This is a genomic window from Danxiaibacter flavus (genome assembly GCF_041060425.1).
Classification (GTDB): domain Bacteria; phylum Bacteroidota; class Bacteroidia; order Chitinophagales; family Chitinophagaceae; genus Danxiaibacter; species Danxiaibacter flavus.
The window spans coordinates 57,672-115,342 of record NZ_JAULBC010000004.1; the positions used below are offsets into that span (position 1 = coordinate 57,672).

The following is a 57,671-nucleotide window of genomic DNA, read 5'->3' on the forward strand; positions in this document are numbered from 1 at the left end:
ATAGCTGATACCTAAACCCCAGACCCATGACTCTACTCAACAGCCTTTTACATTTATTCTTTCCGCACATTTGTGAAGGTTGCGGATCAGATGAGCTGGATGAAAGCAGCCTACTCTGTGCCAGATGTTTTTCTGATCTTCCTGAAACAGGTTTTACCGGAAAGAAAGATAACATTGTAGAAAAAATATTCTTCGGCAGGATAAAAGTTGAAAAAGCCACAAGCGCATTTTATTTTACCAAGGATTCGTTAATACAGCGAATGATGATTCAGCTGAAGTACAAGGATAACAAAGCTGCAGGTCATTATCTCGGCAAATTGCTTGGCATGCAATTGCAAGCTTGTCCTGACTATGATGGTATTGACATGATCATCCCTCTCCCACTCAATCCTAAAAAGCAAAAAAAAAGAGGCTACAACCAGGCCGAGGAAATTTCGAAAGGCATGTTTACGGTTTGGCCCAAACCCGTTGTTACAAATATTGCTTACAGACAGTATTTTACCCAAACCCAAACCCACAAGAACCGCATAAGCCGGTGGCAAACGATGGACGGCGTTTTTGCTGTAAGGAATGAAGATCAATTGGCCGGCAAACATGTACTGCTCGTAGATGATGTTATTACGACAGGCGCAACATTGGAAGCTTGCGGGCAGGCAATTCTAGCTATTCCGGGAACGAGGCTGAGTATTGCTTCGGTGGCGTATACGATGATTTGAGAGTAGGTATCAGGTGCCAGGTTTCAGGCATGAGGCATAAGGTATGAGGCGTGAGGTGGAAAGAGTCAGGCATGAGGTATAGGGCAGAGAAGATATTAACTCAGAGGGTTATAAATTACCTAGGGGAAAAAAGGAAATGTGGGAAACCGATCGATCACTAACCTTAAGCCTGATACACTTATACCCGATACCTTAAGCCTCACTCCTTCCACCTTCCACCTCACACCTCATACCTTACTCCTGCCTCCTGATACCTGATACCTGAAACCTGACACCTGATCGAAACCTTAATCCTAAGCAGTTCCTTTTTTACATATTTTTACAAGGACAATTTTTTTTATTGCTAACTATAAAAAGCATTTATGAAATATTTACTGTTAATAGCAATTGCGGTTATTGCATGCACGGCAGCATACAGCAAAACAAAAGCTAAGAAAAAAACTCCTGAAGCAACAGCATCAAAAAGTATCTATGATTTTAAGATCGCCAGCTTAGATGGTGGAGTGATCGACTTTTCAAAGTACAAGGGAAAAAAGATCTTAATTGTTAATACTGCATCCAAATGCGGCTTTACACCCCAGTATGAAGGATTGGAAAAATTATATGAATCACATAAAGATAAACTGGTGATCGTTGGTTTTCCTTCAGACAATTTTGGCGGACAAGAATACCAGGATAACAATGAAATAAAAGAATTCTGCAAGAAAAATTATGGTGTAACATTCCCGCTTACCACACGTGTTGATGTAAAAGGTGACAAAACAACGCCTGTTTATAACTATTTATGCCATAAAAGCGAAAACGGTGTATTGGATGCAACAATCAGTTGGAACTTTAATAAGTTCCTCATTGATGAAAATGGTAAACTTCTGGCTCATTTTGACAGCAAGGTTAAACCAGATGATCCTGAGTTGCTGAAATATCTGAATTAGTGAAGAAAGTGAAGAGTGAATGGTGAATAGTCAATGGTGAATAGCGAAAGGTGCGACATCTTCACTGGCATATTCAGACATAAGAGATCAGACATCAGCGATCTTCACATCAGGCATTGGAGATCTTTCAATCAGAGACCAAATAACTTCGTTTATTTGCAGCCAAAGGAGGATACAAGCGCATATGTTATTTAAGAATGTTGTAGGGCAACAGGAAACGAAACTGCATTTGGTGGAAATGGTTAATCAAAACCGCTTAAGCCATGCATTATTGTTCCTGGGTAAGGAAGGAAGTGGGGCATTGCCGCTTGCTATTGCATTTGCAAATTATATAAGCCTTAATCCCGCCGGCGCAAAGAAGGCTGAAGTTTCTGCAGGCGCATCTTTATTCGGGGAAGAGCCGGCAAAAGCTGCTGTTGTTCCATCTACATCTGACGAAGCGGATGCCTGGATGCAGCAACAACCAGCTTATTCCAAAGCTTCGGGGCTGATTCATCCCGATATACATTTTTCCTATCCCGCCATTCCTAAAAAAAGCGGTGATAAACCTGTAAGCACGGACTATATCAGCGAATGGAGAGAATTTGTGAAACAAACGCCTTATGGTAATGCTTTTGATTGGTTGCAGTTTATAGGAGCTGAAAACAAACAGGGGAACATAACGGCTGAAGAATGTAACGAAATTATCAGGAAGCTAAGCCTCAAAAGTTTTGAAAGCGAATACAAAGTGCTGGTGATGTGGATGCCTGAATATCTTGGCAAAGAGGGCAACAAACTATTAAAACTAATAGAGGAACCACCACCAAATACGCTGTTTGTCCTGGTCGCGGAAAATGAAGAGCAAATTTTGGCAACTATATTGAGCCGTTGCCAGCTTGTAAAAATTCCATTGCCTGATGCAAATGATATTTCGCATGCATTAATTACCGACTATAATGTTGCACCGGATACCGCCAGGCAAATTGCGGGCATTGCTGAAGGCAACTTCAGGGACGCGCTGCAATTGACACAGCATGCTGAGGAAGACTGGCAAGCTTTGTTACGGGACTGGTTGAATGCAACTTTGAAAGGAGGCCCGGTGGCTCAGGTAAAATGGATTGACGATGTTAGCAAACTGGGACGTGAAAAGCAGAAGCAATTCCTGAGATATTTTAATCACTTGTTGGAACAGAGCATCAGGATCAGGGTGATGGGTGCCGATAAAATCCAACTTGCCGAAAAGGAGAAAGATTTTGCCCAACGTCTCAACAAAATTGCATCTGTAAGTCAGCAACAAGTGATGATCGAAGAATTGGATAAGGCAGCTTATTACATTGAAAGAAATGCTAATGGGAAGATGTTGTTTCACGCGTTGACCATTAAACTTTACCATATAATTCAGGATAAAGCACTAATTTTGGTCGATTAGGGTGTTTCATACTTTATAAATAAAGATGAAATTCACCATTTATGTGGATGTTAGAAAAAGTGAATGTGCGAGGCTTAGGCCGTCAAAAAATACCTTGACCGCACTGTTGAACTGCGATTTATTTATATATATTATTGATTGTGAATAAAATGCTTGCCCTTAATTTATTTGGCTTTTAGTCTGTGGCATGGCTATTTACACAATCCTGTAGTTCTGCACTTATTTACTCTTCTAACACATCCACAATTGTTAACCAATTACTCATTGTAAAATAAAATGATATGGGTTGTGGATCTTGTGGCGGAGGTAAGCCCAATGGATGCAAAAGCAATGGAGGATGCAGCACCGGAAGCTGTAACAGGCTAAACGTGCATGACTGGCTAAGGAACCTTCCGATAGATGATGCAGATTCAAGTTGCAAAATAATTGAAGTAAGTTTTAGCCAGGGTAGCAGAAAAGAATTTTATAGAAACCCTACCCTACAATATTTTGAGAAAGGTGAATATATCACCGTGGAAGGAGTAAGTGGATTTGATGTGGGCGAGGTTTCTCTTACAGGTGAACTGGTTCGCCTGCAGATGAAGAAAAAGAATGTTGACGAATTCAATGCGGAAATAAAAAAGGTTCTTAGAAAGAGCGGGGAAAAGGATATTGAATTATTCAGACACAATAAGGACCGCGAGCGGGAAGCTTTGGCGAGAAGCAGGGCTATAGCAAAACAACTGAACCTGCAGATGAAACTGATACAGGTTGAATTTCAGGCTGACGGTAAAAAAGCTACCTTTTTCTACACCGCTGAAGACAGGGTTGATTTTCGTGAGCTGATCAAAATCTACGCTTCTGAATTCAAGGTAAAGGTGGAAATGAAGCAGATTGGCATCAGGCAGGAAGCAGCAAAGGTGGGTGGTATTGGAAGTTGTGGACGTGAACTTTGTTGCAGCACCTGGTTGAGCGATTTCAAAAGCGTTACTACAACAGCTGCACGATATCAGAATTTATCTATCAATCAGACCAAGCTGAGCGGACAATGCGGAAGGCTGAAATGTTGTCTCAACTATGAGTTAGATACTTATCTTGACGCCTTGCAACATTTTCCCGATAATGCAGAAACATTGGAAACCACAAGAGGGACAGCAACGCTGATTAAAAAAGATATTTTCAAAAACCTGATGTGGTACATTTTACCCGAAAGCAGTAAACAGTACCCTCTTTCAATTACACGGGTTAGAGAAATCAGGCGCATGAACGCTACCGGTCAAAAGGCGGATGAACTTCAGCCGGTGGAATTGTTAAGCAACAAACCCAAGGAAGTTGAGCATCAGTTTGTGGATGTGGTTGGACAAATAAGCCTTAAGAGCCTGGAACGCAACAGTAAAAAGAGGAAGGAGAAAGAAAGAGAGAACCGTCCTGATCCGCGCGATAAAAGAAATGCGGGCAATCAGCAACAGTCTCAACAACGTCCGCCTCAACAAAAGCCGCCGCAGCAAAAACCACCACAGCAGCAACAGCAAAGGCAACAACAGCAGAAGCCGCCTCAACAGCAGCAGCAGCAAAAGCCACCTCAGCAAAAACCGCCTTTTAACAGGCAACCTAAACCGCCTCAAGACAAAAAGAAATAATCAACAATACGAAGGTTTAGTTCAAAAGACTAAACCTTTTTTATTTATATTCAGCCAATATCCAAAAAACCGAAAAGAACCGAAGCCACCATGAAAAAAACCTGCTTTCTCCCGATCCTTATCATGATCACCTGCGCATGCAATAAGACAACCAAAAAATTAATTGCCGGACGATGGAACATATCTCAGATGTACACATCTGAATCACTTGAACCATCCTTAAAAAAATTGACAACGGAAGAAGAAAATAACACCGTTTTTTATAGCAACAGATTCATCTTTCATAAAGACGGTACTTTTGATATCAATCTATTGCAGGCTTACCTGCATGGTAACTGGGAATATAATGACCGGGAGCAATCGTTGAAGCTAACCGCGGATAGCAGCGGACAAACTTTTGAATGTCATGTAGACTCACTTAGTTTATTCGCCATGATTATCACCCCTGAAAAGAAATTCTTTCAAAAGATTGGTGAACTTTCGGATACGGCGTTACTCAACAACGTTGACATCAATACCAATATATCGCATACACTGGTTTTATCGTTTAACAGAGAGACTTACAACAACAAAGAAAAAGATCCGTATGATATTGCAAACAACCAATGGCGTATGCAACCGCTGCAACCGCTAAATGACAGGCAAATACATGCACGTGTTACCAATCATCTCAACTTTTTAAGATTGATCTTTAAAGACGCCCTGGACAAGGAACACGATGCGGTTTTATATAACTGGTTCAACACACCTTTTAAACTCGCAAACAACGGTGTGGCTCTTAAATTCTACGAAGAAATAAAACCAAATTGGGATAAAAACTTTTATGATTCTACTGAAGCGAAAGAAGGATATGAACTACTACGCAAATGCTTTAGCAGAAAGATAAATTTCATGCAGACCGATAATAAATTTTTGAAAAAAGTTGACATGCTCGATCAAATGATCAACAATATGAATCGTAATTAATTACGCTCTTCAAGATGCGTAGTCAGGGTTACATTACAGCGCCATACATTTTATTTTAAGGCTAATCGCTATGAAAAGTTAAAAGCGTTTTTTATTTTTATTACAAACGCGCTAATATGAAGTATACCCTCATAGCAGTGGCTGTAGCTACTACAGTCACGGTATGGAGTTATGCTCCGGGCACCAATGCATCCTCAAAAACAAGAGCGATTTTTAGTTTAAAACACAAATCCCGGTCCGTTATGTTCATTACAGAAATGTGCTGAAGCAAGTATTATGTGCAATGCTCAACACGCCGGTATTTGCCAGGCTGTTTCAGGTGCCTGTACGATAACTTTTAATAAAATGCGCTAATATGAAATATACCCTCATTGCAGTGGCTGTGCTCGCCGCAGCTTCACTGTCATGCTATGCACAAGACATAGACGCACCAAAGTCAAACGCAAGTAGCTTCTATATTTTAGGAGGCTACAACAACGCCGGCATTACTACGCCCAACAATAGTCTTGTTGAGTCTGCCCAACACATAAACACCTTCAACACGGGGGTTCTTGCGGACATACGTCTTAGCGACAGACTTTCGTTAATGACTGGCTTAATGATATGTGGTAACGGCGCCAAAACAAGCTCAACAAGAACATTTGCCGACTCAACCACCATTCAGCAGGATGATAAATTCAACCCGATCTTTCTTCAGGTTCCTTTAATGCTGGCATATAAAGTTCCCATCCGTGAAGACATTTGGTTTTATTTATCGGCGGGTCCTTACGTAGCAAGAGGAATTGCAGGCAAGTCAGAAGGAGAAATTACGGTAAACGGCAAAACAACCACGACTAAAAAGAAAAAAATAAAGTTCGACGATACACCCACCCGAACTCCCAGGTCAGATGACGGCTTACTTTTTTCACAAGTGGATCAGATCTATTATGGCATTAACGGACAGGTGGGAGTTCAATTCAACAAAGTGATGATTGGATTAAACTATGCACATGCGTTGACGGAAATTGCAAACGTAGCTCCTGTTGCTGCACAAAAGAATACTAACAGATATACTACATTGAGCCTGACGTTTGGATTAAAATTGTAGTCAAATAAATCATATAAATTATGTAACCACTTATACACTTGAGAATAAAAATATCTGCAACAATATTGTCCTGCCAACAAAGTTCCAATTTGGCACGGTGTTGGAAATTGAGCTAAAGTAAATGAGTTATTATGAAGAACAGATTAATTTTATTGCTTGCTGTATCAGCGATCACAGCAGGCAGCGCACAGGCCCAGACAACAACGACAACAAGCACCCATGATGCAAATCCTGGTGGTATTTATATCAAGGGCGGCTATAACCTGGCAAACATATCTAAATATAACGATGGATCAGTGGACGCAGCAAAAGGATTAAGCACATTTCATGCAGGTGGTGTTGTAGACATCCCAATTGCTCCGGTACTATCGTTGCAACCTGGTTTATTATTGACCGGTAAAGGTGCAAAGGCGAATTATTATGTGGATCCCAACAATCATTCAGACAACTATGTCAAATCATCGTTCAACCCTTTATATCTAGAATTACCCGTAAACCTTTTGTTGAAATTTCCAATAGGTAATGACGCAAGGATATTTGCCGGTGCAGGTCCTTATGCCGCAATGGGAATAGGCGGTAAATCAAAGACTGAAGTATCTACCGGAGGCGTAGTAACCAGCACCAGTCATGATATTAAATTTAACAACGATAATCCCCTGACTCCGGAAGAAGAAGGCGCAAGATATGACAGGCTTAAAAAGTTTGACTTCGGTATAAATGCACTTGCAGGCGTAGAGTTTAACAGATTTCTTGTGGGTGTAAACTATGGTTGGGGATTGGAAAAAATTAATTCAACACAAACGAACAACACCCAAAATGGTAATAATAAATACAGAACACTAAGCGTAAGTCTGGGTGTAAGATTGAATTAGTTTTTACAAGGTATATTCTATAAAAAGGTCGTCTGTAATCAGCAGATGGCCTTTTGCGTTTTAGCCAGGGAGCGTGTCGCTTTTATCATGCGGTTGGTTCTCCGTATCGTCCAACGGTTTTTTATTTTCCATCTCTACCTGGTGGATCCATACCGCGTAATCGTTAGGATATATATGCCGACCCGTGAATTGGGCATACGCTCTGGTGAATGCGGCCCCAATGTATAATATGGTTGCAGAATAATATACCCACAACAGGATAATCACCACAGATCCGGCTGCACCATAAGAACTCGTCACCTTTGTTCTGCCAAGATAATAGCCGATAACAAACTTACCGATCATGAAAAGAAGTGCGGTAGTAAAAGCCCCCATGCGGACATCCTTCCACTTTATCCTGGCATCGGGCAACACCTTGAAAATAACGCCGAATAAAAAGCTGATGATAGCAAAAGTAAGCAGCATATTAATGACATATGTAACATAGAAAGTTCCTTCAGGAACCAGCCGCATTATTTGCTTGACCAATGCATCAAGCAACGCGTTAACAACAAGCGATACCATTAAAATAAATCCGAGCGCTACTACCATTGAGAAGCTCAGCAACCTGTTCACCAACATTTTCACCCAGCCCTTTTTTGGTTTGGCCTTTAAATGCCATATCAGGTTGATGGAATCCTGAATTTCGGCAAACACACCTGTGGCTGCAAAAATCAATGCGACAATGCCGACTACAGAAGCCCAGGAAATATCCCGTGAAATGGTGGCATTCCTTATCAGTTGCTGAATCTGCAAAGCAGCTTGCTCTCCAACAAACGATTTTATCTGCACATAAATAGTTCCTTCAATTGCATTTCGCCCGTAGAATATATCGCACAAAGTAATTACCACAATCATCATGGGTGCAATTGAAAATACAGTGTAGTAGGCAAGAGCCGCACTCATCCGCGCGATCTTGATATCAGCGTAATCACTGATCGTTTGCTTTAAGATTGTTCCGGTATTTTTTAAAAACGTTCTCATACACGACGTTTTTTACTGACGGTAGATTAGTTTTCCTAAGGCTGGAGCTTATCATTATTTAAGTGCCTTTCCTTGTCTCTCTGTGTTTTCTTATCAAAGTTCTTTTGCAGTGCCTCAGTTAAGTTAACGCCCGTCTGATTGGCAAGACATATCAACACCCATAAAACATCAGCCATCTCATCTGAAATTGACTTTCCCTTATCACTTTCTTTGAATGATTGTTCGCCATACGTCCTTACCATTAAGCGGGAAAGTTCACCCACTTCTTCCATCAGAATACCAAGATTGGTTAACTCATTAAAGTATCTGACACCAACTGTTTTTATCCATTCATCAATTTGTTGCTGTGCTTGTTCTATAGTCATACATTTTATTTTGAAATTCCCCCATAAACTAGTTTTACTTTCATGATCATAGCGATAGACATCGCCCGTTGCTTAATTCTTTCTGCATTATCTCCTTCAAATAAATCGTCAACCTTTTCACCGAACACCATAACCCATCTGTCAAAATGCTCAGATTTAAATGGAGAAAGATGATGTATATGTTTGTGCACCGCCATCGGATTGCCGGAATAATTGTTTGTACCAAACAACACGTTCTCCCAGAAATCAACAATAACAGGCAAATGCACGACAAGGTCCAGCTGAATTACCTCATTAAAGTAATGACCGATCAATTCATCCTTCATCACATGATCATAAAACACGTGCATCAATTTGTTCAAATCTTTTCTATCAACTATATCATGTTTCATTACAACCGTTTTAAGTACGAGTTACGAAGTACGAAGTACTTTGTTCGAAAAGGTAAATTGCACTCAGTCTTCACTCATCTCAAGTACGAATTACGAAGTACTAAGTACCTTGTCCGAAAATGTCGATTCCTTCGCTCTTCCCTCTTCTAAAGCAATCCCAACATCTTACTATCTTACTGTCTTACTGTCTTACGATCTTACTGTCTTACGATCTTACACGTCTTACACGTCTACTCTTTGTTCTTCGTATCAATAACAATCGTAACCGGTCCATCGTTCAATAAGGCTACTTTCATGTCTGCGCCAAAAATGCCCGTTTGAATTTCTTTTCCAAGATCAATACCCATCCGTTGAATCATCTTCTCATACATTGGAATAGCAATATCAGGTTTGCTTGCCTTTATGTACGAAGGTCTGTTTCCCTTTTTAGTAGCAGCATGTAAAGTAAACTGACTCACCAGTAAAATATCACCGTTTACCTCTTTAATACTTAAGTTCATTACACCCTGCTCATCATTAAAAATACGAAGGTTCACAATTTTATTGCTGAGCCATTCCAGGTCTTCGGAAGTATCTGCATCTTCAATTCCTATCAACACTAAAAGCCCGGCTTTGACAGCTCCGGTAATTTCTCCATCAACCATAACACTTGCTTCACTTACCCTTTGAATAACAGCTCTCATATCTTTTCCTAATTTTACATAAAGACTCAAATTTCAGTTTTATACAGCATAAGATGAAAATTAATATCACGCGGGAGATTGTTTTTTCAACGGCGAGAAGCGGTGGAAAAGGTGGCCAGAATGTAAACAAGGTAGAAACAATGGTTGAAGGCAGATGGAACGTTGCGGAATCAACTATCGCTACCGAAGATCAAAAGAAGATGATCAGCGAAAAACTGTCAGGAAAAATAACGGATGATGGCTTTCTGCTGGTAAAATCACAATCAGAAAGAACTCAGTTGGGCAATAAAGACCAGGTGATAAAAAAGATGCATCAATTGATTGAACAGGCTTTGCATAAAAAGAAAGCAAGACTGGCAACAAAGCCGACAAAAGCTTCGCAGGAAAAAAGGATCAGGAGTAAGAAGCAGCAGTCGGAGATAAAATTGGGAAGAAGGAGACCAAACCGTAACCAGGATTCATGGGATTAGTGGATTTACGGGATTAACTACTCGATCTTTAAACCAAATAATGTCTTTACAGATTACATCGAAAAGAAGTGAATCACGATGTTTAGATGATTTAGAATCCAATAAATCCCGCAAATCTATTAATCCCGGTTAAGCGTGGCGTGATATAACAACTTAACATCCGGATCCAGCACGATAGCTTGCGGAGCTTTATCAACTATAACCTCTTTTGATGTGTTGCGTTCGCTTATATCATATACAACCTTTTTATCTCCTACCTGAATTTCCAGAGGAAACTTAAATGGAATTGCCTGTGATTGCACAATGTTTATAGACACCGCTTTTTTAGCCGTATCATAATTCCATTTTACCTGCAATTCTGGTTGACCGGTTGTATATAGCCATTGCTCAAAAAAATCGTTCAGGTTTTGTCCGCTTACCTTTTCAAAGATTTTTTGAAGGTCTTCTGTTGTAGCATTTTTACCCGAATAAGTAGCATAATATTTTCTGATGCTTTGCCAGAACAAAGAATCACCCAGTTTATTTCTTAACATGTGCAATATCCATCCGCCTTTTTGATAGCTGTTGGCATTCAGTAAATTCATCGGCGCCTTGCTGCCGGTTGTATCAACAACAGGTGTAAATTTCTTCTTGCTTAATTTGATAACATCGGCTCTGTCTGCTATCATTCTTTTCTTCAGGCTGTCTGTCCCATAATTATCTTCCAGATATAAGTGCGTCATATAAGTGGCAAAGCCCTCGCTAAGCCAAAGATGTGGCCAGTCCGTTTCAGAAGCCGCATCACCAAACCATTGGTGCGCTATTTCGTGCGCGAGCAAGGACTCAATTCCCTTGTCTCCTACTGAGTTTTCAAAATAAAAAATAGTCCCGGCGTTTTCTACACCACCAAATATTGTTTTGGACTGAATGTTTGCCAGCTTTTTGTACTCATAAGGACCAACGCGTTTTATATACCAGGGCAGTATTTTTTGCGCGAGTGAATAGTCCTTGAAACCTCGCTCCTTTTGTTGTGGGTACACCCAGCTATATACCGGAATACACTCAACATTGCCAACATAATTAACAGCAAAGTCGGCAATACCCAGTGCATATATCTTTGTTGATATCGCTATATCTTCTTTCCAATGCGTCAGTTTTAAATGATCAGGGAGATTGGTTTCTTCTACCTGTAATCCACTTGCTACCACCTGGTAGTGATCAGGAGCTGTCACGATAAACTCAACCGATGATTTATCTGAAGGATAATCATTACATGGAATCCAGTTATGGGCGCGATTGGGCCAGTTGTCGGAGAAAAAAGTGCGCTTCCCGAATTTGTTTGTACTGATGATCAAACCATCAGCCGGAACACCTTCATATGCGATGTTAATAACATATTGTTCATTGTCACGGACAGGCATGTTTAACACAACATGATCGCTATCCTGCATAAACTGGACCGGCTGATTGTTTCTCGTAACACCACTAACCAGCATTCCTTTCCCCGAAGCATCCTTTTTTACCAGGTTAAGCATAACGGTTGTCGCATTTGCGCGGCTTACAAAAGTTATCAGAGCCTTTCCTTTAACTAAGTTATTACTGTCGCTGACGGCAAGGTTGTATTGATAATGTTGTACATCAATCAATGAAAATGGTATTTGCGCATAAGAAATAAAACAGGTAACAGCTAAAAACAGAGAAAGTAGTACGCGTTTCTTCATAAGGGCAAAGTAAAGAAATTTCGGTTGGGTTTTACGCGGCGCGCGCAAAGGAGCAGCGGCACAGTGACATAATGATATCTGTACGAGAAATTTCTTGCTTTCGCCCTTCCGGCTTGATCCATATTCGCTATTTTAATCATAGGGCGTCGGCCCATGCTAAGGCTTCAAGTTCTTCAGCCTTGGACTTACAGAGCTAAGCGTCGAAGATTTTCGTGCCCCTTTGTGCTCCTTTGCGCCTTTTTGTCTTTGTGGCAAAGAAATCATAGCTTTTCCAGCATATTTACAACGCCTTCACGCTTTAAGATCAGGTAACCAAGCCGGTCGTTACTAATACCTTCTTTCAGATGATAACTAAATACGAGCTGATCATCATTGACCTCCGTTTCAAAATAGCGAAATATAATATTTGGGTATTGCTTCAATGAATCGCCGATTTCATAAAGATGTGTTGAAAGAATAAACTGCGCATTTTTCATTTTTCGCAGTCCTTCTATTACTGTAGTGCTGCACTTCATCGCATCCTGAACGTTTGTTCCTTTAAATAATTCATCAATCAGGATGAGCCATTTTTTGCCATCGCTTATTTTGTCGATTGTTTTTCTGATTCGCTGCACTTCGTTAAAGAAAAAGCTTTCCCCTTTTATAATATTGTCCTCCACCTGTATATTGCTCAGCAAGCCATCAAAAAGTGACAGCTTCATATAATTTGCGGGAACGCCCATGCCCAGATGCGCCAGAAAAACACTTACCCCTACGGCTTTAATGAAAGTACTTTTCCCTGCCATGTTTGCCCCTGTTAAAAACAGGAAATTCTGTTCCGGGGATAATGCGATATCATACGCAACCGGCGTTGAAAGTAACGGATGATACAATTCTTTCACCTCAAAAGCGGGTTGAGCACTTTCTATAAATTCAGGAAATGCTAATTGGTACTGCATATGTGCCGTCGCCATACTGTAATAGGCATCCAATTGAGAATACAGGTCCACAAGATCCAGCATTTCATGCCGGAAATGTCTTTTAACAAACTGGCCGAAATGAAGCACGTCTGCAATGCTCAGCTTTTTATCCGCCGGCCATTCAGCCATTTTTACTGCAACAGGCTTACCAAGGAGAAGCTCTATCTTCTGTAACATAGTTACCAACGGTTTTGGATTGTCGTTGGCCTTTAACAATGTTACAAGCTGATGCATCGTTCTTACAAAGTCAAGGAAGTGTTTTACTGAATAGCGGATCAGCGAATAGTCAGGACCGTTAGATAACTTATATAACGCAGCTGTAACAGCATTTGCATTAACGGGAATATCGGCAACCTGGTTTTCAAAGAATTTCTCAACGACCATTATAGTGCCGTTAGTGATTCCTTCGGGCCATTGTTTATGGCAGGCAATGATGCGCTTTATTATGCGTTGTGTGTCATTGATGTCTGTAAGTGTATCCAGCGGAGTGCTGAATAAAGACCTCAGCCAATCCTTCCCTCCTATTGTTCGCGCAAAATTAAAATGATGAAAAACAGAAAGTTCTTCATCACGCTGAAAAATGGAAAGGTCGTTGATGGTTGTTTTATCTGCCTGCATATATGGCCCGTTTGATTAATGTAATGTCCGCTCTCCCGCTCCACACAAAATTCAACGCTTAAAACAGCACGAGGAAATACGGTCAAAACAAAACTGAATTTACTGTATTTCCTCTCAATGATCCGGGTCCACCCCGTCTATCTGTCAAATTTTAATCGTTGTCCTTTCTTAGATTCATCAAACACGCCATTTCCATAAACCAAATGGCCATTTACAAAAGTATTTGTTACAGATGCCGGAAATGTAAAGCCCTCGAGTGGGCTCCATCCGCATTTGTAAAGTAAATTTTCTTTAGAAACGGTGAAAGGCTTGTTCATATCTACCATAACCAAATCTGCAAAATAACCTTCACGTATAAAGCCCCTGTTTTTAATTTGGAAACATCTTGCCACTGCGTGACTCATTTTTTCGGCTACCTTCTCAATAGAGATCTTACCCTCCTTCACATAATGCAGCATCAGTAACAGCGAATGCTGAACCAATGGAAGGCCAGCATGCGCTTTCTCATACGGCTCGTCTTTTTCTGCCCAGGTGTGAGGCGCGTGATCTGTAGCAATAACATCCAGCCTGTCATCCAACAATGCATTCCATAATGCAGGCTTATGATGTGCATCTTTTATCGCAGGATTGCATTTAATCTGGTTGCCAAGTCTCGCGTAATCATCTGCTGTAAAGTGTAAGTGGTGCACACATACCTCAGCCGTAATCCTTTTATCCTCCAATGGAATCATGTTAGTGAATAGCTGAAGTTCTTTTTCTGTGGATATATGCAAAATGTGCAGGCGTGTGCCGTATTTTTTTGCGAATTGAATCGCTTTAAGAGAAGATTCAAAACAGGCTTCTTCATTACGGATGATCGGGTGATCAGCAGGCTCTAAAACAGCTTTCTCACTTTTGAGTTTTGCAAGATTGGCTTTAATAATAGGTTCCTCTTCACAATGTGTGGCAATCAGCAATTCAACGCCACCAAACACTTTATCTAACATCAGCGGACTATCCACCAACAAATTGCCAGTTGATGAACCCATGAACATTTTTACACCGCACACATCATTTTTCTTGTCATTCGTCCTCAATACTTCATCAATATTATCATTTGACGTTCCCATGTAAAAGGAATAGTTGGCCAGGGAAGTTTGTGAAGCTATATTGTATTTTTCTTCGAGTAATTCATGCGTAAAAGTGGGCGGAACAGTGTTAGGCATTTCCATAAAACTGGTAACACCGCCTGCTACAGCAGCTTTCGCTTCTGTATAAATATTGGCTTTATGAGTTAATCCCGGTTCGCGGAAATGCACCTGGTCATCAATGGCACCAGGCATCAGGTATTGGCCTTCACCATCTATCTCCCGCAATTTTTCCACATTTTCTATGATTGGCGCGATCTTTTCAATTATTCCATTCTTTATACAAACATCACCATGAATAATTTTACCTTCGCCGACAATATTAATGTTCTTAATTATATAACTCATATTAATCCTTATTATAGTAATTTATGCAAGTTAGGAAATCATGGACGATTCTTTCTTTAATCATCATTAGCAGTGTGAAGATTTTTGCACAATCGGATTATATAGATCTTAATAACAAGCAATATCAATTGCTGGACAGACTGGACATTAAGCTTAGAAATGATTCTGTTCTCGGTTTCACCACTTTTAAACCTTACAATAGAAAAAGTGTAACCAAGCGCGTATTAGAGCTGGATTCTCTTGACAAAGCGGGTGCACTTGCTGTTCCATTATCCGAAATAGACAGATACAACATGCAGCGGTTGTTAATGAATAATGCTGAATGGGCAGAGAATTACTACGATTCTTTCAAATTGAAAAAACCTGTTCTCAAGACTTTCTATAAAACACCCGCAGCGCTTTTTGCGGTAAATACGAAAGATTTCAAGCTAATGGTGAATCCACTGCTTAACCTGCAATATGGCAATGCAAATGATGGAACCGGCAGCATTTTTACCAATACACGCGGGCTTGTAATAAGAGGTAATATTGATGATAGAATTGGCTTCTGGACCACCATTGCAGATAACCAGGAGCGGGACCCTGCTTACGTTAGAGACTTTGAAAAGAAATTTTCAGCGTTACCCGGCGTTGGTTACTACAAATACTACAACACGAACGGTTATGATTACCTGAATGCAACCGGCGGCATTACTTTCAATGCAGGTAAGTATTTTGATTTTGTTTTTGGGTATGATAAGCCTTTTATTGGTGATGGCTACCGTAGTTTGTTCTTAAGTGATTTCAGCAGCAATTATCTTTTCCTGCGCATTAAAACCCGGGTTTGGAAACTGGAATACGAAAACCTCTTCACCCAATTGATATCTGCTTACCCACGCGGAACCGACCAGGTTTTACCAGTTAAATACATGACATTACATCATCTGAGCTTTCAGGCCTTTAAATGGTTGAATTTCGGCTTGTATGAAAATATCATGTTTGGAAGATCTAACGGATATGAATTAAGCTATCTGAACCCCGTAATATTCCTGCGATCTGCTGAACAACAGGCAGGTAGCCCGGACAAAGCTTCCATTGGTTTTAACTTTAAAGTGAACGCACCAAGAAATGTTCAGTTCTACGGGCAATTATTGATCAATGAGTTTGTTGCCAAAGAGGTTGTTAATTATAAAGATGGTGATTGGCGCAACAAACAGGCCTTACAGCTGGGTGCTAAATACATTGATGCATTGGGCGTGAAGAACCTGGATTTACAGGGAGAAGTTAATTTTATACGTCCATATGTTTATACGCATTATGACAGTGTTGGAAGCTTTTCTAACTACAATCAGCCATTGGCGCATCCATTAGGCGCAAACGCAAGAGAACTTGTATTTCTTGCGAAATATCAGCCAATACCGAAATTGTATTTACAGGGAAAACTGATCACTTACTTACAGGGCCTTGATTCAGCGGGCTTAAACTTTGGAAGCAACATCTTCCTTGATTACAACACACGTCCGCGCGACAAAGGCTTTTTCATCGGAACAGGCACACCTGTTTACAGCACAACAGCTACGCTGAATGCGTCGTACGAAATATTTGAAAACATGTTCATCGATTTTAACGGAACATATAGGACATATAATGTAAAGGATATGCCGAAGTCTAACGTATTCTTCTACTCATTTGGTTTCAGGGTAAATATGGCGCGACGGGAATTTAATTTTTAGCTGTGAGCTATTAGCTATCAGCTTTGAGCCCGGCACTTCAAATTCATAAATTGGTTATTAAAATCAATTCTCGTAAATAAAAAACCTACAACAAAAATTGTAGGTTTTTTATTTATAACGCGGATCGAATGATTATTCATTTGCCTGATTTCAGATGCTTCGACTAACTGCTGACAGCTGAAAGCGGATAGCTCACAGCTTCCTACTCTTCCAGGTTAATCGTAAATATCAGCTTTGAACCTGGCATTTCGAATTCATAAATTGGCTATTAAAACCAATTCTGTTATAAAAAAAACCTACAATTTTTGTTGTAGGTTTTTTATTTATAAAGCGATCGGATTATTATCCTTATTCATTTGCCAGATCTCACGAAGCTTCGATTAACTGCTGATAGCTGATAGCTGATAGCTCACAGCTTCTTAATCCTCCAGGTTAATCGTAAACACTATCATCCTCGATTGAAGCTTATCCAAAACATTTGAATACTTCAGCGATGGATCCCGGCTGTGAATATTTGATAAACCGTTGCTGAACTTAATTTCAGGAGACAGTGTAACAAAGCGTAGAAAGAAATTAAATCCTATACCCGCCTCAATACCGAAATCTGATTTCTTTAGTTTAACCAGGTCTTCTGCATTACGCGCGGCGGAATTACTCGCCAGGTCAATATCATATTTAACACCAGCCATCACATATACACGAAAGTTTTGAATACGATCGCTGTTAAACTTGAATTGCAGCGGCATGCTTACGATAGTGGATGGTAGTATTTTAGTTGTAACGGAGTCTTCGCCCGGCAGTCGGTTCTTTAACCAGTAAGTAAAATATTTGGAGCCTCCGATGATCAATTGAGGATTGGCGCGCATTTCAAATCGCTTATTAAGCTTTAAAGTAGCCAGCAGACCAAGCCCAATGCCGCCGCTTGCTCCGGGCTCAACACGCATTATACTATCGTTTTGAAGAAAGGTAGTAGACTTTGAAGTATGCAGAGATGACCTGTTATAGGCAATACTCATCCCAAAATAATACCTGGCATAGTCGTGATTGGGTCTGTTCAATTCGGGTTGCGCAAACGCAGAAAGCACAATAGTGCACCCTAACAACATCAAAACTATTTGCTTCCGCAATAAATACAACATATTCCTAAACTAAGCGGCTTGAAGTATGTGTCGGTATAGCCCAGGCTGCTCATGATGCGAATAAAATCTTCTCTTTCAGGAAAAGCCTGAACAGAATCATTCAGGTATTGGTAGGCGTCCTTGTTTTTAGAAAAGAACTTACCAACACCCGGAGCAACAATATTCATGTATAGCTTGTAAATACTTTTAAACCCGGTTTGTTTAGGTCTAGAAAATTCCAGTACAACCAACTTTCCACCCGGCTTTAACACCCTTAACATTTCCTTCAAACCTTTTTCAAGATTTTCAAAATTTCGAACGCCAAACGCAACGGTTATGGCATCAAACGAATTATCAGGATAGTTTATTGTTTCGCTGTCACCGTTGTGGAGTGTTATAAACTTCGAAAGTCCCAGTTTCTCAACCTTTTGTCTCCCAACTTCCAGCATTCCGTCGGAAATATCTATCCCTGTTATTTTTTCCGGATGAAGACGTTTATACGTCATAATAGCCACATCCCCGGTCCCTGTTGCCACATCAAGCACTCTTTTGGGTTGAAGACTTTTTAGCTGGTCGATGGCATTTTTGCGCCACGAAACGTCAATTCCAACACTCAGAAAGCGGTTGAGGAAATCATATTTGAAGGCTATGCTGTCAAACATTTTGGCAACCTGCTGCTTTTTATCCAGTCCACTGTCACGGTTGGGAACTATCTCGTCATGTGCATATTTAACCATAGGGTGGCAAAGATAGTGAAGGGCGGGCAAAGCTTGAAGCGAAAACCCTGGAGTGAGGTGTAAGAAAACAAGCCTAAAGCCCAAAGCTTAAAGCCTACGTAGGGAGTGAGGTGTAAGGCGTGAGGAGTAAGGCATAAAGGGATGTGAGCTTAAAGCCTAAAGCTCAAAGCTTAAAACTATTACTGGCTAACCCGAAAAGCTGTCACCAATATTTTGACTAAAAATTAAATCCATCAATCCCCTAATCCCAAAAATCCCGGTCCAGACAAAAAATCCCAATTCCAATAATCCTAAGGGTGCCGCATAAGACATGTCAGCTTAAAGCCCAAAGCCTAAAGCGTAAAACTATTACTGGCTAACCTAAAAGAGCCGTCGCAAATTTTTTGTACTAAAATTAAAATCCATCAATCCCCTAATCCCAAAAATCGCGGTCCAGACAAAAATCCCGGTCCGAAATCCCTCGATTCCTAGTTACCTTTGCCCCGCATGGAAATAATCTTAGACAACGCGGGCAAACGATTTAACCGGGACTGGATCTTCCGCAACCTAACCATCACATTCAAAGAAGGACAACGATATGCGATAACCGGACCGAATGGCAGCGGAAAAAGTACATTATTACAGGTGCTTTCGGGCAGTATGTCCCCCAGCAGCGGTAAGATAAACTGGCAGCAGCATGCTGCGTTACCTCATGAGGAAGTTCACAAATATGTTTCCATTGCTGCACCGTATCTTGAGATAATAGAAGAAATGACTGCGTCTGAATTTCTTCATTTCCATCAGACATTCAAGCCACTAAATGGTACAAGCATAAAAGACATTCTTGAAATTATTGGCCTGTCGCATGCAGCAGACAAACAGATCCGCTTCTATAGCAGCGGTATGAAACAACGCGTGAAACTGGCCCAGGCCATTTTTGCAAGCGCGCCTATATTACTTCTGGATGAACCCTGCACCAACCTGGATACGATGGGTTACGAGCTGTATCACAACCTTATTAAAGAATATTGTCAAAATAAGCTCGTGGTAGTTAGTAGTAATGATATCAACGAATATAATTTCTGCGAAAAAGTGATTTCAATAATGGAGCATAAATAGCTGTGAGCTATCAGCTTTCAGCTATCAGCTCGGCTCAATTTTGAAACTGTTGACAAATGATTAGCAGGTTTTTCAGCAATTTCTTTTAATGATATTTTTCAAGCGGGCTAGTGCAATGACTGCCATGACTTTCAATCGTCTTCAATTTTAGAACAATTGACAAATTAACGACGGTGTTATCACAGATTAGCGAACAAAATATCGAGGCAGAATATTCTTCACTAGCCGAAAGCTGATAGCTAACAGCTGACAGCTCCTCACCTCCTGCTCGCTATCAGTAAATTCAAATCTGTAAACTTCAGATCAAAGCGCTGACTGATGTAAAAATTGGTAAGATATCCTTTGTAGAGGTATACACCATTACGCATATTGAAATTGTGCCAGACCATTTCATCAAAACCGCCGGTGCTACTTGCATCCAGCAGCAAAGGCATTAGTACATTGCTGATGGCGTGGCTGGCCGTACGCGCAAAACCACTTGGAATATTGGGAACGCAATAATGAATTACACCATGTTTTTCAAATGTGGGATGTTCATGCGTAGTTATCTCGCTTGTTTCAAAACATCCGCCACGATCAATGCTTACATCGATAATCACACTTCCGGAACGCATTGCCATTACCATTTCCTCTGTAACAACAATCGGGCTACGACCATTTTCATTACTCAATGCTCCCACAGCTACTTCACAGGTCTTTAGCTGTTTCGCCAGAATCTTTGGTTCGATTACACTAGTCCAGACACGTACACCCAAATTATTTTGAAGGCGTTTCAGCCGATACACGTTGTTATCAAACACTTTAACAGATGCACCAAGGGCCAATGCTGTTCTCGTTGCAAATTCGCCTACAACACCAGCACCGATAATGATGACTTTAGTTGGCGGAATACCGCTAATACCTCCCAGCAACACGCCTTTTCCGTTATTCGGGCTGCCCAGGTACTGACCAGCTATTAGCATAACGGCGCTACCTGCAATTTCACTCATACTTCTAACGATGGGATAGGTACCACTGTCATCTTTCAGGTTTTCAAACCCAATTGCAGTAATACGTTTCTCCATCATCTTCTCAATAAAATTCTTCTTTAAAACAGAGATATGTATGGGAGAAATGATGGTTTGATTCATCTGCAGGTGTGGCAGATCCTCATCCAGCACCGGCGCACTTTTTATTAAAATAGGTGCTTTAAACACCGCTGATTTGTCGGAAACAATTCTGGCCCCGGCTTCGCTAAAATCCTTATCAGTATATTTACTTCCGTCGCCGGCTTTCGTTTCAACTATTACCTCGTGACCATTATTAACCAGCACACTTACAGCTTCGGGGATCAACGCTACACGGTTTTCATTAAATGCTGTTTCTTTGGGCAATCCTATATGTAGTCTCGCTCCCTGTGGCTTAATATCTAGTTTTTCTTCTAAAGTCTCGTAACTGAAAGAGGAACTGATGATTGGTTTCGACGTAGCCATTAGAATTATAAATAATTGATATATTGCATTAACGGTTAAAATTAATCAATTAAACCGAACATCGAAACGAATTAGGCATTCACTGTCAGCAACCTGTTTTCATGGTCGGTCGCTTTCAGGTAAACATTGAATACTTTTTCAGGTAGAATATTTTCTGCTTTTTCCGGCCATTCAACAAAACAATAATTCCCGCTCAACAAACAGTCTTCAATACCTGCCTGGATAGCTTCTTCTTCGTCGCGCATGCGATACCAATCCATATGATAAATGGCACCCGCTATGGGACTATTATATTCATTGATGATGGCAAACGTAGGACTGCTAATAGCTTGCTTAACACCAAGCTGCTCACAAAGCGCATGAATAACCGTTGTTTTACCAGCTCCCATTTCGCCATGAAAAACCCATACTTTGGTGTCCTTGCCTGCGTTCCACAAGCTTTGTACTGCTTCTTTGATTGTTGATAGGTTGAACTGTATGTCCATTTGGCAAACGTACGATTTGGACGGGGATTTTTTTGTTGGACCAGGATTTTGTCTGGACCAGGATTTTGTCTGGACCGGGATTTTTGGGATTAGGGGATTGGCAGGATTGCATTTATTGAGAAAGAAAAAGATGATCGGGATTTAACAAGAGTGTGAAGATAAACGCTCTCGCCTCTTTCACTATTGACTATTCACTATTGACTTCATTTTATTCACCAATCACGATTTACGAAATTTTGTCGGGACCGGGATTTTTGGGATTAGGGGATTGGCAGGATTGTATTTTGAGAAAGTAAAAGATGATCCGGATTTAGAGAGTCTGTGAAAAAAAACGCTCTCGCCTCTTTCACTATTGACCATTCACTATTGACTTCATTTTATTCACTGTTGACCAATCACGATTTACTTTTTGTTACCATGCTGCATTAATCTTCCAAATTTTGTCGGGACCGGGATTTTTGGGATTAGGGGATTAGCGGGATTGGATTTATTGAGAAATGAAAAAAATGATCGGGATTTAACAAGAGTGTGAAGATAAACGCTCTAGCCTCTTTCACTATTGACTATTCACTATTGACTTCATTTTATTCACGTTTTACTTTTTGTCACCATGCCGCATTAATCTTCCAAATTTTGTCTGGACCGGGATTTTTGGGATTAGGGGATTGGCAGGATTGTATTTTGAGAAAGTAAAAGATGATCCGGATTTAGAGAGTCTATGAAAAAAAACGCTCTCGCCTCTTTCACTATTGACCATTCACTATTGACCTTTTTTGCTACCATGCTGCATTAATCCCTAAAAAAATAATTGTTTTGCAACGACGTAATAAAGATATTCCGTGTATAGGTCCATAGCTTTTTTGGAGTGATTTAATTTCGCAATTGGAATTAAACCACATTTTATGGAAAAAGTTAGCTGGAAGGTTGAAGGGATGAGCTGCACAAATTGCGCATTGACGGTTCATAAATACCTGGAGGAAAAAGGCGCCAATAATGTGAAAGTGAATTTTATTGGCGGTGATGTGAGTTTTGATCTGAACGGAAAATCTACAAAAAAAGATATAGCTACAGGAATTGAAGGACTGGGATACCACGTGGTTTCGGACGAAAAACTGGCAATACCACGAAAAAAGAGATTATTTAAAAACCACTTTCAGCGTTTTGTATTTTGCCTGATTTTTACCATCCCCTTATTCCTCAACCATATTTTGCCGTTTCATATTCATTTTCTAATGAACCCGTATGTACAACTGGCTTTAACAATTCCAGTGTATATAGTTGGAATGGATTTCTTTGGGCGGAGTGCGATAAGGAGCCTTTGGAAAGGTATTCCGAATATGAACGTGCTTATTGCGCTGGGTGCCACTGCAGCGTTTGGTTACAGTCTTTACGGATTGATCATCGGACAATCAGAAAAATACATGTTTTTTGAAACTGCAGCAACGATTCTTACGCTGGTATTCCTGGGTAACTGGCTTGAGGATAAATCTGTGGAAACCACGCAGGCGGCATTAAGAAAATTAGCCGTGTCACAAAAGATCATGGCTAATATGATTGCATACGACGATCAGCACAATGAACATATTTTTCCGGTTGAAAGTACCAGCCTCAAAGTTGGGGATCTTATTCTGGTAAAAACCGGGGAACACGTGCCGATGGATTGCAAGATTTTATGGGGTGATGCAAGTATGAATGAATCAATCATAACAGGAGAAAGTGCTCCCGTTGACAAAAAAATGAACGACCGCCTGATCGGTGGAAGTATATTGGAAAGCGGAACGATTAAAGCGTATGTTACCGCAGTTGGTGAGGATACTGTAATGAGCAACATTTTAAAAATGGTAAAGGAAGCGCAGGCAGAAAAACCTCCCGTACAGCAGCTTGCTGACCAGATAAGTGCGGTATTTGTTCCGAGTGTTCTGATTATTTCGCTTATCACTTTCACATTAAATTTATCATACGGGCACCACGATTTTGCAACAAGTCTGATGCGCGCGATAGCAGTGCTGGTTATTGCCTGTCCCTGCGCGATGGGATTGGCAACCCCTGCCGCGATAGCTGTTGGTTTGGGCAGAGCGGCAAAAAATGGCGTATTGTTCAAGAATGCAAAAAGCCTGGAAATATTTAAAAATATTAAACAAGTTGTCTTCGATAAGACGGGTACGTTAACAACCGGTCAATTTACGATTACTGAATATAAATTGCTTAGCAGTGATATTGACGATAATGCTTTTAAACGCATCGCTTATTCACTTGAACGTTATTCAAATCACCCCGTCGGAAAAGCAATAGCCAAAGAATGGAAGGTAAAGGACGAGATCAGCTGGGCTTCCATTGAAGAAGTCAAAGGACTTGGCATGAAAGCGACTGATAAAGAAGGGAACAACTACGTTGCAGGTTCATTTAAAGTCGCTGAAAATTACCTCAACGATCACCAACGAAGTGTATATATTATAAAAAATAACGAGCTGATTGGCTGGATAGATGTGGCTGATGAATTGAGACCTGAAGCTAAACAAGTGGTTAGCGCATTACATGCAAGAAATATTACAACCATTTTACTGAGCGGCGATAAAAAAGAAAAATGTGATGCTGTGGCAAAACAGCTAGGCATAGATGAAGTAATTGCAGAACAAACGCCTGCACAAAAATTAGAAAAGGTTGCGGCATTTAATGCGGAAGCCCCTACTGCTATGGTTGGCGATGGCATTAACGATGCACCGGCGCTTGCTAAAGCAACTGTAGGAATTTCTTTGAGTGATGCAACACAGGTTGCCATGCAAAGTGCACAGGTGGTGTTGATGAATCACGGATTAAAAAATCTGCCGTTATCACTTGGTTTAGGTAAACACACTTACGTCACAATCAAACAAAACCTGTTCTGGGCATTCGCTTATAATATTGTCGCTATTCCTGTAGCGGCGCTCGGTTTCCTTAGCCCAACTTTCGGTGCATTGGTTATGGGTATGAGTGATGTTGTGTTGGCTGTTAATTCAGTCAGATTAAACTGGAAAAAAGTTTAATAAATGTGCAAATGAGGAAATGTGCGAATATGCGAATGAAGGGCCGCAAATTACTCCGTTTGCTAATTGATACATTCGCGCCTTTTTAAACAGATGCCGTTACGCAAATGTGCAAATGAGGAAATGTGCGAATATGCGAATGAAGGAACAATAAATTACCGGGCTTCCCAATTGATACATTCGCGCCTTTTTAAACATATGCCGTCAGGCATTTGCACATCCTCTCAGTTGCACATTTGCACATTCGCACATCCGCCCATTTGCACATTCACAAATTCTCGCATTCCCCCATTCTCATTTACCTTTGCCCTTCATGCATCCTGAAGAAATACTGCAACAATATTGGGGTTACAATGCGTTTCGTGGCCGGCAAAAGGACATTATAGAAAATGTTCTGCTAGGAAACGATACACTTGCGCTGTTGCCAACAGGCGGGGGCAAATCTATTTGCTACCAGGTTCCTGCATTAATGATGGATGGCGTTTGCCTGGTGATCAGCCCATTAATTGCTTTAATGAAGGATCAGGTAGCTAATTTATTGAGCCGCGATATTACTGCTGCAGCGATCTACAGCGGCATGACTTTTTATGAAGTACAAAAGACGCTGGAAGATGCCGTTGACGAAAACATTCGCTTTTTATATGTCTCGCCGGAACGTCTTGAAACCGCTGTTTTTAAAGAATACCTTGCCGATATGTCTGTCAACCTCATTGCTGTTGACGAAGCGCATTGCATCTCGCAATGGGGATATGATTTTCGGCCACCTTATCTGCGAATTGCAGCCTTAAGGCACGAGCTGCCCAACGTACCTATCCTTGCCGTTACGGCTTCTGCGACGCCCCTGGTTGAAAAAGACATTATTGATAAACTTCTGCTGAAAGAGGTTTCTACTTTTAGGCAGTCTTTTATTCGTCCGAATATCTCTTACAGTGTTTTTAAAGTTGACAGTAAGATCAATAAACTACAGGAGATCTTAACGAATGTAGGCGGTTCGTCAATTGTGTATTGCAAGAGCAGGAAGTTAACACGGGATGTTGCACTGTTACTTCAAATGGCCAGCATTTCCGCAGATCATTATCATGCCGGTCTTACACAAGAAGAACGGGCTACAAAACAAGATGCATGGCAGCGGAATAAAACACGGGTGATGGTTTGTACAAATGCCTTTGGTATGGGCATTGACAAACCAGATGTTCGTACTGTAATACATTATGATTCCCCTGATTGCCTTGAAAACTATTACCAGGAAGCAGGGCGTGCAGGAAGAGATGGTAAGAGGTCTTATGCTGTTTTACTTTACCAGTCTGAAGATATAACAACACTAGAGGCCATGCCCGATGTGAAGTATCCTGACATCTATTCCATCAAGAAAGTTTACCAGGCGCTGGCAGATTTTTTACAGGTACCGGTTGGTATTGGAGAAGGCAATTTTTACGATTTCGATCTGAATGAGTTTATCCGGAACTTCAAGCTGGAGCCCCAACTCGTTATCAATGTTTTGAAAGTATTGGAACAGGAAGGTTATGTGTCTTTTAATGAGACGATTTTTTTACCATCCAAAGTGGTATTCACTGCTCCAAAAGCTCTGCTTGAAGATTTTGAAAACGCTCACCCGGATCTTGAACCTGTGATGAAATGCCTGCTGCGAACATACCAGGGCATTTATGACAACCGCGTATCAGTGTTCGAAAAACAAATAGCCAAACTTGCAAGACTTCCACTAGAGAGGGTTTTTAAAGATTTAAAACAACTGCAGGCATTTGGCATTATTGAATACTTGCCGCAAAAAGATACTCCTCAATTAAATTTCATTACCAATCGCGCGCCTGCTGAATTTCTCTACATAGATCAAAGAAACTATCTTCTACGCAAAAAGCAATATGAAGAGAGAGTTCAGGCAATGCTTTCTTACATCAGGTTAAGAAAAGATTGCCGGAGTACATACATCGCCCGGTATTTCGGCGACACTGATATCAGTGATTGTGGGGTTTGTGATAATTGCCTGCACAAAAAAAATACGGAACTCATATCAACCGAAATGAAGAACATAGCGGATCGCATATTTATGCACTTAGATGCAAATGAAATGCCGGTCAACACATTAATTGCCCAATTCCGTGATGTCTCAAAAGATAAAATATGGCAGGTACTTAATTTTCTTCAATCCGAAAGCAAAATCAAGATAAGTGATGTGGGAATAGTGAGGAAGCTGTGAGCTATCGGCTGTCAGCTACTAGCTATTAGCTATCAGCTTTCAGCCGTCAGCATTCTCACCAAGGCAATCGACTACAGGCTTGATGCTTTATGCTACCCAATAGAAATCTCTTTTAAAATTCAATGTTCATAGATCATCAACTTCCTTTTATGACCAATCTAGTATCTCCACATAAAAAATCCAATCAATCCCCTAATCCCACAAATCCTGGTCAAGAATCCCTATCCAAATTAAAAAGCCCGAAGAAATCGCTTCCTCCGGACCTTTTTATTCATCATGCAGAAACTCCTTGTAGCTATGAGCTATCAGCTATTAGCTTTCAGCTTCCTAACTCAGCAATGTAAATCCCACAAATCCAATAAATCATCTAAATCCTTGGTATTACTGGATTCCGCCTCCACCACCTGAATTACCACCACCCACACGTTTGCCTTCATCATCTGCGGCAGTTTTACGTTGTCTTGCAGCTTTAACCTGGTTGTTTCCAAAACGGTAAGTCAGGTTAATGCGGAGCTGCCTGCTCTCCCAATTTCCGTTTGCCTTAATATACTGTCCCGCAAAGTTGCTTGTTCCTCCCCATTTCATTGTATGGAAGATGTCCGTAACAGTCGCTTTCGCTACTACTTTTCCTTTGAATAGCTGCTGAGAAACGCCGCCATCTATACTCCACATTGCCTTGCTTTTAAATGTTCCCTGGTAGATAGAGGGAGATGCATAAAAGCCCGACAATTCCATTGTTGTTTTTTTGCTCACTTTGAATGTTTGCTGAGAATACAGGTTTACAGCAAATGCATCCAGGTTAATGGTTCTGCCTTCTCCAAAATTTGCGGCATAATGTGTATAGTAAGTATTTACGTTTGTAAACATGCTATACCATTTGTATTGGAAAGGCATACTGATATTCAAACTAACAATATCCTGATCAGCAAGATTCTTCTTGCTGATGAACGCTTTTGATTTTTCAGCCGTGTCTATTATTTGTGAAAATACATCGCTTACATGGCTATAGTTCAACGTAGTGGTTAAAAAGTACTTAAACGTGTTTGTAACAGCGATACTGTTTGTGTACTGTGGCCTAAGCTGTGTATTACCTTTCTGGAAAGTATATTCATCCAGTTTAAATTCAAATGGATTTAAGTCCTGGTAAGCAGGCCTGTCTATTCTTCTGCTATAAGAAACGCTCCACTGGTTCATTGGATTTTTGTTGAATGTAACCGCGGCACTCGGAAAGAAATCTGTATAATTTCTGTTGAATGCAGAATCATATCTTACATATTCGTTCTCCCATTTGTAGCCGTTGGAACGACCTTCGGATACAGTATTTTCAACACGCAAACCAGCCTGGATCATAAATCCTTTGAACTGCCTGTTATAGTTGGCATACAGTGCATTTATATTTTCTGTATATCTGAATGCATTGCTACGTAAAGTATCCATTATTTTAGAAGAAGAGTACACATCATAACGCTGAAAATCGTTATCGCTATTCACATAAGACACTTTACCTCCTAACCCTAAACGGCCCTTCTTCAGGTTCTGTTCATAGTCAGCCTTCAATGAATAAATGTTAATATCCGTTGGAGCAATCATGTTATATACGTACTGATTTATAATTGTTGTTCCATCCGGCTTATAATAAGTGTTTGGTTGCAGCTGATTGCTTTTGATATGGTAAAAACCATAATCACCATCAACGTTTAATTCATGGCCGCTGGTATCTGCAAAACGGTAGTTAGCATTAAAGTTCACATTATCGCGTTTGCTTGAACTGGTGTTATTGGCCACCAATATTCTGTCAACGACACCTGTAGGAATATAAGAGATAGGCGTTGTGCTAACATTATCAAAACTGTAGTTGCCCAGGTTACCGTTAACCATTACACCCACTGTGTTTTTGCTGTCCAGGAAATAATCAGCGCCGGCTTTAAATCCGTGTGTCTTATTTTTATTCGTCATTACGGTATGTCCGTTAAACAAAGTGTCCAACTGCTCACGATGCATATACATGTTATTCTCATAAGTACCATCGTTATAGTTGTAATTGCCAAACAGGTTAATTTTCTTGTTGCGGTGATTTAATGAAACACCTGCATTATACTTTGGATAAGTACCGAGATTATATCCTGCATTGATAGAACCATTGGTTCCGAACGACTTGTTCTTTTTCAATTTGATATTGATGATACCACCATTACCTGCTGCTTCATATTTAGCTGAAGGATTGGTAATGAGCTCTATCGCTTCAATTTGAGAAGACTGTAAAGATTTAAGATAATTAGCCAGATCACTCCCGGTTAACGGTGATGGCTTGCCGTCGATAAAAATCTGAACACCATTTTTTCCGCTAAGGCTGATGTTATCGTCTTTATCGACAAGTACACCCGGGGATTTCTTTAATAATTCAAGCGCATCGTTACCTACTGCATTAATGTTATTTTCAACATTCAAAATGGTTTTGTCTGCTTTTACTTCAATCATCGGCTTGCGGGCCGTAATAGTTACAGTTGCAAGATCGGCCGCCGCTTTTTCAAGCACGATTGCAGGAACGGTAACATTTTCCTTACCGGCAGTCTCTTTCACAGAAGTATATTTCGGTTTATAACCAACAAACGAAACATTCAATAAATAAGAAGCTGTTTTAATTGATTTAAACTGATAATGTCCTTCCTTGTCAGTTACTGCGAGTTTTATTACAGAAGAATCTTTTGCGTTAAGTAATGATACACTCGCATTAGTAATGGGTTTTCCGTCTGCATCTTTCACAGTTCCCGTCAGGTCCTGTGCAAACGACACAATCGAAATTATAAGGCAGGTTAAAAGGATGAATAATTTTCTCATAGTTGTATAAATAAGCGGGCAAAGGTGCAGTTATTATGGTTACAAAAAGAAATGATTTGTAGAGGAACGGCAAATAGGAAGGAAAGAAGGCGACCAGTTAATGGAGAATTGAAAATTGAGAATTGATAATGTGTGCAGATGTGCAAATGGGAAAATGTGCGGATGTGCGAATGAGAAAATGTGCGAATGAAAAACCGGAGATATGTTGAAGAACATGACCTCCGGTTAAAATGATTATTTAATTGACTTACAGTAGCTTAAAACAGTGTAGGTGATTCTACAAATTTGGGCTTGATTAAATGCAAGCCGCAAGCTTTGTTCAATTTATCTACGATATCTATGGTAAGCTCGGGAGAAGTCGCTTCGTCATGCATGTGCATGAAGAAATACACTTCATGCAGACCATGATCCAGCCAGTATTTAATCCGGTTTGTCCATTCGGTCATACGTGTATAATCGGTATCATGAAGGCTGTTTCCGACATAGCGGATAAAAGCTTTGGATATTGGTAAATGCATGTGCGCACAATCACGACGGCCTGCAGTGTCGGTAATAACGGCCCCCATGTTTATGCTGCGCAATGTTTCAAACAATTCATCGCGAACTTCCTCTTTTTCAAACCAATCCGGGTGACGCACTTCTAGAAAAAACTGGACATCTGTTGGTAATGACCGCAAAAACTCAAACAATTCATCCTTTCTCTTCGGGCTGAAAGTATCACTTACCTGCACAAAAACCGGCCCCAGGTGCTCGCCGAAAGCCACGATACCACGTAGAAATTCGGTCGTTACAAAGTCCTTTCCCTTCAGACTTCCACGATGTGTAACGCCCTGGTACATCTTCGGACAAAAAACAAAATCTTTTCCCTTAGCCTTTTCAGCCCACTTGGCTATTCCTGCAGGACCATATATTTTATAGTGAGTTGCGTTAAGCTCAATACTGTTGTAGTGCTGAACATAATGCTCCAGAAAATCTTTTTCCTTCGTGCCCTTTGGATATATTTTACCCACCCATTCAAGCCGTCCCCATTTTGCACAGCCGAGGTAAACTTTGGGATTTTTCAACGGCTTTCCTTTCAGTACTTTTTTGTTGAAAGCAGGTTCTGCCGGCAATGAAAAATCTATGCTGTTTAATTCGTTTTCGTCAACTCTACCAAATTCCATAACCCATATTTTATAGTCTACAAGTAAATATAAAAGTAGATTTTTTTAGTATCTTTTCCGTTGCAATTGTTGCAGTTAGCATATTTAAAGAGGTTTGTTTTAACTATAAACACGCCCAGGAATAATATGCTCCATAGATTTTAAATGAAATACAATTATACGTATGCGCAAATCATTGTTTTTCCAACCTGCTGATTTTAAACTCCTGACTTTAAGTGTGGGCATAGCCTTATTATCTTCCTGCCAGCCAAAAAACGCTGCTAACGAAGAAACAGCCTTGTCAGCCTTTAGTAAAGACAGCCTTGCTCAACACATCAAGACTTTGGCGTCTGATGAGTTTATGGGTAGAAAACCATTTACTACCGGGGAAACAAAAACAATTGACTATCTGCAAAAAGAATTTGCATCCCTCGGCCTTGAGCCTGGAAATGGAAATAGTTTTCTGCAGGAAGTCCCGATGGTGAATATCACTACCAAAGCTGCTCCAACAATGGAAGTGCAGTCACCCAAGGGAAAATTCCAGTTAAAAGGATTTGACGACTATGTAATGTGGACCGACAAAACAGATTCCCTGATTACACTAAACAGCAATGAAGTTGTTTTTGCAGGATACGGCGTTGTGGCCCCTGAATACAACTGGAATGATTATGCGGGGTTAGACGTAAAAGGAAAGATAGTGCTGGTTCTGGTGAACGACCCCGGATTTGCCTCCGGCGATTCCACTTTATTTAAAGGAAAGACGATGACCTACTATGGCCGCTGGACATACAAATTCGAAGAGGCCGGCCGCCAGGGAGCTAAAGGATGCCTGATCGTGCACAACACAGTTGGCGCAAGCTATCCGTTCAGTGTTGTTCAGAATAATTGGAACACATCAAGATTGCGCCTGGACAACCGTGGCAAAACTGAAAAATTGTGTGATGTTATAGGATGGGTTTCCGGCGATGCGGCAAAAAAACTGTTGACAGCTTCCGGTCAGGATTCCAGCTTACTGGCAAAAGCGGATGTACGCGGATTTAAGCCCGTTCCATTGCCAGTTAAGTTGTCAACCAGCATGCAGGTTAAAACGGTTTACAACAAATCCCACAATGTAATTGGCAAGATCACCGGTTCTAAACATCCTGATGAATATATTATCTATACCGCTCACTGGGATCACCTGGGCGTTGACAGACCTGACGAAAAGGGTGATTCTATTTACAACGGCGCTTTGGACAACGCGAGCGCAACTGCCGGTTTACTTGAACTTGGCCGCGCGTTTAAGAAATTGCAACCGGAACGCACGATCGTATTCCTCGCTGTAACAGCCGAGGAACAAGGACTTTGGGGTTCCGCCTGGTATGCACAAAACCCGGTTTATCCGCTGAATAAAACGCTTGCGAATATTAATATGGACGGATTGAATTCATACGGTAAAACAAAAGATATCATTGTCGTTGGCCAGGGCCAATCTGATCTTGAAGATATTTTGAAAGATGAAGCCCAAAAAGTTGACAGGTATATCTCCTATGAAACGCATCCCGAAGCCGGCTATTATTACCGTAGTGATCATTTCAACTTTGCAAAAGTGGGCGTTCCGGCTCTCTATCTTGAAAGCGGCATTGACGTAGTCGGTAAAGGAAAAGAATATGGCCAGAAGATGAACGATGAATACACCGAAAAACGTTACCATCGTCCCTCAGATGAATACAATCCTTCATGGAATTTGGAAGGAGCAATTGATGACCTACAGCTGTTGTTTAAAGTGGGAGTGAAAATTGATTCAGATAGCAAATTTCCGGAGTGGAAAAAGGGAAGTGAGTTTAGGAAGTTGAGGGAGGAGATGATGGGGAAATAGCTATTAGCTTTCAGCTATGAGCTTTGAGCCAAGATTTGTCTAAAAACGAATGTCCGCACACATTTGGAATGTTTATAAAACAAAAAGTCCATTCAATTTTGGAAATTGAATGGACTTTTTTATTAACTATTACTGTTTACTTTATTCTTTTCAAGTATTCGCCGTAACCACTTTTCTCATACAATTTAGCTTGCTGCATTAGTTGTTCGTGATTAATGAAACCCATTCTGTAGGCCACTTCTTCAATGCAACCAATTTTTTGTCCCTGGCGCTTTTCTATAACACGCACAAATTCGCAGGCGTCACTTAAAGAATCAAATGTGCCAGTATCTAACCAGGCGACACCACGATTCATTACACCTACATTAAGTTTTCCTTGTTGCAGGTAAACACGGTTTACATCGGTGATTTCATATTCACCTCGCGGAGAGGGTTGGATATTTTTGGCGATTTCCACTACTGAATTATCGTAAAAATACAGACCGGGGACAGCGTAGCTGCTTTTGGGCTGAGCTGGTTTCTCTTCGATAGATAATGCCTTGAAATCCTTATCAAACTCAACAACACCGTACCTCTCTGGATCGAGAACTTCATATGCGAAGATGGCAGCCCCATTAACATCGTTAAATGATTGGACTAACTTGCTAAAACCTGAGCCGTAGAAGATGTTATCGCCGAGTATTAGTGCTACTTTATCTTTCCCGATAAACTCCTCTCCTATAACAAATGCCTGAGCGAGGCCATTGGGTTTTTCCTGTACCGCATAAGAAAAAGAACATCCTATTGCCGAACCATTGCCAAGAAGCCTTTGAAACTGATCAGAATCTTCGGGAGTCGTGATTATCAGAACATCTTTTATGCCAGCCAACATTAGAATAGACAACGGGTAATATATCATCGGCTTATCATAGATCGGCATAAGCTGTTTACTAATTCCCTTTGTAATTGGATAGAGTCTTGTGCCTGATCCTCCCGCAAGAATAATTCCTTTCATGTTAATGTAAGGGTTTTAAGTTAGTTAAATAAGATTGTTGGCAAAATCAAGAATTGATGATGTGGTTTCTACAAAAGAAGGCAACTGCAAATCTTTTTCAGATAAGATCAGTTCGTTGTCAGCGATACTCCAATCAATATTTAAATCTTTGTCGTTGTATATAATACCTCCTTCTGAAGCCTTGTTATAATAGTTATCGCACTTATAGAAGAAGGTAGCCTGAGCACTCAATACAACAAATCCGTGAGCGAACCCGCGTGGAACAAAAAATTGCGTCCCGGAAGTTTCAGAAAGCTCGACTGCCACATACTGACCGAAAGTTTTAGAATCAGGTCTTATATCAACTGCCACATCTAAAACCTTACCAGAGAGAACTCGCACCAGTTTGGCCTGAGCATAATTTCCCTTCTGGAAATGCAAACCTCTTAAAGTTCCTCTGGTGGAATGTGATTGATTATCTTGTACGAAATCAATTTCTTGTCCTGTTAATTCTTCAAACTTCTTTTTATTAAAACTTTCGAAGAAGTAGCCCCTGTTATCCTTAAAGATCGTGTCGTGGATAATAAAGCATCCTTCAAGTATCGTTTTTTCAATTCTCATTTTTGACAATATCTATTCTTTATTACAATCCTGTTTACGTATTCTTTACCCAGCATACTGTTTCGCATAGTATTGCTGATAATCGCCACTGGTAACATGTTCCAGCCAATCTTTATTATCAAGATACCAATCTATTGTTTTACTCAAACCCTCTTCAAAAGTTACTGAAGGCTTCCAGCCCAACTCGCGGTTTATTTTCGTTGCATCAATTGCATAGCGTAAATCGTGACCTGGCCGATCTTTAACATAGGTTATCAACGAATCACTTGTACCGGCCGGGCGGCCTAGTTTCTCGTCCATCAGCTTGCAAAGCAACTTCACCAAGTCAAGATTCTTCCATTCATTGAATCCACCAATGTTGTAGGTTTCATGATTTTTCCCGTTATGAAACACTGTATCAATAGCGCGCGCATGATCGATCACATACAACCAATCGCGCGTGTTTTCACCTTTTCCATAAACAGGTAAAGGTTTATTATTGATAATATTATTAATGAAAAGCGGGATCAATTTTTCAGGGAAATGATTTGGACCATAGTTGTTGGAGCAATTGGTAATAACGAAAGGCAATCCATATGTCTCGCCATAAGCTCTTACAAAATGATCTGAAGATGCTTTACTTGCAGAATAGGGCGAGTTGGGTGAATAAGAAGTTGCCTCAGTAAACATACCCGTATCACCCAGTGTTCCATAAACTTCGTCCGTTGATATATGGTAAAACCGATGCTTCGAAAAATCACCCTTCCATGCATCTTTCGCTATGTTTAATAAATTAACCGTACCTATAATGTTGGTATATATAAAATCAAGAGGAGACAAGATCGACCTGTCTACATGCGATTCTGCAGCAAGGTGAATAATATCTGTGATATTATGCTTTTCTATAACGGCTTTTAAAGCATCAGCATCCAGAAGGTTTACCTTTTCGAAGGTATAGGTATCTGCCTGCTCTATGTCTTTTAAGTTTTCGAGGTTTCCAGCGTAGGTCAGCGCATCAAGATTCACTAGTTTGTAGTCTGGGTACTTGTTTACAAACAAACGAACTACGTGTGAACCGATAAATCCGGCGCCGCCAGTAATCAAAATATTTTTGCTCATTGGTCTTTTTTACGAATTGCGAATATACAAAGAGGAAAATTAGGCCCCTAAAAACGAATTAATAATAAGAAGGCTTAGTTATCTTATAATAAGTTCTGTACCATTTTACGAATTTGCGGACACCATCTTCAATTGATGTTGTAGGTTTATAATCAATGCGTTGTATTAAATCAGCTACGTCGGCATAGGTAGCAGTTAGGTCACCCGCTTGCATTGGCAAAAATTCAACTATTGCCTTTTTTCCAATTTCATTTTCCAGTGCGGCTATAAAATCCATCAAACTAATTGGAGCATTTTTGCCGATATTATAGATTTTGTATGGAGCTGTTGACGAGGAAATATCGGAGTTGCTTGATTTCCATTCAGGATCGGGGTTAGGTGGAAAATTCATGATTCGCGCTACTCCTTCAACTATATCATCGACGTAAGTAAAGTCACGCTTCATTTCGCCGTAATTAAACACTTTGAGTGGTTTTCCATCTATAATCGCCTTTGTGAAAAGAAAAGGAGCCATGTCTGGTCTTCCCCAAGGTCCATATACTGTAAAAAAACGAAGACCAGTCACAGGTATCTGGAACAAATGACTATAAGAATGCGCCATTAGTTCGTTGCTCTTTTTTGTAGCTGCATACAGGGATATCGGATGATCCGTATTTTGATCTGTAGTGAATGGTGCTTCATCATTCAGACCATATACGCTGGAGCTGCTGGCGAAAACCAAATGCCTTACGCCATAATTTCTGCAGCACTCCAAGACGTTTACAAATCCAACAATATTACTGCTGATGTACGCATCAGGATGTGTTAAACTGTATCTGACACCAGCTTGGGCTGCTAAGTGAATCACCAAGTCGAATTGAGCTTTTTCAAAAGCTTTGTTGAGCCCATCTTTGTCTTCAAGATTCAACTGACCAAAAATAAAACCCGGATAAATATCACTATCTATCCGGGTTTTGTATGCGATGTTATTTCTGTCAATGCCTAGCTCCTGAAGCCGGTCCACTTTCAAATGTAAATCGTAATAATGATTAAGGCTATCTATACCAACGACTGTATGACCATCTTTTAATAATCTGTTAGCTACATGGAAACCGATAAAACCGGCTGCACCTGTAAGTAGAATTTTCATTTTTTTAATTCTTTGAACAACAATTTGTTTCTTTGCCCAGAATCACAAATTTGAGCGACGTAAACATGGTACAAAACAATCATAAATCACGCCTTTATTCCCTTGATTATTTGCGCGGACTTGCTGCTTTATTTATAATGATTTATCATTATTGTAGCTGGACGTTTGGAGCCTATAAAGATAGTACGTTTCTTGGGCGAATCGGAATTTATGGAGTTTCAATATTTTATGTACTAAGTGGCCTTACCTTGTACCATGTATATTTTTTAAAGATGAAGCCATCAACGTCGCAAATCATTGACTTTTTCATCAAACGTCTTTTCCGAATTTTCCCATTATTATGGTTGGTGACAATTCTGACCTGCTTTGTAAAAGAGTCTTTTCCAATAAAGGCGTTAATTTTAAATTTGTCGGGTGCGTTTTCAGTTTTAAGCTGGGACGGTTATATAGGAACGGGGGTTTGGTCAATTGGAAACGAGTTAGTATTCTACTTATTTTTTCCTGTTTTTATTTTTTTAAGCAAGCAAAATAGAAAATTTTTTTTGCTGCTTGGGGTGTCGATTTTTTTTGTACAGCTATATTTTTGTTTTTTTAAAATAAAACCTACGATCTCACTAGCTGACCAACTTCAGTGGCACAATTACACCAATCCCCTTAACCAAATTTTTTTATTTCTGGGAGGTTATTTGATCGGATATTTTTTTCATTCTTTGAATCCCCAAAAAGGGCTATGTGTAATAATTGGCTTAGTTTCAGTTATTTTATTTGCATTCATACCGACCAATACAAATACTGTGTTTGGCATTAACCGTTTAATATTCACTGCCCTAGCATTCGGAATTTGCTTTGCATTTTATAAAGGCACGTTTTTATTACCAGGGGTAGTTGACAAAGCGCTACGCCTTCTAGGAGAGTTCAGTTATTCGATGTACCTGCTTCATCCTTTGGTATGGTTTGTAACAAACAAACTTTTTAAGTCCGACAATACAGAATTAATTTGGGCTAAACTCTGCCTGTCGATTTTCCTCACATTGATCATAAGCTACCTAGTTTACGTTTCTTTCGAAAAATATTTTATGAAACAAGGTCGTAAATTATCGAATAAACTTCTTTACGACAATGAGCAAGTAATGCAACCAACTCTGTAACAATTCGTTTTCTAGTGAATGACGTTCTCCCATTCTTGAGCCAAAATCTCAACTCCAAGTGCTGAAGGATGAAAACCGTCGACTGAAAACTTTGTATAATCAGCATTTTGAATATGTGAAATAAGTGCATTATAGCACGGAATAAAGGCTGCGCCGTATTCTTTTGCCACCATCCTTACAGCAATACGGTACTCTCGGAAGTTGTCGATAAAAGATCCGTACGAGTTAATGTTAGGCAAAATAAATGGCTCCGCCAAGATCAATCGCAGATTTGGATTTGCCGTGAAAGCCTGATCGACAAGCTGTTTTAAATTATGGTAATATTCGGCAGGAGTAACATGATAACGCAAATCATTAACTCCTATCAAAACGCTTAATACATTTGGATTAAGACTAATACAATCGACTGACCATCTAGCTAACAAATCGCCAGAAGTATTTCCAGCGATCCCTCGATTAAATATAGCTATATTTTTACCGGTGTTATTTTTTAGAATTGCCTCAGAGACATATCTTACATAACCCATTCCGAGCCCTTCGCTTGTATTGCTTCCAGAAATAGTTCGGTTTCTCGAAGAATCGGTAATTGAATCCCCTTGAAAAACGATCCGATCACTTTCGCGTATAGATATATTTTTAGAAAAATTGTAATCCAAGACCGACTCATCGGGATAAAATGAATACCTATTTTTTTTTGTACAACTGGAAATAGAAAAAAGACTAGCCGATATAAAAGTTCTTTTAAGAAATTCGAGACGGGTATACATATTCAGACATTCAAAGCCTAAAATACGCATTCAAATGAAGATACCAATTTAAACATCAAAAAAAACTATATTAAAAAATTTTGAAGAAAATTCTGAAGGGTGACACGTTACTTTTTAAAAGGTATTCGGTTAAAAAAAATGCTTTTTTAATCCATGGACAAAGTAGCATAAGAAATGATACAAAGATGTTAAGGGGTTAAGTTTTTCAATTTGTCGGTAAACGAGCCATTGATATTTTGCAGCATTCAATTTGTTTGAAGAAATTCCACCAGTCCTTTTTCTGTAGTTGGCGAGAGGTAAACTAACACCGGCCATGACATCATCAGAAGTGCTGTGTAGCATTCTCGCTATTGTTAACCATAATACATAGTCTTCTTTTCCCCATCTTTTTAATATCGCAGGGGCGACAGAAGTGTCAGTGTTTTCGCTGTCCAAAAAATACAGTTTGCCAAATCTTTCAACATCATAGACAACTGTTAAACATCCTATACTGCAGCCATTAAGCAATCCTCTATAATTTATAGTATTTCTTACTTTTATTTGTTTCAAAAATTCACCGTTTTCATTAACTACATTATATGAACTGAAACAGAATGATACATTTTCTTTCTGCATAAAGTCAAGTTGAATTGCCAACTTCGTTTTGCTCCAGGTATCGTCGCTGTCTAGGAAAGCTATGTACTTTCCACTTGCATTTTTTATTGCCATATTTCTTGCAGCCGCAGCCCCACCGTTTCGCGGCATCAGTAGTACTTTAATCCTCGAATCTCTCTCAGCGAACATTTTAGCTACAGTTACACCGTTATCCGAGGAACAATCATCTACCAATAGTAATTCCCAATTGGTGAATGTTTGATTTATAACAGACTCGATTGTCTCCTTCAAATAAAGCTCGGCATTATAAATAGGAGTGACGATCGAAACAAGGTTGCTCATTTACTTTTTACGAGTTAATTATTGATTGTTAATCAGATATGTGTTGGAAATTGTGCTCTTAGAATTGATAAAGTTTAAAACTACCCCTTTTTCGCTGAAGACCTTGCCGCCTCCATTAAAAACGCAGTCTTTAACAGTGACGTATCTAGGAGTGTTGCCTTCTTTGAAAAAAGACTTATTAGTGCCCCCAAAATTATTAAATGTACATTTATTAAATTCCACGCGCGGACCTACGGCAAAAAAGATGTTGCTGTTAAACGCGTTGAAAATGCAATTATCAAATAACTGAACCTGCGCGATACTTTGATAGAGTCCACATTTGTCAAAATTAACTGTTGTGCCATACACATTAATAGCTGCATTACTTGAGTAATTTAATCCCAAAGCTGCCGCCCCTATAGCTTCTTCATTATTATTTTGACCAATAGTAATTCGGCTATCTCTAATATTGCACACAGCCCCCTTATTCCGGACATTAGCAATAGCATAATTGAAATCGCTTAAATTACAATTCGAGATCTCGGTTGTAGATACTGCATTTTCCTCAATGTGGACACATTTTGCATAGTTCTGTATATCACAATTTTTAATTGAAATATTATAGTGAACATTTGGATCTTCGGAAAAATTGAACGTGATGCCGATTCTACTTCTACGCTGGCCCAATTTAAGGCCACTCAACTTACAATCGGCAATTTCAACTTTTCCACGGTCTTTCACAGCACTTATGTTTATAGCATCCCCGAAGTGATCATTATCGACTTTATAAAGGCGTGGAGTTTTACCACGACCGCCGACGTCAATAAAATTGCAGTTTGAGACTATGAGGTTCTTCGGGCCCAGGGCCATGAACCCATCACCAAAAACATTTACAAATTTGCAGTCGCTTATCGAAATTGTTTCTGCAGCGATCTGTAGTCCGATATTAATATGTTCATTGAATCCATCAGGAACTTCTTTCTGTGGCATAGCTTTACCATCAATTACCAGCCCTTTGATATTTACAGTGATATTTAAATTGTTATCAAAAATATTGCTTATCGTCCTTGCATTCTTTATACTCGCCGGACCAATTGACAAAATTGCATCTTCGCGAAATGCGGTCATATTAGCGAGCTTATTACTATCAGGAAGCAATGGATACGCTGACTTTATGACTGCCCCTTCCGATGAAATATCTAGCCTATTTCCCGAACTCAGAGGTACTCGAATAGATTTCTTTACAAAGTAGAATGACTTTGTTTTAGGGATAACACATGTTTTATTATTTTCGACACAATACATCAATGCTTTTTGTAAAGCGGGCTGGTCATCTGTTTGACCATCACCCTTGGCTCCGAAAGTTGTGACACTTACTGAATTCGTTTGACCTGAGATCGTTTGTATCTCCACAAAACACACGGCAGCAGTAAAAATAAAAACCACTAGAAGTTTCTTGTAACACATAATAAAAAAATTAATTATGAGAACAATCGCGGTATACTTGGATAAGAGAATCCCTATACCTGCTCATGTTAAGATTTTTAGTTATTTTTTCCTTTGCAGCCACGATTACTGATTTTTGACTTGCATAACAAAGTACGCTATTAATGATTTTTTCAACGAGTTCTTCTTGATTTACCTCATCAAAAACTTCGCCACATCCCAACCATTCGATGGCTTCTTTTAACGCTCCATAATTACCTGCTATGGGAATCATGTCTGCTAACACGCTCTCATATAAGACCAAGCTGAAAGTTTCAAATAGCTTTGAAGGAAGAACAAAAACTTTCGCATCGCCAATTAGCTCAGAAAGCTTGGTTGGTGGCATAAAAGGCGAAAACTGCACATGGTTTTGCAAGTTTTTTAAAACAACGACATTTTTTAACTCTAAAAGCATGGGACCATCCCCGATCAGCTTTAACTTAATATCAGGAATAAGACGAATCAAGGAAGGCATGATATTAAGAAGAAGTTGTAAATTTTTTTCCTCTGAAAACCGCCCAAAATAGGTAATAACGTTTTTCTTTTCTACGACAGATTGACCAATGTGACTTATCGAATTTTTTAAAACGCTTACAGAATGTTCTCCATAACGATCACTCAATAAAGCTCCTAAAAATTCCGATGGAGTAATCCATTTATCAACTAAACCGTTGTTAAAAAATAAATCTCCTATCAAACTAGTAATTCCTTTGCCAAACGAATGTAAAGCTCCCTTTCGACTACATCTTCTCTTAAAAATTTTTATTTTGTATTTGTCAGCCTTACAATCTAAACACCGGCGCTCCAGCCGATAGTCATACGCAGCATGATGCGAGCAAACGTGCTCATATGTGTGGACTGTTTGCAAAATCTTGCATTTCGGCGCCTTTTTTTTATACAAAAAAATTGCATGTAAAACAGACGGAGACAGATTTCCTACTAAATGGAAGTGGATAACATCGGGTCTCAATTTAAACAAGTACCGTCTTAATAGTAAGAAATTTTTGACGGAATAAATTGAATTAAAAAAGTTCGCTTTTCCAATGCTTGGAAAAGAGAGGTCAATGGGAAAATCTGTATTGTCATTTTCGCGAGCAGCAACATAATGAGCAAAATCTCCAACACCATACTCTTTAAGTGCTTTTACCGTTTGCGAAAATACATTTTCGGCTCCTCCCCCTTTAGTTGATTCAGCGATGTGTAACACCTTCATAAATCAATTATTTTCGAATAAATGAATTATTCCCCTTAACTCAACCTGCTTTCTAAGCGATTTTGCAACGCCCGGTATACTAAAAAATTGATAAAGTTTGTCAATATTACTTCCAAAAGTATCCTTTGCTCCATTGCTACAATTTGTAATTTCCTTTTCTATGCATTCGCACATATCAGCAATTGAATCACACATATAACCAATCTGGCCTGCCTTGTTAAAGTATGTTTCAAAAAAATTGTTTTTAAGAACGATAACAGGCTTTTTATGTGAAACTGCATCAAGAAAGGCGCCGCTAGGAGTTAACCTGTATGTAGCATCTGGATAAAAGAATAAGATGAAATCTTGCTGGCTAATTTTCTTGTCGTACGTACCCTGATCTAGAAAATATTTACCATCGGGGTAATTTATTTTTTTACCATTTAATTCGGAAGTAAAGTCAGCTACTTTTCCAATTATTTCTAATTGAACCTTATCCAAAATTCCTTTTGTCTTTAGTCGATCATGAATTTCAATTATAAGATCGGCTCTTTTCATTCTTGTTGCTAATCCCACGGTAGCGAGTCTTAGCTTATTATTTGGAAGAGATTTAGTATTAGATTCCGTCGGTTGAAGACAATATGGATGCTCAATTACTAAAAAATTCTTCGTAAAATCACCGTTATAATAACGCTTCAATTCAGCAACGATATTCTCGCCAAGAACAATTAAATAGATACGTGATTTTTTAATAAGAAGGGGAAAAGCTCTCTTGAACATGATAGCGATTAATTTGTAGTGTCCGTTCAAAAGACGATATGTATCTTTTTCGATGAAAGCCAGTTCACCATGACAAACAAAAATTATTTTACGCCTAAAAAAAAAGTTCAATAATAATACCATGGGGTAAGCGAAAGGACTTAAACCGGAAAATATTAACTGTTGACTAAAGGGCGTAAAGAGCAGAAAGCGGATAGTTTGTAAAACGGATATTATATAAAGGAATGGAATAACAATTTTATTGTCAGATCGAACATTAAAAATGCATTTAAAATCTATGGCCGCACCCGAAAACTTTTTTTGTACACAACTCAGATGCGTTTTTTCTCCGTAAAAAACAATTTGCGATGCGGGAAACGCATGGGACAAAACGCCCAGAAATGCGGCGTTGAATGATGAATGTTTTTCCCCGGTCCACAACGGCTCAACTACCTTGATCTTTTTCTTCATTGAAGTCCTTTAATAATCGCGTCTATTAATCTTACTATCAAATATACTGTAGTAGGGAACATATAAGTCCTTATAGCCTGCAAAGCCATAGTAAAACTTAGAAAAAGCGTATAGTATTAAAAAAAAATATATTATAGGTATACTTATTCTCTTGTGCAAATATCCAACTACCATCAGTAACAATAATATTTCATAAAAAGCAAAATATGTAATTACTCTTTGCAACGCAACGAAGCCTGCAGTCAAGAAGAAAAGAATGGTTCCAAGTACCACTAGATTCAAATAGCCATTAAATTCAACCTTTTTTTCACGTTCTATATTGGCCCGAACCCACAGAAATAGCGGTAACAACAACCCCCTTTTAAAAACTCCCAGAATCAGGATGGTAGTCTTACTAACATTCGATCCGAATGTACTTTCTTTTCCTTTTTCAAGATATTCGTTGAGTCTGTTTGCAATAAATTCATTGAATCCAAGTCGGGGCGCTAAGAATTTAAATACGACGGTGTCGAGTCCCATTGCCATATATAAAATGCTCAACAATACGGCAATAACGATAACAGTAGTAGGGATTTTCCATGAATAAACAAAATAGGCTATTATAAATAAAACGGCAGAGGAGTGAAATAATGATGCACCCGCAATAATCAAGGAAAATGGAATAAATTTCCTTTTAACAATATATGTCGTGCTCACTAATGTAAGCGAGATTGCGATTGATTGACGGACAAAAAAAACATCACAGAAAAAATAAGCATAGTATAAAAAAAGCGCCAAAAAGAAGTATTTCGTATTATTTTTCAGGTATGCGCTTTTTGTCAATATTATAAAAAGGCCGGATACCAAAAGAAATACCGTGTAACTATCGGTAATCTTCCTTGCCAAAAAGTTGAAATATCGAAATCCAATCTCAAAAGTTGTTTCGTTTTCAACTGCATTTTCGCTGCCGCTCCTGTTAAACAACGAGTAATAATTATTCCAGTCAGTTCCAGTCTCCCAACGGATACCTCCCAAAAAGACAAAGGATAGAACAAGTAAGTAAAAGAGAAAACTTTTGATACTTTGTCCGTCCTTTACAAAGTCCAGAACTAAAAAGCATATAAGAAAAAGAAAAATGCCTATGTAAAATAGCATTACCTATTGTTAAATTCGTTTACATTTTGCTTTAACACTTCAAGGTATTGATGTCCGAATTTGAGATCAGGCTCAAGATAATTACCCTCGCCCCATTCATTCCAGGATTTTATAAAGGCGATTCTCAGCTCCTCTGGCTTTTGCTTAATTTTTGAGAAGACATCATTAACATGCTTGCCAAAAAGCTCCGGACTTGAATTGTGCATCACCAGCCCCTCCCTTCCACTTCTGGGTGAATGATCCCAGTTCGGGATGATAGTTGGTATACATTTGCTGTTAAAGTCTTCAGCGCCTGTGAAATATGCCGCCATAGCCTCATAATTATATACCAACGGCACTTTTCTGAAAAAACGATTTATTTTATCTGTGACCTTTTTTCCTGGAGACCTGTGGTATTTTAGAAAATCAGTCATTCTTACAATGTTGACTGCATCAAACGATAAATTTAAAATGTCTTGCCATTGGGCGTAATGGTTCGTTTGCCCAATAAAATATATACCCTTTAATCCGTTTTCAATGGCTAAGTCCTGCCAAAGCGAAATAAATCTTTTAACATCGGGAAGCTCGAACGGGCGATATATCAAAAATACCGGCTTACCTTGAGTGGTAATATACCTTTTATCCTTAAAGGCAGGTAAAACCGCATAAAAATGTTGCTTGTAATCCTCTTCTCCAGGATACTGTTGCTCGATTAATACATTCCTATTTTTTAATCCATGATTAAATCCTTTCCAGGATTCATTGGCCCACGCCAAACAAAATGGGAAGTCGGGTTTTCCTGACGCCAACACCTCTTCAAATGGCAGTTGAAGTAAACGCTTTCCATTTCCGAACCAGTAGTGCCAATAGCAGAATCCTTCTATGCCTGCTGCCTGTGCCATTCTAGCTTGTTGTTCTCTTACTTCCGGAATACGGAGATCATAGTATCCCAAATCCGCTGGCACTCTGGGCTGATAATGCCCTTTAAACAAAGTTTTGGCTTTACCAACATTAGTCCATTCGGTAAACCCTTTCCCCCACCATTGATCATTCTCTGGAATTGGATGAAACTGCGGTAAGTAAAACGCGAACAATCGAACTTTTGATGACATTCTTATATTTTAGTGCTTTTGGTTAATCTATAATAGGTTGCAACGCCAAACTCCTTTATAATAGGATCAGACAAGAAGTAAACAAAAAATCCGAAAAACAGCACACACACATAAGCTGCGACTGTTACAAACAAAGCGTAAAAACCTTTTTCTAGCGGTAAAACTTTAACGATAACATTTCCAACCAGGACTATTGAAAATAGAGCTAACAGAAATGGTTTGATGTATTTAGAAAAAAACACACGTGCAGATATCTCAAGTTGTTTTAATGAAATGAAAAAAAGCAGTGTCCCATTTACTAAAATTGCGAGTGTTTTAAAAAGTGCATAAGCAACAATGCCCCATTTATGCTGGGTCAATAACACTCCCGTAAGAAAAAAAACAGGCAAAACAGCAGCTGTAATGTATAATTTTTTTAATTCCTCCTTAGCAGTAAGCATAGCACTTGCAGGATAAGTGATATACGACAGAAAATAACTGCATAGAAGTAATTGTACCACTTTTATTGAAGGCTCATATTTAAACCCGACCCAAGACACAATGATAGGCTCCGCAAAGATTTGAAGGCAGACTACAGGAAGTATGACAATGCTTAGTCCTATTTTAAGCAAAGTGTGATAAAGGCTCATTAGACCTTGCTCATTTTTTTCTCCAACCAAGTGATTAAACCTTACTAAAAAAGGGTAGTAAAAAGTTCCAAATAGATCTCTAAAAAATGAAAGTATAGTGAATCCAAGGGCGTAATAAGCGACAGATTCTTTCCCCAAAAAAAAACCGATGTATACCAAATCCAGCTCGTAAAAAACTATCCAAGCCAATGCCAAGAACAATGAATTTATTGCAAGTTTTGATGTTTTTTGATACATTTCACTTGAGAATCTGATATTGTTTAACAGTTTCAGAAAGTCATATGCATATCTTCTTATGGCAATCTTTATTATTACGAATATTGATACTAATGATAATAAATTATAAAATAAAAAATATTCTTCTATTAGGTATTTACCATTTGCAAAAAAATAAAACACTGAAATTACACGCAATATGGACACGCAAATGTTTACCCTTTGCGTATAGTGATCTTCGAGCCGAACCGAAAAAATAATCTGAAGAATTCTTTGAATAATAAGTACTGGTGAAAAAATTGCAAGTGTGAATAACAATTTGTGAGCTAGTGCCCATTCTGCTGTATTCAATGCAAGATCTCGTATAATCATGTTAGGATTATACGATAACCACAACAGACTCAAAAAAAGTGGCACAATAAAAGCCAATAAAATAAAGCTCGAAAACCCTGTAACCTTGATCTCCGATTCAATATCATTTCGGGCGAAATACTCTGATGAATATTTTTGTGCGGCATTTATAAATCCAAGATCGGCATACTGAAAAAAGATATTAAGGGAAATACAAAACGTAAAAATTCCAAATAATGAGGGATTAGCAGCTAGCCTTGGAGTAGCGATAGCCAGAGACGCAAAGCTTGCAAAATAACCGGTCCCCTTCCACAGGTATATATTAAAATAATTTTTTGTATAGCGAACTGGTTTACTCATCCTAGCCAATTAACGATTTAACAAATGAAAGATTTAATGGACTGAGATAATCTTCTAGGAAGGCAGGATTATTTCTTTCTTTTTGTTGCAACATGTGCCGGAGGTCCGTTTCGTTTCTTGCTACAGGTATATTTTTATCTGAACCATCGAACGGCCTGGCGATTGGACCGCCAGCTAAGTCAAGCTTATCCAGATTGGGTTCGTAGACTAAGTAGTTAGTGCCAAACAATTGCGCTTCCAGAAGTAATGTGGATCCCGGCCCTATGACCAATGACGATCGCTTTAATGAGTCTGGAAGTGGGTCAATGTCAAGGACAAAAAAATCTGACCCTAGCAAACTTTCAAACCATAAAGCGTTCATAGTAGGATGGGGCCGAACACGAACTTTTTTGACACCCAATGATACTAAAACATTCTTTATTTGTAACAGATAAAGAATTAAGTTTCCTCTATCCGTAAGGACAGGCGAATAAGTATGCTGATGTAATGATGCAGACTTGCAAACAACTAAGATATCGTCAAAAGCAAATTTGCATTGCAAGGAACGCTTATAATTTGTGTAGGACGGGTGCCCAGACACGTATATTTTTTTAGCATCAACGCCAGCCTCAATATAGTTTTCACGGATTTTATCGCCCCAGACCAGTAAATAATCAGTTCGACTTTCGTCCTCTGGAAGGTAAACTCCCGGCATTCCATGTGACAAGACGAATGATGGCCGACCTAGCCTTTTGAAAACGTTTATTGCAATCTTCGAATAAAACAACTGATTTGTGAAAAGGAATAAGCTTTTAAGTTTTTTTTCCTTGATAAAAGCAAAAGTATCTTCCTCGAAATTTTGAATCGCTTTACTAAATGACTCAGAAAGTAGCTTATTAAAATTTGCAGTTTTGAACTGTTTATTTAAGCGCCACACATGTTTGGTTAAATCTAAATTCCCAATAACATTTTTTCCAACTGGAGTCCATATTGGTGAGTAAGCATTATATCCTTCGCTTTTCAATTCCTCGCTGAAATTTTTAAAATAAACAAGAGATAAAACATTTGCACCACCTAATTTATCAAAGTTCACATTCTTGAAAAAGACTGAATAGTATGTATAAAGTTTATACAACATTTTGTGCAAATCAATTGTACTTGGTTTTCGTCCCTCTTTTGGATTCTTAAAATGGTCTCCATAGCTATAAATGAAGTGGTCAAGTTCAATTTTGAGTAAATCCACCCTGCGATTATATTCGCTGTCATGCTGTCGTATGTACTCCAATAAATACGCCTTTGTCTTCATTAAGAAACTACTTTAATTTATAAGCGCTAAGATAGATGGCCCTAAAATTTGATTCATCAGCAGAATAATAGGAGATATACAGCGAATCGTTGTAAAATGCCAGCCCTGGATATCCCGTATCATAGCCCGAGGGTAAATTTGTGATCTTTTCAAGAGCTCTATTTGAAGTATTCAACTTAAAAATCGCAACCTTGATGTCACTAGGCGGATAAATTCGGCCAGCGACAAAAATTCCATGAGGCGTATTGATCATGCTGGGCGACTGAAGAATCATGTTAAGATTAAACCATTCAATTTTTCTAACTGCCTGATCACTTATTCCAAGCCACGAATTTTTATCTCCGCAATCTCTTCTGGCAATGACGTAAATTGTAGAGTCTTGGAAAGTCATGGCGGTTTCTGAAGGACACCCATCATCTATTATATTGGCGCGCTGAAGCTTGAAGTTAGGAAAACTGCCGGCATCGCTTAAATAATATGAAATTTTAGTCCCAGCGTTCCCATTTCCCGAATATGCGAAAGAATACATTTCCTTTAAATTGTTATTAATGCGCCAAAGCCAATCATCCTTAACTTGCATATTAATCGGATTTCCCCATATAAGGTCGCTTGTGTTCAATACCCAGACAATATTCTGCAAGCTGTTTGGCTTGTGAATAGCCCCTGCATAAATACATAACTCATGTTTAAAGTTGATAACAAACTTTGGATCTCTCAAATCATTTTCAGGAATCTGAAGTACACTCAAAGACCGCCAGTTTCTGGCATTATCAGATACCAAAACCCTTATCGTTCCATTTGTTCCAACATGACTATCCGCTTCACGAAAAACGCAATACCATAAATTATTATATCTAATCAAATCAGTAAAAGCCGAATAATTGTTATTCGACCAAATTTTCCCAAAATTGGTAAGACCAGAAGGGAACGTATCCTTATTACAAGATAAAAGCATTAAAAAAGTACCAAAAACAAACCAAAAAGCATCGACTGGAAATAATCCATGTTTTTTTGTCATTCGTTAAACTGCTTGAAAATTAATTGTCTGTAGAGAACTTTAGCGCGGCAATATTTTATAGGACATCCCGAAATTTAACGGGTGTTCCTTTTTTAAGATCAGAAGAGGCACAGCTCAGTAACAATTGTTCGTAATATCTTGGATGCAATCCGTCGCCAGGACGAATAATTCTTATATTTTTCTCACTAAACTTTTCGCCTGCTGCAATATCCTCTACAACATAGATCGATCTTTTATATTCAACGCTTTTTCGTTCCGCTTCCTGGATCCCATACTGGACCTCCCCCAATGAAAGCCATGCTCTCTCTGTTTCTTCAACAAGGGTTTTAAATTCATGTGGCTCCAAAGAAAAAGCACTATCGACTCCCCCTTCTGCGCGACTTAAACAAAAATGTTTTTCAATAATCGTTGCTCCTAAACTAACTGCCGCAACAGACGCTCCCACTCCCATCGTGTGATCAGAAAGACCTATTTCACATTTGAACATTTCACGCATATGTGGAATAGTTTTAACGTTTGTGTTGGCTGGTGACGCAGGATAATTACTCGTACATTTTAACAACGCTAAATCACGGCACCCATTGTCTCGCAAAACTGTCACAGACTCATCAATACCACCAAGGGTCGATACCCCAGTTGACATGATCACAGGCTTTCCCGTTTTAGCTATTTTTTTCAACAGAGGATGATGGTTGTTTTCGAATGAAGCAATTTTATGACAAGGAGCCCCCAATTTTTCTAATAAGTCAACAGCAAAATCATCGAATGGAGTCGAAAAGCAAATTAACCCCAGCTCGGCAGCATATGAAAATATTGCTTCGTGCCATTCATATGGTGTCATAGCCTCAGAATACAAATCATACAAATTTCTACCTGTCCATAGAGAGTTTTTGTCTTGGATGTCAAACAACCCGCCGTGCTGATTTATTGTAATAGAGTCAGGAGTATATGTCTGTAATTTTATTGCATCTGCTTTTGAATCTGCGGCTGCCTTTACGATTGATAAAGCTCTGTCAAGGGATTGATTATGATTTCCCGACATTTCTGCAATTATAAAGGGTTTTGCACCTAAACCGACACTAATATTTGCTATTTTCATTAATCTAGATTTAATTACCTAATACGCACGCGGCCCAAGAATACCCAACACCAAAGCCAGCTAAAACGACCTTACTATTGCTTGTCATTTTGTTTTGAATCATGGCTTCTTTCAAAGCTATTGGAATTGTTGAGGAAGTTGTGTTGCCGCTCCTTTCTAAATGATAGAAAAACTTACTTGGTTCAATACCGATCTTTTTGCGTACAAAGTCAAGCATATATTTGTTTGCCTGATGAAAAACAAATAAATCTACTTCGTCCCTGCTAAGCATGTTTTGTTCTAAAACCCTCTTGATAAGAGGCGGCACGTTGGACGCTGTAAATTTAAAAATTTCAGTTCCGTCCATGTACAAATTGTTGTCATTTCGAACAAACTCATTTTCATTGTCGTAAATATCAATCCCATCCATTGGTTTGTGCTTGTTCGCACCATTTTTGACAATGAGATTATTTGCCCCCTCTCCATCTGAACCGTATACACAATTTCCAATCTTTATTCCTTTTTGTTCGCAGGAAACCAATGTCGCAGTTGCAGCATCTCCAAAGAGTGGGATGCTTGATTTGTCATCTTTATGAAGCAATTTTGTAAGCGTGTCAGCGGTAATTAAGAGCACATTTCTTGCAGATCCGGATTGAACAAGTCCCTTGGCCAACCCCAGACAATAGACATAGCCTGAACAGCCTAGCCCTACATCAAGAGCACCGCAAGATTTTTTTAGCCCCAGTCTATTTTGTAAAATACATGCCGTCGTGGGAAGAAAAAAATCAGGAGTTTGTGTGCAGAGTAAAACAAAATCAATTAAATCGGGAGCTATTTTATGTTCATTAAATAGCTGAACAGCAGCCATGTAAGCGAGATCGCCCGTCGATTGTTCTCCTGCAACTCTTCTTTCTCGTATCCCTGTCTTAATAGAAGTCTTTTCAATCTCCCATGTAGGATGATTGCGATTGATTTCTTCATTAGTTAAAACCTGCTCAGGTAACCAATATGATATGGCACTAATTTGTACATCCATTTTAATCAATTTCAACAAATAAAATCTTTATTCGAGAATACAACCAGCCCAGGAATACCCTACTCCAAAACCAGCTAACAGAATTTTGCTCTTATTAGATACTTTCCGCTGCGCGAAAGCCTCCGATAAGCTAATGGGGATTGTTGAAGAAACTGTGTTTCCGCAAGTTTCCAGGAAGTAAAAAAATTTGCTCTCAGGAATGTGCATCTTTTTCCGGATAAAATCAAGCATGTATTTATTTGCTTGATGAAAGATATACATATCCACTTCTTCGTCAGACGTGTTGTTAGCCTTAAGCACACTATCCACGAGTTCCGGAACGTTTTGAGAAGTAAACTTAAATATCTCAGCTCCGTTCATATATAAATAATCGTCACTACTAAATTGATCATTTTCCAAGCTTGTTGACCTATTCGGAAAAATATGCTTATTTCCAAACCCGCCATTTTTGACTATCAAATTATCTGCGCCCTTACCATCTGTACCATATACAAAATTACCAATCGAAAGTCCTTCCAGCATTTCGTCTGAAGAAATAAGCGTAGCGGCAGCAGCGTCTCCAAAAATTGTTTTATTAGACTTATCGTCCGGGTGAATTAATTTGGAGTATGTTTCAGAGGTCACCAATAGTACGTTTTTTGCTGAACCCGAAGCAATCAATCCCTTTGCCAGTCCGAGTCCATATACGTACCCTGAACAACCAAGATTAAAATCGAGCGCGCCAACTGAAGTTGACAGGCCTAAACGGTTTTGCAAAACGCACGCTGAGCTTGGTAGAAAGTAATCGGGACTCTGGGTACAAAGCAAAATAAAGTCGACAACGGACTTATCAATATTATTCTCAGAAAACATTCTTTCTACTGCATAGTAAGCCATGTCAACAGTCGAAATATTTTCATTAGCGATCCTTCGTTCGTAAATACCCGTTTTGGATGCAATTTTTTCTACTGACCACTCGGGATGCAGTTTGTTTATTTCCTCATTGGTCAATTTTTGATCGGGTAGCCAATAGGAAATAGCTACTATTTTCGCATTCACTATTCAACAATTTTTGAAGATACGTGGTTGTATATATCTTCCACAGTAACGAATGTTTTAAAGGTTTCCGCGTTAATTCCGACTTTATATTCGTCTTCTATCATGGTGATCACGGCCATCGCAGTCAAGGAATCCCAAGAGCTAAGCTGTCTGAATTTTGTTTGCCCAGAAATCTTACTCAGGTCATCCTCCATTAATTGCTCATTAAACTTGGGAAGAAAAGATGCAAAGTCCATAACATTTTTTTTAAGATTAATAAAAAATCATCTGAACAACATTTTTTTTAATTTGTCTTTATTGTTGTTCCAAACATCCTTGAAGATAGCTAACAAATGCAAGTCTAAATCTACATTGTCTTTTACATATTGTTTTCTTAATATCCCTTCTTCTATGAAGCCAAACTTTCTGATCATCTGAATTACCTTAGGGTTATTACTCAATATTTCGCAGTTGATTTTACGAATATTTTGCAAATTGTTAAAGACGTAATCTATCACAAGAAATTCGATCATCGCGCCTAGTCCAGATCCCTCATTGCCAGCCTCGCCGAGATATAAGTTGGCAAATTCGCAAGTTAAATTGGTATAATCAATTTTTCTAACCGATGCAAAGCCAACTGGTTTTGCATCATTCATCACTATCCAAAAAAGTCCATTTTTTTCGTCTTTGATTTTATTAAACCAGTTTACCTGCATTTCAGTTGTAATATACTCATTTGAAATTGACACGGTCCTGATATTTTCAGAATTGCGCCATTGGCGTAACTGTTCAATGTCAGCTAATTCCACGGGTCTTAAAAAAACATTCATTTTAAAGAATTAAATATCTCCAAATATCTGCTTTTTTGTTTTCCGTCAAAAAGAGATCTTCGGAATTCAAGATCGACATGAACCTGTTCCCTTAAATTATCAAATGGAAATCCTAGCTTTTCGGATAACAGATAATTATAAAAATCTCGTTGATTGTCCGCTATTACGATCAAAAAGAGCTTGCCATCTGAAACCGCCAAATATTCCAATGCAACCGAGCTAGGTGAACAGATCGCGATTGAACATTTAGTCATTAAATGCGACATAGATGACGCGTTTAGGTTTTTATGCAGCTTGTACCTCCAATTTTTGTTTGCCAGAAAGCCAATAAGCTCTTCTTCATATCGATATGCACCTCCTATGACTATATTAATTGTCATACTAGTCATCCATTCCGGAAGACGAGACAAAGCGATCAGTAAGTCATTTTTTGGATCAGCTCCCCCAAAACAAATGAAAGCATCCCGCTCATTTGGCATCGTATGCCCATAGGCAGACTTCAAAAAAGGGGAGCGCAACATTGCATATTTTAATCCCAAATACAAACGAGTATACGGTTCAATGCTGTAAGCTTCCCGATCAATACCACCTGCATGATTGATGACTACGTCCGAAACAAAATGGAAAGAATAAATATCATCGATACAAACCAATTTATTACCCCGTTGTTTGATTGTGATCTGATAATCAGTATTAAAGCTATAACCGTCCAGCACAACGATTACATTTGAATCAATTGAATTCGCAAAAGCTTCACGTTCTTCTACGAGGGTAATCCCGCTATCCATGATATGGAGTATTGCGCCGGCTTCTACAACATTATTTTTTGTTATTTCCAAATAATCCCGAACAAAAAAATGGCATTCAAAACGCTCGCGTAACATGTTTGCCAAAGCACAACTACGAACTATGTGTCCCAATCCTATCTCCGTATTACCATCAACTCGAAAATAAACTTTCTTCATTGGGTACGCTCTAATGACCGAAAAAATTAAACATCTTATACTTAACTTCAGCTGCAAGCCAATCCTCAGGAGTATCTATGTCCTGAATTTCAATAGGATTAAGCTCTATAAATCCACAATTTGCATTGATTACGCTAGTCGTCTCTAAAAAAGTCTGTGGTTTAAAGATATAGAACTGACCAGCATCGAAGTATCTGTCCAAAAGGTCTTGTGTTCTTGTGTTTGCAAACTCCTGGTGTTCATAATTTATTCTATCCTTATACCCGACAATCAATGCACGTTCGATTGGATGGGGATACTTAACGACTGTTAAGAGACCATCTAAAGACTCATTTAAAAACTTTTCAACTCCAGCTACAATATGATTTTTTGAGCATAAAATTGAAGTTGGGTACAAACAGCAAACTAAATCGAAGACTTTCCCAGCATTTTGATAGTTTTTAATAACCTCCGTTATTACATCTGCAGTTGTGGCGAAGTCATTTGCATTTTCCTTTGACCTTAAGAATGGCACTTTAGCTCCGTAACTTCTGCAAAGCAAAGCGGCGTCTTCATCATCTGTTGAAACCATAACTTCATCAAAAAGGTTAGAAGCCAACGCCTTTTCAATTGCATATGAGATTAAAGGCTTTCCTAAAAAATCTCTGAAGTTTTTGTTGGGAATTCTCTTGCTGCCTGTTCGCGCAGGAATTATAAGTAGTTTTTTCATGTTTCAATAGGTTATCAAGAACATGCATACTACTTATAATTCGAGTTATCAATCGAACATTAGTAATATGCAGTTTAAAGAATCTTTCGGAAAACAGGCTTTGCAGCTTCGCCTATGAGATATTTCTCGTATCCTACTTCCAGAGCTTTTTTATACACCGACAATGATGCTTCAAAAGCATCCAAAAAGAAATTAACTTCTGTATTAGTGTGGCTGAAAGAAGGCACAAGCACACCCTGGAACAATACATCGTTTTTAATCATTTCCTGCATCATCAGCGTCCTAAATCCGGCATCCATCTGGCGTTCCCTATTCCTAAATACGAACGCTGGCATCCAGGAACTGCAACTAAGTGAAACAAAATCACTCAGACATTGCCTTTGAATGATGCCATTGCATTCACTGATCGCTTTCGCACCCATTTGCTGACTATGGCCAATTACATCATTATTTTCAAAGAAATCAATTGTCGCAAGGCCTGCTGCTATAGCGTGTGTTTCGCCACCGTGTGTTGTTGATATAAGAAATACCTTTTCTTCACCCTTACGATTAATTCCCCCTAATTCCATTACTTCTTTCTTGCCGGTTAATGCACAGAATGAGAAGCCGTTTGCAATGCCCTTTCCCCACGTAGTCATGTCTGGTTCCAGAGAATATTTTCTTATGCTGCCGGGAAAATTCGTTTTAAACCCGGTAATCATTTCGTCAATAATGAAAAGCGCCCCATTCTTGTGAGCCAAATCAATCGCTTTTTGCAAAAAGCCACCAGGTTCTCCGCCACATGCACAAGTACCATCGCAGAAATTTTTTTCCGGTTCGGTAATCACACAGGCAATCTGCCCGGGGAACTTCTCAAACAGTGCTTCGAGTGATGCAGCGTCGCAAGCCTTAAACGTGACGGATAAATTATTGGTGTCATTTGGCACTCCTTTATTACAAGCAGTGCTTCCTATAAACCAGTCATCATAACTATAGAAAGGATGTTCCGCTGGAAATGCCACCAACTTCCTTTTCGTAAAAGCCCGGGCTAACTTGACAGCTGCAGTTGTAACAGTTGATCCATTCTTGGCAAATTTGATCATGTCATGCTGAGGAACCAGGCTTAAAAACTTTTCGGCCATTTCCATTTCAATAACCGAGGGTCGTTGAAAATTGACGCCTTTCAGTAGTTCTTGTCGAACGCGTTCCAGTACTGGTTCAAAGGCATGTCCGAGACTTACCGAGGTAAGCCCCATGCTGCAATCCAGAAATTTATTGCCGTCGATATCCCATATCCATGCGCCTTTTCCGTGACTGATTGCGGCTGGTGATAATAAAGGAAATTGATCGTCTCCTTTAGAATATGTATGCGCACCGCCAGGAATTAACTGATGAATTTTTTGCCTGTAAATATTTGATTTTTCAAAGTTTAGGATCATTTTTTTAGAGTTAAAGGTTAAAAGAATGTATATAATCAGGTTATGTCTTTTGCCAAAGATTTTACATAACCTTCATTACATTTAAAATGACTATTTAAAGCTGCAATAGCTGGATTCTGGATTAACAAATCTACATAGGCCATCCAATTCTTATCCGTCCCCAGCTCGACTATTAGTTTTTGCACAACCAACAAATCCGGGTACTCGTCAACAGTAAGTCGCATTTCCCCGAAGCTGTTTTCGCAACTAACGTTAGCAGACTTAAAAAGACTTCCATTCCTAAAGGATGAATTGCGCCAAATAAAGGGCGTAACATGCTCGCGATCCGAATTCAGATGAGCCTCTTTCCAGGCTAATTCTAGTGCTTTAAAGGTAAAGGCCTCCACATCCAATCCGTCGGGATAAGTTCGCTCTAACGTATTTGAAACATAATCCAGTTCATTAGCCAGCAAATGACCAACTACAAGATCAATAATTGATCCATCGATAAGCGGACAATCAGATGTAACTCTTACTATATATTCAGGCTGAAATAAAAATGCTGTTTTGTAAAATCGATCCAGAACATCGTGAGTGTCGCCCCGATACGCCTCAATTCCATTTTGAAAAGCGATGTCGATGATTCTTGAAGCTTTCTTTTCATGGGTGGTTGCTACAACTGCCTTATCAATTCTTTTTGAGGTAAGTATTCGTTTTAAATGAACATCCAGTAAGGTCTGTTTATTTAAAACCTCCATCAACACTTTGCCAGGCAGCCTTGTCGAACCATATCTGGCCTGAGTAATTAGCAATACTTTCATAAAGTTCTACCAATTAACAGGGCTTAATAAATCGGTTCTGTCAGTCCGAAGAAAATCAATCTTTGCAAAAAGAAAATCACGATTCATTTTTTTAAAGATTGAAATGTTTTTCTTCAATTGGTCAAGGTTATCCACTCCAATTAATATTGCATCGATGTAATCTTTAGAGTAAACATACTCCAAAGCCATCTGA

Annotated in this window: 52 protein-coding genes (1 of these 52 only partly in view); 15 read left to right on the top strand and 37 right to left on the bottom strand. The window is 39.3% G+C overall.

What is annotated here, in order from left to right:
* Positions 1–26 precede the first annotated feature (26 nt).
* The 8 genes from QTN47_RS12990 to QTN47_RS13025 all read left to right on the top strand — a co-directional run bounded on the left by QTN47_RS12990 (position 27) and on the right by QTN47_RS13025 (position 7,600).
* Entirely contained in the window at positions 27–716 is a 690-nt protein-coding gene (locus QTN47_RS12990) for a ComF family protein (RefSeq protein WP_369329817.1), read from the top strand.
* A 362-nt stretch (positions 717–1,078) separates the two neighbouring features.
* Positions 1,079–1,648: a glutathione peroxidase gene (locus QTN47_RS12995; protein ID WP_369329818.1), complete on the top strand. Its 570-nt coding sequence runs from the start codon at positions 1,079–1,081 to the stop codon at positions 1,646–1,648.
* A gap of 184 nt (positions 1,649–1,832) precedes the next feature.
* On the top strand, positions 1,833–3,056 hold the full coding sequence (locus QTN47_RS13000; protein ID WP_369329819.1) for a DNA polymerase III subunit: 1,224 nt from the start codon (positions 1,833–1,835) through the stop codon (positions 3,054–3,056).
* A gap of 281 nt (positions 3,057–3,337) precedes the next feature.
* Positions 3,338–4,675, top strand: coding sequence for a PSP1 domain-containing protein (locus tag QTN47_RS13005; RefSeq protein WP_369329820.1), 1,338 nt, complete (start codon positions 3,338–3,340; stop codon positions 4,673–4,675).
* 90 nt (positions 4,676–4,765) lie between these two features.
* Entirely contained in the window at positions 4,766–5,641 is an 876-nt protein-coding gene (locus QTN47_RS13010; RefSeq protein WP_369329821.1) for a hypothetical protein, read from the top strand.
* A 116-nt stretch (positions 5,642–5,757) separates the two neighbouring features.
* Positions 5,758–5,907, top strand: coding sequence for a hypothetical protein (locus QTN47_RS13015; protein ID WP_369329822.1), 150 nt, complete (start codon positions 5,758–5,760; stop codon positions 5,905–5,907).
* Positions 5,908–5,996: 89 nt separating this feature from the next.
* A complete protein-coding gene (locus QTN47_RS13020) occupies positions 5,997–6,728 on the top strand; it encodes an outer membrane beta-barrel protein (protein ID WP_369329823.1) in 732 nt (243 codons plus the stop codon).
* Positions 6,729–6,859: 131 nt separating this feature from the next.
* Complete coding sequence (locus QTN47_RS13025; protein WP_369329824.1) at positions 6,860–7,600, top strand: porin family protein; 741 nt, start codon at positions 6,860–6,862, stop codon at positions 7,598–7,600.
* A gap of 60 nt (positions 7,601–7,660) precedes the next feature.
* Here the strand turns inward: QTN47_RS13025 and QTN47_RS13030 are convergent, their stop codons facing one another.
* The 4 genes from QTN47_RS13030 to dtd form a co-directional block, all read right to left on the bottom strand.
* Positions 7,661–8,623, bottom strand: coding sequence for a YihY/virulence factor BrkB family protein (locus tag QTN47_RS13030; RefSeq protein WP_369329825.1), 963 nt, complete (start codon positions 8,621–8,623; stop codon positions 7,661–7,663).
* A gap of 35 nt (positions 8,624–8,658) precedes the next feature.
* Complete coding sequence (locus tag QTN47_RS13035) at positions 8,659–8,988, bottom strand: nucleotide pyrophosphohydrolase (protein WP_369329826.1); 330 nt, start codon at positions 8,986–8,988, stop codon at positions 8,659–8,661.
* 5 nt (positions 8,989–8,993) lie between these two features.
* Complete coding sequence (locus QTN47_RS13040) at positions 8,994–9,380, bottom strand: group III truncated hemoglobin (RefSeq protein ID WP_369329827.1); 387 nt, start codon at positions 9,378–9,380, stop codon at positions 8,994–8,996.
* Positions 9,381–9,610: 230 nt separating this feature from the next.
* Positions 9,611–10,063: a D-aminoacyl-tRNA deacylase gene (gene dtd, locus QTN47_RS13045; protein ID WP_369329828.1), complete on the bottom strand. Its 453-nt coding sequence runs from the start codon at positions 10,061–10,063 to the stop codon at positions 9,611–9,613.
* Positions 10,064–10,116: 53 nt separating this feature from the next.
* On the opposite strand from dtd, the gene arfB reads away from it, so the two are divergent.
* Positions 10,117–10,533, top strand: coding sequence for an alternative ribosome rescue aminoacyl-tRNA hydrolase ArfB (arfB, locus tag QTN47_RS13050; RefSeq protein ID WP_439100186.1), 417 nt, complete (start codon positions 10,117–10,119; stop codon positions 10,531–10,533).
* 119 nt (positions 10,534–10,652) lie between these two features.
* On the opposite strand, the gene QTN47_RS13055 is transcribed toward arfB, so the two are convergent.
* From QTN47_RS13055 to QTN47_RS13065, 3 genes are all read right to left on the bottom strand, one after another.
* On the bottom strand, positions 10,653–12,233 hold the full coding sequence (locus QTN47_RS13055) for a M1 family metallopeptidase (protein ID WP_369329829.1): 1,581 nt from the start codon (positions 12,231–12,233) through the stop codon (positions 10,653–10,655).
* 260 nt (positions 12,234–12,493) lie between these two features.
* Positions 12,494–13,810 carry a MutS-related protein gene (locus tag QTN47_RS13060; RefSeq protein WP_369329830.1) on the bottom strand — a complete coding sequence of 439 codons (1,317 nt, stop codon included), beginning with the start codon at positions 13,808–13,810 and terminating at the stop codon, positions 12,494–12,496.
* Positions 13,811–13,947: 137 nt separating this feature from the next.
* Complete coding sequence (locus QTN47_RS13065; protein ID WP_369329831.1) at positions 13,948–15,285, bottom strand: dihydroorotase; 1,338 nt, start codon at positions 15,283–15,285, stop codon at positions 13,948–13,950.
* A gap of 23 nt (positions 15,286–15,308) precedes the next feature.
* Between QTN47_RS13065 and QTN47_RS13070 the strand changes: the two genes are divergently transcribed.
* Positions 15,309–16,997: a hypothetical protein gene (locus tag QTN47_RS13070; protein ID WP_369329832.1), complete on the top strand. Its 1,689-nt coding sequence runs from the start codon at positions 15,309–15,311 to the stop codon at positions 16,995–16,997.
* 419 nt (positions 16,998–17,416) lie between these two features.
* On the opposite strand, the gene porT is transcribed toward QTN47_RS13070, so the two are convergent.
* Positions 17,417–18,103, bottom strand: a complete 687-nt coding sequence (porT, locus tag QTN47_RS13075) for a type IX secretion/gliding motility protein PorT/SprT (RefSeq protein ID WP_369329833.1) — start codon at positions 18,101–18,103, stop codon at positions 17,417–17,419.
* Between the two features lie 5 nt (positions 18,104–18,108).
* Positions 18,109–18,852, bottom strand: coding sequence for a bifunctional demethylmenaquinone methyltransferase/2-methoxy-6-polyprenyl-1,4-benzoquinol methylase UbiE (gene ubiE / locus QTN47_RS13080; RefSeq protein ID WP_369329834.1), 744 nt, complete (start codon positions 18,850–18,852; stop codon positions 18,109–18,111).
* Positions 18,853–19,338: 486 nt separating this feature from the next.
* On the opposite strand from ubiE, the gene QTN47_RS13085 reads away from it, so the two are divergent.
* On the top strand, positions 19,339–19,950 hold the full coding sequence (locus QTN47_RS13085) for an ABC transporter ATP-binding protein (RefSeq protein ID WP_369329835.1): 612 nt from the start codon (positions 19,339–19,341) through the stop codon (positions 19,948–19,950).
* 257 nt (positions 19,951–20,207) lie between these two features.
* Here the strand turns inward: QTN47_RS13085 and QTN47_RS13090 are convergent, their stop codons facing one another.
* Together QTN47_RS13090 and tsaE are read right to left on the bottom strand one after the other, a co-directional pair.
* The gene (locus QTN47_RS13090; RefSeq protein ID WP_369329836.1) at positions 20,208–21,422 is read right to left on the bottom strand and encodes an alanine dehydrogenase; all 1,215 of its coding nucleotides are present in this window, start codon (positions 21,420–21,422) and stop codon (positions 20,208–20,210) included.
* A 71-nt stretch (positions 21,423–21,493) separates the two neighbouring features.
* Complete coding sequence (gene tsaE, locus QTN47_RS13095) at positions 21,494–21,907, bottom strand: tRNA (adenosine(37)-N6)-threonylcarbamoyltransferase complex ATPase subunit type 1 TsaE (protein ID WP_369329837.1); 414 nt, start codon at positions 21,905–21,907, stop codon at positions 21,494–21,496.
* 902 nt (positions 21,908–22,809) lie between these two features.
* On the opposite strand from tsaE, the gene QTN47_RS13100 reads away from it, so the two are divergent.
* Together QTN47_RS13100 and QTN47_RS13105 are read left to right on the top strand one after the other, a co-directional pair.
* Positions 22,810–24,930 (top strand): heavy metal translocating P-type ATPase, encoded by a 2,121-nt coding sequence (locus tag QTN47_RS13100; protein ID WP_369329838.1) that lies wholly within the window; start codon positions 22,810–22,812, stop codon positions 24,928–24,930.
* A 313-nt stretch (positions 24,931–25,243) separates the two neighbouring features.
* A complete protein-coding gene (locus QTN47_RS13105) occupies positions 25,244–27,145 on the top strand; it encodes a RecQ family ATP-dependent DNA helicase (protein ID WP_369329839.1) in 1,902 nt (633 codons plus the stop codon).
* Between the two features lie 381 nt (positions 27,146–27,526).
* Here the strand turns inward: QTN47_RS13105 and QTN47_RS13110 are convergent, their stop codons facing one another.
* Positions 27,527–29,983 carry a TonB-dependent receptor domain-containing protein gene (locus tag QTN47_RS13110; protein WP_369329840.1) on the bottom strand — a complete coding sequence of 819 codons (2,457 nt, stop codon included), beginning with the start codon at positions 29,981–29,983 and terminating at the stop codon, positions 27,527–27,529.
* Positions 29,984–30,240: 257 nt separating this feature from the next.
* The gene (locus QTN47_RS13115; RefSeq protein WP_369329841.1) at positions 30,241–31,146 is read right to left on the bottom strand and encodes a DUF72 domain-containing protein; all 906 of its coding nucleotides are present in this window, start codon (positions 31,144–31,146) and stop codon (positions 30,241–30,243) included.
* 163 nt (positions 31,147–31,309) lie between these two features.
* Here QTN47_RS13115 and QTN47_RS13120 point away from each other — a divergent pair, with 163 nt between their 5' ends.
* Complete coding sequence (locus QTN47_RS13120) at positions 31,310–32,983, top strand: M28 family metallopeptidase (protein ID WP_369329842.1); 1,674 nt, start codon at positions 31,310–31,312, stop codon at positions 32,981–32,983.
* A 136-nt stretch (positions 32,984–33,119) separates the two neighbouring features.
* Here the strand turns inward: QTN47_RS13120 and rfbA are convergent, their stop codons facing one another.
* From rfbA to QTN47_RS13140, 4 genes are read right to left on the bottom strand one after another with little or no spacing between them, the layout of a single operon-like run.
* Complete coding sequence (rfbA, locus tag QTN47_RS13125; RefSeq protein ID WP_369329843.1) at positions 33,120–33,977, bottom strand: glucose-1-phosphate thymidylyltransferase RfbA; 858 nt, start codon at positions 33,975–33,977, stop codon at positions 33,120–33,122.
* A gap of 24 nt (positions 33,978–34,001) precedes the next feature.
* A complete protein-coding gene (gene rfbC, locus QTN47_RS13130) occupies positions 34,002–34,577 on the bottom strand; it encodes a dTDP-4-dehydrorhamnose 3,5-epimerase (RefSeq protein WP_369329844.1) in 576 nt (191 codons plus the stop codon).
* A gap of 45 nt (positions 34,578–34,622) precedes the next feature.
* Positions 34,623–35,675, bottom strand: a complete 1,053-nt coding sequence (gene rfbB / locus QTN47_RS13135; protein ID WP_369329845.1) for a dTDP-glucose 4,6-dehydratase — start codon at positions 35,673–35,675, stop codon at positions 34,623–34,625.
* 58 nt (positions 35,676–35,733) lie between these two features.
* The gene (locus tag QTN47_RS13140; protein ID WP_369329846.1) at positions 35,734–36,804 is read right to left on the bottom strand and encodes an NAD-dependent epimerase; all 1,071 of its coding nucleotides are present in this window, start codon (positions 36,802–36,804) and stop codon (positions 35,734–35,736) included.
* Between the two features lie 65 nt (positions 36,805–36,869).
* Here QTN47_RS13140 and QTN47_RS13145 point away from each other — a divergent pair, with 65 nt between their 5' ends.
* Positions 36,870–37,952: an acyltransferase family protein gene (locus QTN47_RS13145; protein ID WP_369329847.1), complete on the top strand. Its 1,083-nt coding sequence runs from the start codon at positions 36,870–36,872 to the stop codon at positions 37,950–37,952.
* Between the two features lie 11 nt (positions 37,953–37,963).
* On the opposite strand, the gene QTN47_RS13150 is transcribed toward QTN47_RS13145, so the two are convergent.
* From QTN47_RS13150 to QTN47_RS13245, 20 genes are all read right to left on the bottom strand, one after another.
* Entirely contained in the window at positions 37,964–38,749 is a 786-nt protein-coding gene (locus tag QTN47_RS13150; RefSeq protein WP_369329848.1) for an SGNH/GDSL hydrolase family protein, read from the bottom strand.
* Positions 38,750–38,848: 99 nt separating this feature from the next.
* Complete coding sequence (locus tag QTN47_RS13155) at positions 38,849–39,655, bottom strand: glycosyltransferase family 2 protein (protein WP_369329849.1); 807 nt, start codon at positions 39,653–39,655, stop codon at positions 38,849–38,851.
* 18 nt (positions 39,656–39,673) lie between these two features.
* Complete coding sequence (locus QTN47_RS13160; RefSeq protein ID WP_369329850.1) at positions 39,674–41,101, bottom strand: glycosyl hydrolase family 28-related protein; 1,428 nt, start codon at positions 41,099–41,101, stop codon at positions 39,674–39,676.
* 10 nt (positions 41,102–41,111) lie between these two features.
* Positions 41,112–42,332, bottom strand: a complete 1,221-nt coding sequence (locus QTN47_RS13165; protein WP_369329851.1) for a glycosyltransferase family 4 protein — start codon at positions 42,330–42,332, stop codon at positions 41,112–41,114.
* Positions 42,333–42,335: 3 nt separating this feature from the next.
* A complete protein-coding gene (locus QTN47_RS13170) occupies positions 42,336–43,541 on the bottom strand; it encodes a glycosyltransferase family protein (RefSeq protein WP_369329852.1) in 1,206 nt (401 codons plus the stop codon).
* A 9-nt stretch (positions 43,542–43,550) separates the two neighbouring features.
* Positions 43,551–44,675, bottom strand: coding sequence for an EpsG family protein (locus QTN47_RS13175; RefSeq protein ID WP_369329853.1), 1,125 nt, complete (start codon positions 44,673–44,675; stop codon positions 43,551–43,553).
* Entirely contained in the window at positions 44,675–45,766 is a 1,092-nt protein-coding gene (locus QTN47_RS13180) for a glycosyltransferase WbsX family protein (RefSeq protein ID WP_369329854.1), read from the bottom strand. Before QTN47_RS13180 ends, QTN47_RS13175 begins: the two co-directional genes overlap by 1 nt.
* Before the next feature lie 2 nt (positions 45,767–45,768).
* Positions 45,769–47,322, bottom strand: a complete 1,554-nt coding sequence (locus QTN47_RS13185; RefSeq protein WP_369329855.1) for a hypothetical protein — start codon at positions 47,320–47,322, stop codon at positions 45,769–45,771.
* A 1-nt stretch (position 47,323) separates the two neighbouring features.
* Positions 47,324–48,607: a hypothetical protein gene (locus QTN47_RS13190; protein ID WP_369329856.1), complete on the bottom strand. Its 1,284-nt coding sequence runs from the start codon at positions 48,605–48,607 to the stop codon at positions 47,324–47,326.
* Between the two features lie 7 nt (positions 48,608–48,614).
* Positions 48,615–49,625: a hypothetical protein gene (locus QTN47_RS13195; protein ID WP_369329857.1), complete on the bottom strand. Its 1,011-nt coding sequence runs from the start codon at positions 49,623–49,625 to the stop codon at positions 48,615–48,617.
* A gap of 55 nt (positions 49,626–49,680) precedes the next feature.
* Entirely contained in the window at positions 49,681–50,724 is a 1,044-nt protein-coding gene (gene pseI, locus QTN47_RS13200; RefSeq protein ID WP_369329858.1) for a pseudaminic acid synthase, read from the bottom strand.
* Positions 50,725–50,734: 10 nt separating this feature from the next.
* Positions 50,735–51,739, bottom strand: coding sequence for a 3-oxoacyl-ACP synthase III family protein (locus QTN47_RS13205; protein WP_369329859.1), 1,005 nt, complete (start codon positions 51,737–51,739; stop codon positions 50,735–50,737).
* Between the two features lie 27 nt (positions 51,740–51,766).
* Positions 51,767–52,777, bottom strand: coding sequence for a 3-oxoacyl-ACP synthase III family protein (locus QTN47_RS13210; RefSeq protein ID WP_369329860.1), 1,011 nt, complete (start codon positions 52,775–52,777; stop codon positions 51,767–51,769).
* Positions 52,777–53,013 (bottom strand): acyl carrier protein, encoded by a 237-nt coding sequence (locus tag QTN47_RS13215; RefSeq protein ID WP_369329861.1) that lies wholly within the window; start codon positions 53,011–53,013, stop codon positions 52,777–52,779. Before QTN47_RS13215 ends, QTN47_RS13210 begins: the two co-directional genes overlap by 1 nt.
* Positions 53,014–53,040: 27 nt before the next feature.
* The gene (gene pseH, locus QTN47_RS13220; protein WP_369329862.1) at positions 53,041–53,586 is read right to left on the bottom strand and encodes a UDP-4-amino-4,6-dideoxy-N-acetyl-beta-L-altrosamine N-acetyltransferase; all 546 of its coding nucleotides are present in this window, start codon (positions 53,584–53,586) and stop codon (positions 53,041–53,043) included.
* Complete coding sequence (pseG, locus tag QTN47_RS13225; protein WP_369329863.1) at positions 53,583–54,551, bottom strand: UDP-2,4-diacetamido-2,4,6-trideoxy-beta-L-altropyranose hydrolase; 969 nt, start codon at positions 54,549–54,551, stop codon at positions 53,583–53,585. The genes pseH and pseG overlap by 4 nt, the downstream gene beginning before the upstream one ends.
* A gap of 10 nt (positions 54,552–54,561) precedes the next feature.
* Complete coding sequence (pseF, locus tag QTN47_RS13230; RefSeq protein ID WP_369329864.1) at positions 54,562–55,260, bottom strand: pseudaminic acid cytidylyltransferase; 699 nt, start codon at positions 55,258–55,260, stop codon at positions 54,562–54,564.
* A 74-nt stretch (positions 55,261–55,334) separates the two neighbouring features.
* Positions 55,335–56,678, bottom strand: a complete 1,344-nt coding sequence (locus QTN47_RS13235) for a glutamate-1-semialdehyde 2,1-aminomutase (RefSeq protein ID WP_369329865.1) — start codon at positions 56,676–56,678, stop codon at positions 55,335–55,337.
* Positions 56,679–56,713: 35 nt separating this feature from the next.
* Positions 56,714–57,478, bottom strand: a complete 765-nt coding sequence (locus QTN47_RS13240) for a cytidylyltransferase domain-containing protein (RefSeq protein WP_369329866.1) — start codon at positions 57,476–57,478, stop codon at positions 56,714–56,716.
* Between the two features lie 6 nt (positions 57,479–57,484).
* Positions 57,485–57,671, bottom strand: the final stretch of a protein-coding gene (locus QTN47_RS13245; protein ID WP_369329867.1) for an aldo/keto reductase. It continues 668 nt past the right edge of the window; the window shows 187 of its 855 coding nt (coding positions 669–855); the start codon falls outside the window, past its right edge; its stop codon occupies positions 57,485–57,487.

What these genes read in the sequence shown, in the direction of transcription:
- QTN47_RS12990 (WP_369329817.1), top strand. Translation starts at nt 27, where the DNA reads ATGACTCTACTCAACAGCCTTTTACATTTATTCTTTCCGCACATTTGT.
- QTN47_RS12995 (WP_369329818.1), top strand. Translation starts at nt 1,079, where the DNA reads ATGAAATATTTACTGTTAATAGCAATTGCGGTTATTGCATGCACGGCA.
- QTN47_RS13000 (WP_369329819.1), top strand. Translation starts at nt 1,833, where the DNA reads ATGTTATTTAAGAATGTTGTAGGGCAACAGGAAACGAAACTGCATTTG.
- QTN47_RS13005 (WP_369329820.1), top strand. Translation starts at nt 3,338, where the DNA reads ATGGGTTGTGGATCTTGTGGCGGAGGTAAGCCCAATGGATGCAAAAGC.
- QTN47_RS13010 (WP_369329821.1), top strand. Translation starts at nt 4,766, where the DNA reads ATGAAAAAAACCTGCTTTCTCCCGATCCTTATCATGATCACCTGCGCA.
- QTN47_RS13015 (WP_369329822.1), top strand. Translation starts at nt 5,758, where the DNA reads ATGAAGTATACCCTCATAGCAGTGGCTGTAGCTACTACAGTCACGGTA.
- QTN47_RS13020 (WP_369329823.1), top strand. Translation starts at nt 5,997, where the DNA reads ATGAAATATACCCTCATTGCAGTGGCTGTGCTCGCCGCAGCTTCACTG.
- QTN47_RS13025 (WP_369329824.1), top strand. Translation starts at nt 6,860, where the DNA reads ATGAAGAACAGATTAATTTTATTGCTTGCTGTATCAGCGATCACAGCA.
- QTN47_RS13030 (WP_369329825.1), bottom strand. Translation starts at nt 8,623, where the DNA reads ATGAGAACGTTTTTAAAAAATACCGGAACAATCTTAAAGCAAACGATC.
- QTN47_RS13035 (WP_369329826.1), bottom strand. Translation starts at nt 8,988, where the DNA reads ATGACTATAGAACAAGCACAGCAACAAATTGATGAATGGATAAAAACA.
- QTN47_RS13040 (WP_369329827.1), bottom strand. Translation starts at nt 9,380, where the DNA reads ATGAAACATGATATAGTTGATAGAAAAGATTTGAACAAATTGATGCAC.
- dtd (WP_369329828.1), bottom strand. Translation starts at nt 10,063, where the DNA reads ATGAGAGCTGTTATTCAAAGGGTAAGTGAAGCAAGTGTTATGGTTGAT.
- arfB (WP_439100186.1), top strand. Translation starts at nt 10,117, where the DNA reads ATGAAAATTAATATCACGCGGGAGATTGTTTTTTCAACGGCGAGAAGC.
- QTN47_RS13055 (WP_369329829.1), bottom strand. Translation starts at nt 12,233, where the DNA reads ATGAAGAAACGCGTACTACTTTCTCTGTTTTTAGCTGTTACCTGTTTT.
- QTN47_RS13060 (WP_369329830.1), bottom strand. Translation starts at nt 13,810, where the DNA reads ATGCAGGCAGATAAAACAACCATCAACGACCTTTCCATTTTTCAGCGT.
- QTN47_RS13065 (WP_369329831.1), bottom strand. Translation starts at nt 15,285, where the DNA reads ATGAGTTATATAATTAAGAACATTAATATTGTCGGCGAAGGTAAAATT.
- QTN47_RS13070 (WP_369329832.1), top strand. Translation starts at nt 15,309, where the DNA reads ATGCAAGTTAGGAAATCATGGACGATTCTTTCTTTAATCATCATTAGC.
- porT (WP_369329833.1), bottom strand. Translation starts at nt 18,103, where the DNA reads ATGTTGTTAGGGTGCACTATTGTGCTTTCTGCGTTTGCGCAACCCGAA.
- ubiE (WP_369329834.1), bottom strand. Translation starts at nt 18,852, where the DNA reads ATGGTTAAATATGCACATGACGAGATAGTTCCCAACCGTGACAGTGGA.
- QTN47_RS13085 (WP_369329835.1), top strand. Translation starts at nt 19,339, where the DNA reads ATGGAAATAATCTTAGACAACGCGGGCAAACGATTTAACCGGGACTGG.
- QTN47_RS13090 (WP_369329836.1), bottom strand. Translation starts at nt 21,422, where the DNA reads ATGGCTACGTCGAAACCAATCATCAGTTCCTCTTTCAGTTACGAGACT.
- tsaE (WP_369329837.1), bottom strand. Translation starts at nt 21,907, where the DNA reads ATGGACATACAGTTCAACCTATCAACAATCAAAGAAGCAGTACAAAGC.
- QTN47_RS13100 (WP_369329838.1), top strand. Translation starts at nt 22,810, where the DNA reads ATGGAAAAAGTTAGCTGGAAGGTTGAAGGGATGAGCTGCACAAATTGC.
- QTN47_RS13105 (WP_369329839.1), top strand. Translation starts at nt 25,244, where the DNA reads ATGCATCCTGAAGAAATACTGCAACAATATTGGGGTTACAATGCGTTT.
- QTN47_RS13110 (WP_369329840.1), bottom strand. Translation starts at nt 29,983, where the DNA reads ATGAGAAAATTATTCATCCTTTTAACCTGCCTTATAATTTCGATTGTG.
- QTN47_RS13115 (WP_369329841.1), bottom strand. Translation starts at nt 31,146, where the DNA reads ATGGAATTTGGTAGAGTTGACGAAAACGAATTAAACAGCATAGATTTT.
- QTN47_RS13120 (WP_369329842.1), top strand. Translation starts at nt 31,310, where the DNA reads ATGCGCAAATCATTGTTTTTCCAACCTGCTGATTTTAAACTCCTGACT.
- rfbA (WP_369329843.1), bottom strand. Translation starts at nt 33,977, where the DNA reads ATGAAAGGAATTATTCTTGCGGGAGGATCAGGCACAAGACTCTATCCA.
- rfbC (WP_369329844.1), bottom strand. Translation starts at nt 34,577, where the DNA reads ATGAGAATTGAAAAAACGATACTTGAAGGATGCTTTATTATCCACGAC.
- rfbB (WP_369329845.1), bottom strand. Translation starts at nt 35,675, where the DNA reads ATGAGCAAAAATATTTTGATTACTGGCGGCGCCGGATTTATCGGTTCA.
- QTN47_RS13140 (WP_369329846.1), bottom strand. Translation starts at nt 36,804, where the DNA reads ATGAAAATTCTACTTACAGGTGCAGCCGGTTTTATCGGTTTCCATGTA.
- QTN47_RS13145 (WP_369329847.1), top strand. Translation starts at nt 36,870, where the DNA reads ATGGTACAAAACAATCATAAATCACGCCTTTATTCCCTTGATTATTTG.
- QTN47_RS13150 (WP_369329848.1), bottom strand. Translation starts at nt 38,749, where the DNA reads ATGCGTATTTTAGGCTTTGAATGTCTGAATATGTATACCCGTCTCGAA.
- QTN47_RS13155 (WP_369329849.1), bottom strand. Translation starts at nt 39,655, where the DNA reads ATGAGCAACCTTGTTTCGATCGTCACTCCTATTTATAATGCCGAGCTT.
- QTN47_RS13160 (WP_369329850.1), bottom strand. Translation starts at nt 41,101, where the DNA reads ATGTGTTACAAGAAACTTCTAGTGGTTTTTATTTTTACTGCTGCCGTG.
- QTN47_RS13165 (WP_369329851.1), bottom strand. Translation starts at nt 42,332, where the DNA reads ATGAAGGTGTTACACATCGCTGAATCAACTAAAGGGGGAGGAGCCGAA.
- QTN47_RS13170 (WP_369329852.1), bottom strand. Translation starts at nt 43,541, where the DNA reads ATGAAGAAAAAGATCAAGGTAGTTGAGCCGTTGTGGACCGGGGAAAAA.
- QTN47_RS13175 (WP_369329853.1), bottom strand. Translation starts at nt 44,675, where the DNA reads ATGCTATTTTACATAGGCATTTTTCTTTTTCTTATATGCTTTTTAGTT.
- QTN47_RS13180 (WP_369329854.1), bottom strand. Translation starts at nt 45,766, where the DNA reads ATGTCATCAAAAGTTCGATTGTTCGCGTTTTACTTACCGCAGTTTCAT.
- QTN47_RS13185 (WP_369329855.1), bottom strand. Translation starts at nt 47,322, where the DNA reads ATGAGTAAACCAGTTCGCTATACAAAAAATTATTTTAATATATACCTG.
- QTN47_RS13190 (WP_369329856.1), bottom strand. Translation starts at nt 48,607, where the DNA reads ATGAAGACAAAGGCGTATTTATTGGAGTACATACGACAGCATGACAGC.
- QTN47_RS13195 (WP_369329857.1), bottom strand. Translation starts at nt 49,625, where the DNA reads ATGACAAAAAAACATGGATTATTTCCAGTCGATGCTTTTTGGTTTGTT.
- pseI (WP_369329858.1), bottom strand. Translation starts at nt 50,724, where the DNA reads ATGAAAATAGCAAATATTAGTGTCGGTTTAGGTGCAAAACCCTTTATA.
- QTN47_RS13205 (WP_369329859.1), bottom strand. Translation starts at nt 51,739, where the DNA reads ATGGATGTACAAATTAGTGCCATATCATATTGGTTACCTGAGCAGGTT.
- QTN47_RS13215 (WP_369329861.1), bottom strand. Translation starts at nt 53,013, where the DNA reads ATGGACTTTGCATCTTTTCTTCCCAAGTTTAATGAGCAATTAATGGAG.
- pseH (WP_369329862.1), bottom strand. Translation starts at nt 53,586, where the DNA reads ATGAATGTTTTTTTAAGACCCGTGGAATTAGCTGACATTGAACAGTTA.
- pseG (WP_369329863.1), bottom strand. Translation starts at nt 54,551, where the DNA reads ATGAAGAAAGTTTATTTTCGAGTTGATGGTAATACGGAGATAGGATTG.
- pseF (WP_369329864.1), bottom strand. Translation starts at nt 55,260, where the DNA reads ATGAAAAAACTACTTATAATTCCTGCGCGAACAGGCAGCAAGAGAATT.
- QTN47_RS13235 (WP_369329865.1), bottom strand. Translation starts at nt 56,678, where the DNA reads ATGATCCTAAACTTTGAAAAATCAAATATTTACAGGCAAAAAATTCAT.
- QTN47_RS13240 (WP_369329866.1), bottom strand. Translation starts at nt 57,478, where the DNA reads ATGAAAGTATTGCTAATTACTCAGGCCAGATATGGTTCGACAAGGCTG.